The organism is Mesorhizobium sp. Root695 (assembly GCF_001428185.1).
GTDB lineage: Bacteria > Pseudomonadota > Alphaproteobacteria > Rhizobiales > Rhizobiaceae > Mesorhizobium.
This window is the reverse complement of sequence record NZ_LMHO01000013.1, coordinates 56,120-113,790: the sequence shown is the minus strand read 5'-3', so window position 1 is coordinate 113,790 and position 57,671 is coordinate 56,120. Positions and strand designations below refer to the sequence as shown.

Annotated in this window: 49 protein-coding genes and 1 tRNA gene (2 of these 50 running past the window's edge); 21 read left to right on the top strand and 29 right to left on the bottom strand. The window is 63.3% G+C overall.

Features of this window, described 5'->3' with window-relative positions:
- On the bottom strand, positions 1-333 hold the start of the coding sequence (locus ASD99_RS15590; RefSeq protein ID WP_057144187.1) for a Ppx/GppA phosphatase family protein. 1,026 nt of this gene lie to the left of the window's left edge; 333 of the gene's 1,359 nt are visible here — the first part of the coding sequence; the start codon lies at positions 331-333; the stop codon falls past the left edge of the window.
- 386 nt (positions 334-719) lie between these two features.
- Here ASD99_RS15590 and ASD99_RS15585 point away from each other — a divergent pair, with 386 nt between their 5' ends.
- From ASD99_RS15585 to ASD99_RS15575, 3 genes are all read left to right on the top strand, one after another.
- Positions 720-1,652, top strand: a complete 933-nt coding sequence (locus tag ASD99_RS15585; protein ID WP_056593935.1) for a lysylphosphatidylglycerol synthase domain-containing protein — start codon at positions 720-722, stop codon at positions 1,650-1,652.
- Positions 1,653-1,826: 174 nt separating this feature from the next.
- Positions 1,827-1,900 (top strand) — tRNA-Gln (locus tag ASD99_RS15580).
- Between the two features lie 860 nt (positions 1,901-2,760).
- Positions 2,761-3,384: a hypothetical protein gene (locus ASD99_RS15575; RefSeq protein ID WP_057144186.1), complete on the top strand. Its 624-nt coding sequence runs from the start codon at positions 2,761-2,763 to the stop codon at positions 3,382-3,384.
- 135 nt (positions 3,385-3,519) lie between these two features.
- Here the strand turns inward: ASD99_RS15575 and ASD99_RS15570 are convergent, their stop codons facing one another.
- Positions 3,520-4,206, bottom strand: coding sequence for a D-lyxose/D-mannose family sugar isomerase (locus ASD99_RS15570; RefSeq protein WP_057144203.1), 687 nt, complete (start codon positions 4,204-4,206; stop codon positions 3,520-3,522).
- A gap of 191 nt (positions 4,207-4,397) precedes the next feature.
- On the opposite strand from ASD99_RS15570, the gene ASD99_RS15565 reads away from it, so the two are divergent.
- Positions 4,398-5,456, top strand: coding sequence for a D-TA family PLP-dependent enzyme (locus ASD99_RS15565; RefSeq protein ID WP_057144202.1), 1,059 nt, complete (start codon positions 4,398-4,400; stop codon positions 5,454-5,456).
- Between the two features lie 27 nt (positions 5,457-5,483).
- Here the strand turns inward: ASD99_RS15565 and ASD99_RS15560 are convergent, their stop codons facing one another.
- The 8 genes from ASD99_RS15560 to hutI all read right to left on the bottom strand — a co-directional run bounded on the left by ASD99_RS15560 (position 5,484) and on the right by hutI (position 23,409).
- A complete protein-coding gene (locus ASD99_RS15560; protein WP_057144185.1) occupies positions 5,484-6,248 on the bottom strand; it encodes a heme ABC transporter permease in 765 nt (254 codons plus the stop codon).
- Positions 6,249-6,350: 102 nt separating this feature from the next.
- On the bottom strand, positions 6,351-8,132 hold the full coding sequence (locus ASD99_RS15555; protein ID WP_056593925.1) for a glucan ABC transporter ATP-binding protein/ permease: 1,782 nt from the start codon (positions 8,130-8,132) through the stop codon (positions 6,351-6,353).
- 516 nt (positions 8,133-8,648) lie between these two features.
- Positions 8,649-17,252 carry a GH36-type glycosyl hydrolase domain-containing protein gene (locus ASD99_RS15550; protein WP_057144184.1) on the bottom strand — a complete coding sequence of 2,868 codons (8,604 nt, stop codon included), beginning with the start codon at positions 17,250-17,252 and terminating at the stop codon, positions 8,649-8,651.
- Positions 17,253-17,519: 267 nt separating this feature from the next.
- Positions 17,520-18,107: a HutD family protein gene (locus ASD99_RS15545; RefSeq protein ID WP_057144183.1), complete on the bottom strand. Its 588-nt coding sequence runs from the start codon at positions 18,105-18,107 to the stop codon at positions 17,520-17,522.
- A gap of 12 nt (positions 18,108-18,119) precedes the next feature.
- Positions 18,120-19,790: a urocanate hydratase gene (gene hutU / locus ASD99_RS15540; protein ID WP_056593919.1), complete on the bottom strand. Its 1,671-nt coding sequence runs from the start codon at positions 19,788-19,790 to the stop codon at positions 18,120-18,122.
- A 27-nt stretch (positions 19,791-19,817) separates the two neighbouring features.
- Entirely contained in the window at positions 19,818-20,636 is an 819-nt protein-coding gene (gene hutG / locus ASD99_RS15535) for an N-formylglutamate deformylase (protein ID WP_057144182.1), read from the bottom strand.
- A complete protein-coding gene (hutH, locus tag ASD99_RS15530) occupies positions 20,636-22,177 on the bottom strand; it encodes a histidine ammonia-lyase (RefSeq protein ID WP_057144181.1) in 1,542 nt (513 codons plus the stop codon). The genes hutG and hutH overlap by 1 nt, the downstream gene beginning before the upstream one ends.
- A complete protein-coding gene (gene hutI, locus ASD99_RS15525; RefSeq protein ID WP_056593911.1) occupies positions 22,174-23,409 on the bottom strand; it encodes an imidazolonepropionase in 1,236 nt (411 codons plus the stop codon). The genes hutH and hutI overlap by 4 nt, the downstream gene beginning before the upstream one ends.
- Positions 23,410-23,507: 98 nt before the next feature.
- On the opposite strand from hutI, the gene ASD99_RS15520 reads away from it, so the two are divergent.
- Together ASD99_RS15520 and hutC are read left to right on the top strand one after the other, a co-directional pair.
- A complete protein-coding gene (locus ASD99_RS15520; protein WP_057144180.1) occupies positions 23,508-24,860 on the top strand; it encodes a formimidoylglutamate deiminase in 1,353 nt (450 codons plus the stop codon).
- Complete coding sequence (gene hutC / locus ASD99_RS15515; protein WP_057144179.1) at positions 24,857-25,597, top strand: histidine utilization repressor; 741 nt, start codon at positions 24,857-24,859, stop codon at positions 25,595-25,597. The genes ASD99_RS15520 and hutC overlap by 4 nt, the downstream gene beginning before the upstream one ends.
- Positions 25,598-25,747: 150 nt before the next feature.
- Here the strand turns inward: hutC and ASD99_RS15510 are convergent, their stop codons facing one another.
- Positions 25,748-26,092 (bottom strand): RidA family protein, encoded by a 345-nt coding sequence (locus tag ASD99_RS15510; RefSeq protein ID WP_056593903.1) that lies wholly within the window; start codon positions 26,090-26,092, stop codon positions 25,748-25,750.
- Positions 26,093-26,316: 224 nt separating this feature from the next.
- On the opposite strand from ASD99_RS15510, the gene aztA reads away from it, so the two are divergent.
- The 6 genes from aztA to ASD99_RS15480 all read left to right on the top strand — a co-directional run bounded on the left by aztA (position 26,317) and on the right by ASD99_RS15480 (position 30,352).
- The gene (aztA, locus tag ASD99_RS15505) at positions 26,317-27,123 is read left to right on the top strand and encodes a zinc ABC transporter ATP-binding protein AztA (RefSeq protein WP_056593899.1); all 807 of its coding nucleotides are present in this window, start codon (positions 26,317-26,319) and stop codon (positions 27,121-27,123) included.
- Positions 27,123-27,998 (top strand): zinc ABC transporter permease AztB, encoded by an 876-nt coding sequence (gene aztB / locus ASD99_RS15500; RefSeq protein WP_056593894.1) that lies wholly within the window; start codon positions 27,123-27,125, stop codon positions 27,996-27,998. Before aztA ends, aztB begins: the two co-directional genes overlap by 1 nt.
- Before the next feature lie 28 nt (positions 27,999-28,026).
- On the top strand, positions 28,027-28,968 hold the full coding sequence (gene aztC / locus ASD99_RS15495; RefSeq protein WP_057144178.1) for a zinc ABC transporter substrate-binding protein AztC: 942 nt from the start codon (positions 28,027-28,029) through the stop codon (positions 28,966-28,968).
- A gap of 112 nt (positions 28,969-29,080) precedes the next feature.
- A complete protein-coding gene (locus ASD99_RS15490; protein ID WP_057144177.1) occupies positions 29,081-29,503 on the top strand; it encodes a YeeE/YedE family protein in 423 nt (140 codons plus the stop codon).
- A 4-nt stretch (positions 29,504-29,507) separates the two neighbouring features.
- Complete coding sequence (locus ASD99_RS15485) at positions 29,508-29,945, top strand: DUF6691 family protein (RefSeq protein WP_057144176.1); 438 nt, start codon at positions 29,508-29,510, stop codon at positions 29,943-29,945.
- 68 nt (positions 29,946-30,013) lie between these two features.
- Entirely contained in the window at positions 30,014-30,352 is a 339-nt protein-coding gene (locus tag ASD99_RS15480; RefSeq protein WP_056593883.1) for a TIGR01244 family sulfur transferase, read from the top strand.
- Between the two features lie 12 nt (positions 30,353-30,364).
- Here the strand turns inward: ASD99_RS15480 and ASD99_RS15475 are convergent, their stop codons facing one another.
- Positions 30,365-30,832 carry an Lrp/AsnC family transcriptional regulator gene (locus ASD99_RS15475; RefSeq protein ID WP_056593880.1) on the bottom strand — a complete coding sequence of 156 codons (468 nt, stop codon included), beginning with the start codon at positions 30,830-30,832 and terminating at the stop codon, positions 30,365-30,367.
- Positions 30,833-30,970: 138 nt separating this feature from the next.
- Between ASD99_RS15475 and hppD the strand changes: the two genes are divergently transcribed.
- Positions 30,971-32,083 carry a 4-hydroxyphenylpyruvate dioxygenase gene (hppD, locus tag ASD99_RS15470; protein WP_057144175.1) on the top strand — a complete coding sequence of 371 codons (1,113 nt, stop codon included), beginning with the start codon at positions 30,971-30,973 and terminating at the stop codon, positions 32,081-32,083.
- A 51-nt stretch (positions 32,084-32,134) separates the two neighbouring features.
- Here the strand turns inward: hppD and ASD99_RS15465 are convergent, their stop codons facing one another.
- The 5 genes from ASD99_RS15465 to hmgA all read right to left on the bottom strand — a co-directional run bounded on the left by ASD99_RS15465 (position 32,135) and on the right by hmgA (position 36,285).
- Positions 32,135-32,677, bottom strand: coding sequence for a DinB family protein (locus tag ASD99_RS15465; protein ID WP_057144174.1), 543 nt, complete (start codon positions 32,675-32,677; stop codon positions 32,135-32,137).
- 4 nt (positions 32,678-32,681) lie between these two features.
- Complete coding sequence (locus ASD99_RS15460; protein ID WP_057144173.1) at positions 32,682-32,975, bottom strand: hypothetical protein; 294 nt, start codon at positions 32,973-32,975, stop codon at positions 32,682-32,684.
- Between the two features lie 4 nt (positions 32,976-32,979).
- A complete protein-coding gene (locus tag ASD99_RS15455) occupies positions 32,980-33,993 on the bottom strand; it encodes a fumarylacetoacetate hydrolase family protein (protein WP_057144172.1) in 1,014 nt (337 codons plus the stop codon).
- A gap of 112 nt (positions 33,994-34,105) precedes the next feature.
- Complete coding sequence (locus ASD99_RS15450; RefSeq protein ID WP_057144201.1) at positions 34,106-34,960, bottom strand: MBL fold metallo-hydrolase; 855 nt, start codon at positions 34,958-34,960, stop codon at positions 34,106-34,108.
- A gap of 11 nt (positions 34,961-34,971) precedes the next feature.
- Positions 34,972-36,285: a homogentisate 1,2-dioxygenase gene (hmgA, locus tag ASD99_RS15445; RefSeq protein ID WP_057144171.1), complete on the bottom strand. Its 1,314-nt coding sequence runs from the start codon at positions 36,283-36,285 to the stop codon at positions 34,972-34,974.
- 88 nt (positions 36,286-36,373) lie between these two features.
- Here hmgA and ASD99_RS15440 point away from each other — a divergent pair, with 88 nt between their 5' ends.
- Positions 36,374-36,841, top strand: coding sequence for a MarR family winged helix-turn-helix transcriptional regulator (locus ASD99_RS15440; protein WP_057144200.1), 468 nt, complete (start codon positions 36,374-36,376; stop codon positions 36,839-36,841).
- Between the two features lie 9 nt (positions 36,842-36,850).
- Here the strand turns inward: ASD99_RS15440 and tdh are convergent, their stop codons facing one another.
- Both tdh and ASD99_RS15430 read right to left on the bottom strand, forming a co-directional pair.
- A complete protein-coding gene (tdh, locus tag ASD99_RS15435) occupies positions 36,851-37,885 on the bottom strand; it encodes an L-threonine 3-dehydrogenase (protein WP_013532321.1) in 1,035 nt (344 codons plus the stop codon).
- A 52-nt stretch (positions 37,886-37,937) separates the two neighbouring features.
- Positions 37,938-39,125 (bottom strand): glycine C-acetyltransferase, encoded by a 1,188-nt coding sequence (locus ASD99_RS15430; protein ID WP_057144170.1) that lies wholly within the window; start codon positions 39,123-39,125, stop codon positions 37,938-37,940.
- 319 nt (positions 39,126-39,444) lie between these two features.
- Between ASD99_RS15430 and ASD99_RS15425 the strand changes: the two genes are divergently transcribed.
- The gene (locus ASD99_RS15425; RefSeq protein ID WP_057144169.1) at positions 39,445-41,511 is read left to right on the top strand and encodes a putative bifunctional diguanylate cyclase/phosphodiesterase; all 2,067 of its coding nucleotides are present in this window, start codon (positions 39,445-39,447) and stop codon (positions 41,509-41,511) included.
- 147 nt (positions 41,512-41,658) lie between these two features.
- Here ASD99_RS15425 and ASD99_RS15420 read toward each other — a convergent pair whose 3' ends face one another.
- A complete protein-coding gene (locus ASD99_RS15420; RefSeq protein WP_056593852.1) occupies positions 41,659-42,087 on the bottom strand; it encodes a MarR family winged helix-turn-helix transcriptional regulator in 429 nt (142 codons plus the stop codon).
- Between the two features lie 117 nt (positions 42,088-42,204).
- Here ASD99_RS15420 and ASD99_RS15415 point away from each other — a divergent pair, with 117 nt between their 5' ends.
- Complete coding sequence (locus tag ASD99_RS15415; RefSeq protein ID WP_057144168.1) at positions 42,205-42,612, top strand: hypothetical protein; 408 nt, start codon at positions 42,205-42,207, stop codon at positions 42,610-42,612.
- Positions 42,613-42,749: 137 nt separating this feature from the next.
- Here ASD99_RS15415 and ASD99_RS15410 read toward each other — a convergent pair whose 3' ends face one another.
- Entirely contained in the window at positions 42,750-44,795 is a 2,046-nt protein-coding gene (locus tag ASD99_RS15410; RefSeq protein WP_057144167.1) for an NADH:flavin oxidoreductase, read from the bottom strand.
- A 141-nt stretch (positions 44,796-44,936) separates the two neighbouring features.
- Between ASD99_RS15410 and queF the strand changes: the two genes are divergently transcribed.
- Positions 44,937-45,398, top strand: coding sequence for a preQ(1) synthase (gene queF / locus ASD99_RS15405; protein ID WP_056593844.1), 462 nt, complete (start codon positions 44,937-44,939; stop codon positions 45,396-45,398).
- Between the two features lie 9 nt (positions 45,399-45,407).
- On the opposite strand, the gene ASD99_RS15400 is transcribed toward queF, so the two are convergent.
- From ASD99_RS15400 to ASD99_RS15385, 4 genes are all read right to left on the bottom strand, one after another.
- Positions 45,408-46,022, bottom strand: a complete 615-nt coding sequence (locus ASD99_RS15400; RefSeq protein WP_056593840.1) for a hypothetical protein — start codon at positions 46,020-46,022, stop codon at positions 45,408-45,410.
- Between the two features lie 4 nt (positions 46,023-46,026).
- A complete protein-coding gene (locus tag ASD99_RS15395) occupies positions 46,027-46,506 on the bottom strand; it encodes a DUF3828 domain-containing protein (RefSeq protein ID WP_056593837.1) in 480 nt (159 codons plus the stop codon).
- A gap of 97 nt (positions 46,507-46,603) precedes the next feature.
- Positions 46,604-48,253, bottom strand: coding sequence for an ABC transporter substrate-binding protein (locus ASD99_RS15390; protein ID WP_056593835.1), 1,650 nt, complete (start codon positions 48,251-48,253; stop codon positions 46,604-46,606).
- A 60-nt stretch (positions 48,254-48,313) separates the two neighbouring features.
- The gene (locus ASD99_RS15385) at positions 48,314-49,882 is read right to left on the bottom strand and encodes a trimethylamine methyltransferase family protein (protein WP_056593831.1); all 1,569 of its coding nucleotides are present in this window, start codon (positions 49,880-49,882) and stop codon (positions 48,314-48,316) included.
- A gap of 91 nt (positions 49,883-49,973) precedes the next feature.
- Between ASD99_RS15385 and ASD99_RS15380 the strand changes: the two genes are divergently transcribed.
- Together ASD99_RS15380 and mutL are read left to right on the top strand one after the other, a co-directional pair.
- A complete protein-coding gene (locus ASD99_RS15380; RefSeq protein ID WP_056593826.1) occupies positions 49,974-50,876 on the top strand; it encodes a LysR substrate-binding domain-containing protein in 903 nt (300 codons plus the stop codon).
- A gap of 76 nt (positions 50,877-50,952) precedes the next feature.
- On the top strand, positions 50,953-52,827 hold the full coding sequence (gene mutL, locus ASD99_RS15375; RefSeq protein WP_056593823.1) for a DNA mismatch repair endonuclease MutL: 1,875 nt from the start codon (positions 50,953-50,955) through the stop codon (positions 52,825-52,827).
- 23 nt (positions 52,828-52,850) lie between these two features.
- Here mutL and ASD99_RS15370 read toward each other — a convergent pair whose 3' ends face one another.
- Positions 52,851-53,609 carry a hypothetical protein gene (locus ASD99_RS15370; RefSeq protein ID WP_057144166.1) on the bottom strand — a complete coding sequence of 253 codons (759 nt, stop codon included), beginning with the start codon at positions 53,607-53,609 and terminating at the stop codon, positions 52,851-52,853.
- 112 nt (positions 53,610-53,721) lie between these two features.
- Positions 53,722-54,615 carry a DMT family transporter gene (locus tag ASD99_RS15365; RefSeq protein WP_056593817.1) on the bottom strand — a complete coding sequence of 298 codons (894 nt, stop codon included), beginning with the start codon at positions 54,613-54,615 and terminating at the stop codon, positions 53,722-53,724.
- Positions 54,616-54,706: 91 nt separating this feature from the next.
- Here ASD99_RS15365 and ASD99_RS15360 point away from each other — a divergent pair, with 91 nt between their 5' ends.
- Entirely contained in the window at positions 54,707-55,633 is a 927-nt protein-coding gene (locus ASD99_RS15360; RefSeq protein WP_082583291.1) for a LysR family transcriptional regulator, read from the top strand.
- Here the strand turns inward: ASD99_RS15360 and ASD99_RS15355 are convergent.
- A complete protein-coding gene (locus tag ASD99_RS15355; RefSeq protein ID WP_244497763.1) occupies positions 55,630-56,130 on the bottom strand; it encodes a hypothetical protein in 501 nt (166 codons plus the stop codon). The two genes, ASD99_RS15360 and ASD99_RS15355, sit on opposite strands and share 4 nt — an antisense overlap.
- A 212-nt stretch (positions 56,131-56,342) precedes the next feature.
- Between ASD99_RS15355 and ASD99_RS15350 the strand changes: the two genes are divergently transcribed.
- On the top strand, positions 56,343-56,576 hold the full coding sequence (locus ASD99_RS15350) for a DUF2093 domain-containing protein (RefSeq protein ID WP_056593808.1): 234 nt from the start codon (positions 56,343-56,345) through the stop codon (positions 56,574-56,576).
- A gap of 98 nt (positions 56,577-56,674) precedes the next feature.
- Here the strand turns inward: ASD99_RS15350 and lpxK are convergent, their stop codons facing one another.
- Positions 56,675-57,671, bottom strand: partial view of a tetraacyldisaccharide 4'-kinase gene (gene lpxK / locus ASD99_RS15345; RefSeq protein ID WP_057144163.1) — the 3' portion only. It continues 29 nt past the right edge of the window; 997 of the gene's 1,026 nt are visible here — the last part of the coding sequence; its start codon lies off the right edge, out of view; its stop codon occupies positions 56,675-56,677.

The window sequence follows — 57,671 nt, the reverse complement described above, 5'->3', positions numbered from 1 at the left end:
CTGTTCGGGCCGTGCCACTACAGCGGCGGGCGGGGCCACCGATTCCGCCGGCCTGTGCGCCTCCGCTGCCGGGGCGCCGGTCTTGCCTGGCGCCGGCGCTCGATTCTCCGGGGGACGCGCTTCGTCGCGCGCAAAAACCTTGCGCCCGCGCCTTCGCTTGCGCCGCTTCTTGGGCTTGCCCTTCTGGGGCGCGTCGCCCGCCTGCCCATCGGCGGAACGGGGCTCCGTCGGGCGGCGTTGCTGCCAGCTGGCGGTTCCCGGGCCAGATGGCCCCTGGGAAGCGCTGGACACGCCCACCTCCGGCGCGCCGGCGCCGGTGTCGTGGTCTTCCACTGTCGTTCCTTCCGGCGCCGCGCGAACCGATGATGGACGCAGCAGGCGCTTCAGTGTTTTAAGTTGCCGCCAGACTAACAGTGCCGCGCCCGATCACCAAGAGCCGCGTGCCGAATTTTGCCGGCTGGCCGCGCGAACCGCCGTTCCGGCAGCATTGCGTAATGTATCCGCAAGCCTGGATTGGTAGGCGCAACACCTTCCTGAGTCCTCTCGGCCGCTTGCAGCACGGACAAAGCCTGCCGGTTGCCACCGCGAAAAACCTTCGCGGTTGAATAGCCGGCTTCAATGAGGCATTTCTGAAATGGGCGGGAGTAGCCGGCGGTAGCCGGCCTCCTCCCATCACCAACAGAAAAGGAAGCGGATCCGCAACGCATGGCAATCAGGCAATGAACTGGAGACGCTATTTCTGGCCGGTCGTCGGCATAGCGGCGGTGATCTTCTCGCTGCTGCTGCTCTGGCACGAACTGCGCGGCATTTCGCTCGACGATGTCTGGGACGGCATCACTGCTATCCCTGCCCGCGGCTGGATTCTCGCGGCCGTGAGTTCGGTCATCGCCTATGCCTCGCTCGCCGGCTACGACCACATCGCGCTCCTGCACATCGGCAAGAAAGTGTCGTGGTTGTTCGTCACGCTCTGCTCCTTCACCACCTATGCGCTGTCGCACAACATCGGCGGTTCGGTGTTTTCCGGCGCCGTAATCCGATACCGCGCCTATGGCACCAGGGGCCTGACCGGCCAGGATGTTGGAGTGCTGGTGGCTGTCTGCTGGATCACCTTCGTGCTGTCGACGATTCTCGCCTCCGGCCTCGTGCTGGTGTTCGAGCCTGAGATCATCGACCGCTTTTCGGGAATTGCGCATCATGGCCTGTCGGCGGCGGCCGGCATCGCCATGCTGCTGCTCGTCGCCGCTTACATATTCGGCAGTTGGCTGCATCTGCGCCCACTGAAGATCGCCGGCTTTCAGCTGCACTATCCGGCGCTGCCGATCGTCGCACGGCAATTGCTGATTGGCCCGATCGAGCTGCTGGCGGCTGCCGCGATCATCTTCTTTGCCCTGCCAGAAGCTCACAATCCCGGCTATTTCGTCGTGCTCGGCGTCTTCCTCGTCTCTTTTTCGATCGCGCAGATCTCGCACGCGCCGGGCGGGCTCGGCGTGTTCGAGGTCGTGTTCCTGGCCGGCCTTTCGGACATGGACCCGGTCGGCGTGCTGGCGGCGCTGCTGGTGTTCAGGCTGTTCTACCTCATCATCCCGCTGATTCTGGGCCTGGGGGTGGTGCTGTTCTTCGAACGCTCGCAGTTCAGCCGAACGGAGGGTTGAGGTGAGATTGGCCTCGAGGCGCTGCGCAGCGTTTGAAACGTGACGCCTGAACCCGGCAGACAAAAGGTTGCAATTGAACTGCCGGGCAGGCTTGACTATTTTCCGCTGGCGGCTACAAGGCAGCGCTCACAGCGGCTTGCCCGCTCGGCCCGCACGGTTCATGACCGCGCCTGCTGGGGAATAGGTTAACGGTAGACCCACGGACTCTGACTCCGTTAGTCCTGGTTCGAATCCAGGTTCCCCAGCCAAATCTCGTTTCTCAGGTCGACCCTAACTTTTGCCGTAAGTTTCCTAATTCTGAACGGAGCCGATGCCCAGCGGCTTGGAGTGATTTGACCAATCCTTCGGCTTCGTTCTCTTCGATAACCAGGACTGTGCGTTGCGGCTGCTTTGATCGGAACGCAAGTGTCCTTAACACGAGCAACCAACCCCCTTGTTGGTCAAGTGCAATTTTGCCGACACCGTGGCACAACGACGTACGCAGGCTCTCATGGGCACGAAAGGCCGACAATGCTGCTGCGGATGACTTGCCTTCCGAAGCGAAAGCTCCGGTGGGTCCGATCAAAGTTGCCAACTCCTCAAATCGCTGGCCGACCAGATGAGGCAGTTTCACGACGGTGCCCCGATCCGATACACTCGCCAGCACCAAAAGCGTCTCGCTAACGGCTGCTTCGCTTCGAGCAAATATGTTGAGACAGTGTCCACGCCATGCGTTTGCGGCCGTGAGAGCACCGGGCCAGCCCGCGTTATCGACAGCAGGGATAGGGGGCGTTTTGACATCCATGTGGGGACCAATGATAACGGCAGAACCTTACCAACACGTTGGCCGTGAACCTAGCGGGTAGCCTCCTTGCTTAGAAGGTTTTCGGATGAGCTTTGGTGGATGACGATGCAAAGCGCTCCGGCTCCGGCCCCTGGGCCGCCCATCGCCAACCTGGCTCCCGGCATCACCTGGGTGCGCGTGCTACCGCCTTGCATATCAATGGCAACCCGCGCATCACTTTGGGCTGATTGAGGCAGGCGAGATTCCCGGAGCGAAAGCGATTGTTGGCCGCCTGTGGGTGCCACTGGCTAAGCTTCGTCAAAGGTTCCTGCACGAGGCCGCGCAATGCCCACCGATAGCCAGTACATTCTCGAAAGCATCAGCCAAGGCTGCGTGATGCTTACCGACGACGAATTCTTTATCGACAGGCTGGTGAAGTATTTCGGCAACGGGCGGATCCGATGGCACGTCGAATTGCGTGGACATCGCGTCGAGTTGACTACAGGCCAGCTTAAGAAGCAGCCTACCTTCCGCCGGAAGATACTCGAACAGGCTGGCGTTCTGCCGCCCCAGCGTGCCGGGGCCGACTACAGGCGATGGGCACTCGATCTGAGGAAGAATGCCGTCGAGCTTCCCTGGCGCGATAGGCCGGTCGATGCCGGTTTCGCCATCGACAGGCTCACCAGCCATGGGGATGGGCGGTGGACAGTGGAATACCAAGGCAAGGCAATCAAATTCACGACGACCAAACTCCGCAGGCAGGTTAGCTTCCGCAAACGGATGCTGGCCAAGGCCAAAGTGCTGCCGCCCCAACTGGATCCAGCTGCCTATCGGAAGTGGGTGGACTGGCTCATTCAAAACGCCGCCGAAGCTGCCCCACAGGCCAGCGATGCCCAGACAGAAAAAAGTTGGCTGGACGACCTGCCTGAGCTAGCCGGCTGGCAAAACGGAGACAGCCCGACATCCTAAAGCGCGTCGCGTTTGAACGGATTCAGGCGACGCGCTTTAGGTCTTTGTCTTTATGCATGTCGTTCTCCCAAAACCGGAGCCACTTTTGGGCGACATGCATTAGTTGCCCGCGCGATTCCGGCGCCCGCGTAGCCCTCAGCCCAGCCATTTCTCGTAGTCGGACACCAGCAGGTGCACGGGGGCGACATCCTCGTCAATGTTGGAGAAGCGGCCGATCGGTTCGCGAAAGACATTGTCGGTGAGATCGTCATTGACGGTCGACACCTCGCCGATCAGCACATCCTTGCCCTCGGCCCAGAAGGCGTGCCAGACGCCGGGCAAAAGCGTGACGCTCTGGCCCGGATCGAGTTTCAACAGCCCGCCCGCCGGCAGCCTGTGAATGGTTCCGTCGACAGGCACCGAGACTTCGGCCTTGGGATCGATGCCGCCGTCGCGATCGTGCATGAACAGTTGCAGCACCAGCTTGCCGCCACCGCGGTTGATGATGTCCTCGGCCTTGATGTTGTGGCGGTGCATCGGCGACAGCTGGTCCTTGCGCGAGATCATGATCTTCTCGGCATAGAGCATGCCCATGCCCTTCTTCATGTCCTCGTAGCGGCCGTTGCGAACGGTGAACAGGAACAGGCCGAGATCCTTGAATTTCTCCTGGCCGTAATCGGTGATGTCCCAGCCGAGCCGGGAGGTAAACACGGCCGCGGAGTCGGCCTGGCGTGCCTTCGCCTCCTCGGGCGACCAGTATGCGAAGGGCGGCATGATGTAGCCGAACGAGCGGATGAAAGCGTCGGCTTCGCGGATGATGTCGTTGATGGCGGAGCGTTTCATGATCATGATCCCTTCATATGGATTTGTCTGGCAAATCGCATAGCTGAACGTCGATACGGTGTCGATCCGTCTTGCCGCTCCGCCCGGCCTTGCGCCTTCAGCGCATGGACAACAGATCCGCTCCGCTGGCCGCGTGACATCACCCTCTTTGAGCGCCATAACCCCTGTGGATTTCCACAGAGTGACAGATGATGCCGACCGTCCATGACCTCGATACGCCATCGATCCTGATCGACGCCGCGCGCGCCGAAGCCAACATTGCCCGCGCCCAGGCCCATGCCGACAAGAACGGGCTGAAACTGCGGCCGCATATCAAGACGCACAAACTGCCTTACTGGGCGAAGAAGCAGGTCGCGGCCGGCGCCGTCGGCATCACCTGCCAGAAGATCGGCGAGGCCGAGGTGATGGCCGACGCCGGGCTGACCGACATTTTCCTTCCCTACAACATCCTTGGGCGCGCCAAGCTGGAGCGGCTTCTGGCGCTGCACCGTCGTGTGACACTGTCGGTTACAGCCGACAGCAGGGAGACGCTCGAAGGGTTGGCCGCCGCCTTCACCGATGCCGGTCATCGTCTGCCGGTGCTGGTCGAATGCGACACCGGCATGGGCCGCTGCGGCGTGCAGACGGCTGATGAAGCGGTTGCGCTGGCAAGACAGATCGACAGAGCCGGTGGCCTCGCCTTCGGCGGACTGATGACTTACCCGGCCGCCGGTCGCGCGGCCGAGGCCGAAGCCTGGCTCGCCGACGCCAAGCAGGCGCTGGCTGCGTCAGGCCTCGCCTGCGAACGCATCTCCAGCGGCGGCACGCCGGATATGTGGCGCTCGAGCGAGGCGTCGGTGGTCACGGAGTATCGCCCAGGTACCTACATCTATCTCGACCGCTATCAGGTCGCCAAAGGCGTCGGCACTCTCGACGATTGCGCACTGACGGTGCTGTCGACGGTGGTCAGCCACCCGACGCCGGCGCGCGCCATCCTCGATGCCGGCAGCAAGGCGCTGTCCAGCGACACGCTCGGGCTCGCGGATTTCGGCGAGTTGCTTGGTGTTCCGGGCGCGCGGGTGACGGGCTTGAGCGAGGAGCACGGCACCGTAACGCTTTCAGGCGACGGCAAGTTGCGCATCGGCGAGCGCGTGCGCGTCGTGCCCGATCATTGCTGCGTCGTCACCAACCTGTTCAACGAGGTCAATCTGATCGACGGCGACAAGGTGCTGGAGACGCTGCCGGTGGCGGCGCGCGGAAGGATGGCCTGACCCGTTTCGGCAGGCAATAGAATTGAGCTAAGCCGGCTGCCGCTCCGCCTGCCGTGCCGCGACGCGGCGCATGGCGATGACGCGGCGGCGCCGGATTTCGGTGCGCATCGCCATCAGGTGCAGCGCGAAGAACAGAATTGTGAAGCCGAGCGCCATCACCAGCAGCGGCCATAGCAGGCTGGAATCGATGGTCGAGCCGCCCATGCGGAACACCGAAGCCGGCTGGTGCAGCGTGTTCCACCAGTCGACAGAGAATTTGATGATCGGGATGTTGATGAAGCCGACCAGCGTCATGATGGCGGCGGCCCAGGCGGCGCGGCCGGCATCGTCAAGCGCGCGGGTCAGCGCGATGATGCCGAGATACATTAGGAACAGCACGAAGACCGAGGTCAGCCGTGCATCCCAGACCCACCAGGTGCCCCACATCGGCTTGCCCCAGATAGAGCCGGTGATCAGCGCCAGCGCGGTGAAGACGGCGCCGATGGGCGCGGCGGATTTCAGCGCGACGTCGGCCAAGGGATGCCGCCAGACAAGCGTGCCCAGCGCGGAGATTGCCATCAACGTGTAGCACATCATGGCGAGCCAGGCGAAAGGCACGTGGATGTACATGATGCGGACGGTGATGCCTTGCTGGAAATCCTCAGGCGCGGCAAAGCTCATATAGAGCCCGACGGCGAGGATGAGTGCGGCGATGGACGCCAGCCACGGCACGAGCCTGTCGGCCAGCCCGACGAAGCGCGTCGGGTTGGCAAGATCCATCCAGCCGGTCAGGCGTGAAGTCGTGTCGCTCATGCGGCTCTACATAGACCGCCGGTGCGTTTGGGGCAATCGAGCGGTGGTGTCGCAGGTCTCTTGCCTTCGCCCCTTGTAGGGAGAAGGCAGAGACGCCCTTGATCAGGCAGCCGCTTCCTGCTGTTGCTGCACGGTGCGGCTGAGGCGGCGAACCTCCTCGTCGTTAAGCAGGCCGCCGGCGCGCAGCAGGCTGGCGAAGCGGCCGTTGCGCAGCGACAGTTCGGCGAAGCCACCCATTTCGACCACCCTGCCCTTGTCCATGAACACGACCAGATCGGCGTCGCGGACGGTGGTCAGGCGGTGGGCGATGATGAAGGTGGTGCGGTCGCGCCGCAATTCGTCGATCGCGTCCTTGACGCGGTCCTCGGTCTCGACGTCGAGCGCGCTGGTCGCCTCGTCGAGCACCAGGATCGGGGCATCCTTCAGCACGGCGCGCGCGATGGCGATGCGCTGACGCTCGCCACCCGACAACTGGCCGCCACGTTCGCCGACCACCGTGTCGTAGCCATTGCTCTTGGACAGGATGAAGTCCCGCGCCGCGGCCGCGTCGGCGGCGGCATGGATCTCGTCGTTGGTCGCATCGGCGCGGCCGACGCGGATGTTGTCCTCGATCGAGCGGTTGAGCAGTCCGGCATCCTGGAACACGGTGGCGATCGAATGACGCAGCGACTTGCGTGTCACGGTGCGGGTGTCGACGCCGTCGATCAGGATACGGCCATGGGACGGCGAGAAGACACGCTGCAGCAGGTTGATGAGCGTGGTCTTGCCGGCGCCTGTCGGGCCGACGATGGCAACGGTCTGACCGGCCTGGACTTCGAACGACACGTCGTCGATGCCCTGACCCGAATTGGCGAATTCGAAGCCGACATTCTCGAAGCGGACATGGCCGGTGACATTGGCGAGATCGCGCAAGCCATCCGGCTCGGCGGAGTCGGCCGCGGAGTCCTCAAGTTGGTAGAAATCCTCAAGCTTGGCGCGTGCCTCGGAAATCTGGTTGGCGAAAGCCGACATCTGGTCGAGGCGGGCGATCAGCATCGTGGCAAAACCCGTGAAGGCAATGACATCGCCGATACGCAACTGACCGTGAGTCACGAGGTAGGAGCCGATCGACAACACGATCAGCATCGAGATTGCCGATGACAGACGGTGCAAGGCATTGGCCAGCGCCCACCAGTCGAGCACAGGGTTCTGCGCGTCGAGCAGGTTCTTGACGTAGCGGCGCAGCGTATCGGCCTCGAGGCCGAGGCGATTGTAGCTCTGCAGCACCGCAACGTTGCTGACCGAGTCGGTCACATGCGCGAACACCTTGTGGTAGTGACGCTCGACCGCGGCCTGGCCCGCCTTGGTGCGGCGCATGACCATTCGACCGATGCCGACATAGAGCAGTCCGAGGCCAAGCAGCACCAGCGACATGCGCAGGTCCATGCTGATCGCGGTTGGGACCAGCAATACGAGGGCTACAGCCGTGGACAGATGCTGACGCATGAATTCAAGCCAAAGGCTGAACAGGGTTTCGACGGCGCGCAGCATCGTGTGCAACGCATTGGAGGTGCCGTGCTGATGGTGCCAGGCGAGCGGCATGGTGATCACGCGCTCGAAGGACTGGCACAGAACTTCGCTGCGCCGCGCATGGGCAAAGCGGTCAGCGCCGCGCGCCACCATGACGAAAGCAACGATGTTGAAGGCGCCGAGGCCGGCCCACATGACCAGCGTGGTGAAGACAGAGCCGCGCTCGGAGATCGCGCCGATGACGCGACCGAACATAATCGGCTCGAGAAGCGCTACGATGGCGAGAGCCACGTTGGCCGAACAGATCAACGCGACGCGTTTCCTGTCCGCGGCCAGATAACCGAGAGCTCGCCAGTAGATTTGCAGAAGGGTCACCCCAGTTACTCCGCCACGCTGTTTATTGTGCACTGCATCATTTGACTCGTACCGGTTGATACGTCGCAAAACAATGGCCGTGTACCCCTTCAGTTCCTTGAGAGCGAACAAAAGATGGCGACGTTCCGAAATCTGCCGTGATCACCTAACGGTTTGAGAAGACAGGTAAAATGTCAGGCATGCGGCGAAATCATGGCAGTTGGGACGTGCTGCCGCAATTTTAATCAGCAACGATGTCGGGCGGATGACTAAAGCCGAAATCGCCTTTTGCACAGTATAGGTCAAATTTAAGCGATCTTGCCGACGCCCAGGAATACGGGGCGCCGAGTTTCGCCGCCGGGAACGCCGCCTGCGACACGCATCAAGTTTTTGATTTTATTGATTTCTCAGCCGAATGCCCCCTCGCTCGGGCCGATGCCGACACGAGCCGACATGCCGCACTTAATCTTGTCGTGAGCCCGAAAACCGCCTCCTCCCCAGGCTGGGCCCGAGGAGGATCCTGTTGAGTGAAGTGCCTCAGGCCGGAATCCTGATGAGGATTTCGGCAACTTCGCCGTCCTTCAGTTCGACCGCCGAAACCTTGGTCTTGGCCCCATTCACCTCCAGCGACACGGCCTTGGCCTTATTGTCGCGGATGACCCGAACCCTGAGTTCCGCCCCCAGCATCTTGAGATTTGCCGAATAGCCGTCCCAGTGGCTGGGCAGCTTCGGCTTGAACTGGATACGCTTGCCGCGCCGTTCGATGCCGAGAATGCCTTCGACCGCCGCCCTGTAGAGCCAACCGGCGGAGCCGGTGTACCAGGTCCAGCCGCCACGGCCGCCCTTGCTGTTGCCGGCATTGTCGTCGCCGGCATAGATATCGGCCGCCACGACATAGGGCTCGACGCGATAGTGCTCGGCCGACGCCTCGTCGGTCGCATGGTTGACCGGGTTCAGCATCGAGAAACAGCGATAGGCCTCATCGACCTGCCCCATCTCGGCGAGCGCGATGACGAACCACGTAGCGGCATGGGTGTATTGACCGCCATTCTCGCGCACACCGGGCGGATAGCTCTTGATGTAACCCGGGTCCTTCTCCGTCTTGGAGAAGGGCGGCGTGAAGAGCTTGACGATGTTGAGCTTGTCGTCGACGAGCATCTTCGTCGCCTGCTCCATCGCCGTCGTCGACCGCGCCGGATCGCCCTCTCCCGAAAGCACGCTCCAGGATTGGGCGATCGAGTCGATCTTGCACTCCTGCGAATTGCGAGACCCCAGAGGGGTGCCATCGTCGAAGCTTCCGCGCCGGTACCATTCGCCGTCCCATGCCGTGCTCTCAAGCGCCCGCTTCAAGACATCGGCATGTTTTGCCCAGGCCTGTGCACGCTTGGCATCGCCTTCGGTCTTGGCAACGGGGGCAAAGTCGCCCAGCGTCCTCAGCAGGAACCAGCCAAGCCAGACGCTCTCGCCCTTGCCGTGCTCGCCGACGCGGTTCATGCCGTCGTTCCAGTCGCCGCCGAGGATCAGCGGCAGGCCCGCGGGGCTGCTGCGCTTGATGGCGAGGTCCAGCGCACGCGCGCAATGGTCGTAGAGCGACGCCGTCTTCTTCGAAATTTCCGGGGTGAAGAAGGCATCGTGCTCGCCCTCGCCCAGCGCCTGCCCGTCGATGAAGGGCAATTGCTCCTTGAGGATAGTGGCGTCACCCGTGACCAGCAGATAGCGCGCCGTGGCGTGGGCCAGCCAGACCACGTCGTCGGAGATCAACGTGCGCACGCCGGCGCCGGTGCGCGGCAGCCACCAATGCTGCACGTCGCCTTCGGGAAACTGCCGCCGCGCCGCGTTGAGGATCTGGTCGCGCGCCAGTTGCGGATCATGCGCCAGCAACGCCAGCGTGTCCTGCAACTGGTCGCGGAACCCGAAGGCACCGCTGGCTTGGTAGAAGGCGGAGCGGGCGCGGATGCGGCAGGCCAGGCTCTGATAGGGCAGCCAGTGATTGACCATGGCGTCGAGCGCCTTGTCCGGCGTCTCGACCTGGATGGTGTCAAGGAAGCCGCGCCACACGCGCTCATTGTCGGCCAGCCGCTGATCGAAATCCTTGACGCGGTGCTCCTGCACCAGGGCGCTCGCCTCCGAGACGGACTCGGCGTCGCCGAGCAGCCACAACAGCGTCACGTCGCCGCCGGCCGGAATCTCGATGTCACGAGCGATTGCCGCGCACGGATCGTCGCCGGCCTCGACACGGTCCGATAGTGCAGCACCGCTCAGCACCGCCTGCGGAAGCTCGCTGGAGCCTTGCCGGCCGAGGAACTCCGAGCGGTCTGATGTCACCGAGTGCACGCCACCGTCGGCGGCAAGGAAGGCCACCCGTTCACTGAAATCGAGCCCGTAGGGGTTTTGTGCCAGCAACGCCCCGCTGGCGGCGTCCCGCGACGGGACGATGGTTGCCGCCGTGCGCGACCGATGCCCGCCGAGCACCCATTCGGCATAGGCATAGACACGCAGTCGCGCCGGCACCGAGCCGGAATTCTGGATACGCAGCCGCGAGATCTTCACCGGGTCGATCGGATCGACGACATGGGTAAGGTCCATCGACAACGGCCCGCGCTTGGAGCGGAAGGTCGAGAAACCCTGGCCATGCCAGGCCTCGTAGGTCATCGAGGGATCGCGCACCATGGCGGCGAGCGGCGAGAACGCCTTGCCGCTGGCCTGATCGTAGATGTAGAGGCCCTCGCCCGGCCGGTTCGAGACCGGATCGTTCGACCACGGCGTCAACTGGTAGTCGCGGCTGTTGCGGCTCCAGGTGAAGGCAGCCCCCTCGGCGGAGGTGTGGAAGCCGAAAGAGGCGTTGGAGACGACGTTGATCCACGGCTGCGGCGTCGTGCGCCGGCCGGCCAGGCGCACGACATAATGCCGCCCGTCGCCATCGAAACCTCCAAACCCGTTCCACTGGCTGAGCCCGCCGCCATCGGCGCTGACATTTGCCACCGCCTGCAAGGCAGATGCATGCGTCGTGGGCGTCAGCGACGGCGGCTCACGCGGAACCGGCAATGCTGCCGGCTGCAGGGCGTCTCGCGCCTGCAGGGCGGCCGCCTCGGCCCGCTCGATCTGGTCGAAGATGGTGCCGTTGCGCGTGTGCAGGACCACCCTGGCGACGGCGAGCAGCGTCTTGTAGGTCGTCTCGTCCATGAGGTCGCGGCGCACCGCGAAGATGTGCTGGCGAGGTCCGAGCTCCTTGCCGCGCAAACGGCTGTTCTCGCATAGCGTCTCGACCGCCCGCTGCAGGTCCTGGACATAGGAGGACGCCTGCTCGTTGACGACGACGAAGTCGATCATCATGCCGCGGGTGCGCATGTATTCCTGGAAGCGTAGCGCCTGGGCGACGATTTCCAGATCGGCGACGTCGCCGATCCTGACCAGGAAGATCGGAAAATCGCCGGAAATGCTGGTTGGCCACAGGCTCGATTGCTTGCCCAGCCCCGAGGCGATGGATTCAGCGGGAAGACGCAGGAACGGATCCGGATAGATCAGATAGCGCGCCAGCTTCTGCACATTGGCGGCATCGGTCAGGCTGAGGCCCATATGGCGGGTCTGCACTTGGCTGCGCGTCCAGGCGAGCATGGCCTGGCGGGCAAAGCTCTCCGGGTGGTCGAGCCGGGCGATGGCCTCGTCCAGCTCAGTGCGGCCGGCGCCGACGACGGTCCAGAAGGTCAGCGATATCTTCTTGTTGGCCGGCACACGCACCTGGCGGCGCAGCGAGGCGACGGGATCGAGCGTGAAGCCCGAATGGCCGCCAAGCCTGGCGCCCGGATCGAAGGCGGCCGCGTCGACGATGGTACGGCCACGGCCGATGAAGGCGCGCCTGTCGGTCTCGGCCTCGGCATCGCGCGCCGATCCGGACGGATCGGTGACGAAATGCACCATGGCGATATCCGGCTCGCTGGTCTCGCGCTTGCGCCGCGTGGCGAAGATCGCCGCTTTATTCGATGCGATTTCGGTTTCCACGAACATCTTCGAGAAGGCCGGATGCGCATTGTCGGACACTTCCAGGCCGAGCACCAGCTCGGCAAAGGAGGTCACTTCGATGTGACGGTCGGACGGACCGTCATTGTAGAGCGTGACCCGACGGCCCTCGCCATTGCCTTCCGAGATGACGATGCATTCGACCTCGGAGCGCAACGTGCCAACCGATTTGACGAAGCTCGCCTTGTCGTCGGAGAACAAGGTCTGCGCCTTTTCCTCGGCCGCACGCTTCGGCTCAGCCGTCGCCGACCACCAGTCGCCCGTGCCGGCGTCACGCAGGAAGATGTAGGAGCCGAGACGGTCCTCGGTCGGATCCGGCTGCCAGCGGGTGACGGAGAGATCACCCCAGCGGCTGTAGCCCGAGCCGGTCGCGGTGACCATCACCGAATAGCGACCGTTCGACATGACGCTGGTCGACCGCAGCGATTGCAGCGGGTTGAGCACGATGCGGGTGTCGGGGCTGTCGACTTCTGTCTCGTCCTTGGCGCGTTCGTCGGCCTCGGTCCTGACGGTCGCGGTCGGGATGTCGCGCGGTGCCCTCTCCTGCAGCAATAGTTCGGCCGATTCGATGACCGGATCGCTGTGGAAGCGATCGCGCATGCGGCCTTCGAAGATGGCGTCGGCAACCGCCACGATCGACATGCCTGAATGGTGGGCCATGTAGTTCTGCACGACTGCATGATCGGTGCCTTCCGGCACGCGCTGCGGCGTGAAGTCAACGGCGTCGTAGTAACCGTGGCGGCCAAGCGCGCCGATCTCCCGCAATCGGGCGAGGTTCTGCACGGCTTCGCGCGGGTTGAACTGGGCCGCCAATATGGTGGCGTAAGGCGCGATCACCGTGTTCTGGCCAAGGCCGCGCTTCAGCCCGAGCCCGGGCACGCCGAAATTGGTGTACTGGTAAGTCAGCTCGCGGTCGCGGGCATTGTAGGCCGCTTCCGAAATGCCCCACGGCACGTTCTTCTGGCGGCCATACTGGATCTGGCGCTTGATGATCAGCTTGCTGGTCTGGTTGAGGATCGAGCCCTGCGGCTCCTTCATCACCAGCGGCGGCATCAAATATTCGAACATCGAGCCGGACCAGGACATCAGCGCGCCCTGGAACCCGATCTCGACGATCGGCCGGCCCAGCCGGAACCAGTGCTCGGTCGGCAGGTCACCCTTGGCGATGGCGAACAGGCTGGTCAGCCGCGCCTCTGAGGCCAAAAGGTCGTAGCAGCTTTCATCGAGCTGATGCTCCTCGACCCGGTAGCCGATTGACAGCAGCTTGCGCTCCGGCCGCATCAGGAAGGAGAAATCCATCTCGAAGGCGAAGCGGCGCGTCCGCTCGCGCAATGTGAGCAGCTTGGCACGCAGCGCCTCGACGGCATTGTCGTCGCTGTGCGCGTCATGCACATGCGCTTCGCAGGTGGCTTCCAACCTTGCCGCCCAGTCGACAATGACATCGCTCTGCGGCGACGCCGCCTCGGTGTGGATTGCGGTGGCCAATTTGCGGATCTCGCCGGCCAGCACAGCCAGGTTGATGGTGCGGATCGACGCCATTTCCGGCTGCGCCTTGATGGTGTCGACAGCGCGCCGCATGCCGTCGAGACGGTCGGCGAGGCGCTGGCGCAGGGGGCGCAACTGGCGGCGGTCGTCGGGCAGTTCGTCAAGGCTTTCGCTGAGGATGGTGACGGTGTCGAGAATGCCTTCGAAATCGCCCTGGAGATGGACGGAGGGCGCTTCGGCCCATTCGGCGCAAGCTGCCGCCACCGCCACCAGATGGCCGGCGAGATTGCCGCTGTCGACAGCCGAGATGTAAAGCGGATAGAGCGGCTTCAGCGTCGTCGTGTCATACCAGTTGAAGAGGTGGCCGCGATCACGCGGCATACCCTCGATCGTCGTCATGGTGGCGTCGATGCGGGTGATGGCGTCGGACAGGCTGATCCAGCCGAAGTCGCGGGCGGAGACGACGGACAGCAGGTAGACGCCGATATTGGTCGGCGAGGTGCGTGGCGCGACCACCGGCGCCGGGCTTTCCTGGAAATTGTCCGGCGGCAGATGGTGATGCTCTGATGTCACGAAGCTTTCGAAATAGTGCCATGTGCGCCGCGCCACCGTGCGCAACGTATGGATATCAGCCTGCGATATGCGCAAGCGATCCTCGGTTTCAGCCGAACGGCTGATCCAGCTGGCGATGGCGGGCGAGCCAATCCAGAACAGGGCGAAGAAGAAGGCAACGAAGGCGCCGGTCGAATCGGCCAGCACCGGAATGGCAAGGCCGACGAAGCCGATGATCACGGCGCCATACATCATGCCGTAATAGGAACCGACGTCATTGTCGCCCGCCTTGTGCGCCTGCGAGGCGGTGCGCCATTCCAGCAGGTTCTGGCGGCTGACGAACAGCCGGTAGAGCGTGCGCACGATGGCGTCGCCCATCATCCAGGCGTTATGCGCCATCAGCACGATCTTCAGCGCCACCATGGCGGTGCCGAAGGCGACGTCACGCGCCAGGGCCGAGAAATGGCCGCGCGGCGTCTGGTCGCCGCTCTTGGGCAGGATGGCGTTGACGATGTCGAATGTCGGCGCCATGAACAGGCTAAGGATCAACAGGGCCTGCCACTGCGCAGCCTGCGTGAAGGGCAGCAGCGTCCAGCCGGCGATCGCCGCCATCACCCAGAAGATCGGCGTCAGCGAGCGGCGCAGATTGTCGATCATCTTCCAGCGCGACAGACCCGGCACGCCGGAGCGCGGACCGAGCATGAAGCCGAGCAGCTGCCAGTCGCCGCGTGCCCAGCGATGGTGGCGCGAGGCGTCGACCGAGTAGCGCGTCGGATAATCCTCGACCAGTTCGACGTCGGTGACCAGCGCCGAGCGCGCCAGCGCGCCTTCCAGCAGATCATGGCTGAGGACGGTGTTCTCCTCGATGCGGCCCTGTAGCGCGGCCTCGAAGGCGTCGACGTGATAGAGCCCCTTGCCGGTGAAGGAACCGTCGCCGAAGACGTCCTGATAGAGGTCGGACACCGCAAAGACGTAAGGGTCGAGGCCGCGGTTGGCCGAGAAGACCCGCTGGAAAAACGACGCGTCGTCGCCGCTGGTCAGCGACGCGGTGATGCGCGGCTGCAAGATCGCATAGCCGGCCGTGACAATGCGCTTGCTGGCGTCGAAATGCGGGCGGTTGAGCGGGTGGCAAAGCTTGCCGACGAGGGTCGCGACCGCATCGCGGGTGGTGCGCGTGTCGGCATCGAGCGTCATCACATGAACGACGTTCTCCGGCAGTGGCACGTCGAGCGGCAGGAACGTGGTGTCGCTGTCGCCGCGCAGCAGGAGGTCGAGCTCGTGCAGCTTGCCGCGCTTGCGCTCCCAGCCCATCCAGGACCCTTGAGCCGCATTGAAGAGCCGGCGCCGGTGCAGGATGTAGAAACGCGGGGCGCCTTCGGAGGGATAGCGGGCGTTGAGGCGAGCGATCTCGGCGCGGGCAAATTCGAGGATTTCGGTATCCGCCGCATCGATTTCGGTCTTGCTGTCGGGCCAGTCCGACAGCAGCGCGAAATGGATTTCATCGGCCGTGTTGGCGAGATGATGCACCTCGATATTGCGGATGTTTTCCTCGACATCGTCGCGCGAGCCGATCAGCGAAGGCACCACCACCAGCGTGCGCGCCTCGGGCGGTACGCCGTGCCTGTAATCGTAGCCGACAAGGCGCGTCGGTTTCAGGAACAGCGATACGACAGTGTTGAAGAAGGCGAGCGCACCCTCACTGGCCGGCACGGCAAACAGCGCCAGCATCAGGACGATCGACGGCACTGACAGGCCAAGATTGGCAAGAGCATTGCCGGAGAGGACGAGAAGCAGGGCCGTCAGCGCAAACACCGGTACGACAATGCCAAGCCATCCGGTCTTGCGGAAGGCGCGCTTGACCGTCTGGCTGATGGTGGGCCGATAGCCGATCGCCTTCTCCAGCTCCAGCCGGCGTGGGCCGACGAGAAAGAAGCCGACATCGGTGTGGGCGGATAAGATCGGACCCGCATCGCTTTCACCGTCGCCTAGCATGGTCTCGCTGGCGGCGTGGCCGGCCAGCTCGATAGCTTTTTCGGCGACCCGATATTCCGACAGGTCCGAGCGGCGCGCCAGTTCCTCGATCGCGGTCCGGTACTGGTCACGCGAAAAGAAGTCGAGAGCGGCGAAATCGGTGCGCTCGCGCAGCACGGTATCGATGCGGCTGACGCCTTCGAACCACACGGTCCAGTCGACGTCGTTGATGAGGCGCAGGCCGCGAATGATGTTGCCCGTCGTCACATTGCCGCTGGACAGCGTGTGATGTTCGGAAATGATGATTTCCTCGGCATCGGAGCCGGTCTTTTCGAGTTCGCCTTCCAGCCATTCCAGGGCCTTGCCGGCATTCTGCGATCCATCGCGCAAGCGGTAGAGCAGCTGGGTGGCAAAGGTGGTGTCCTGCGCGTGGGCGCTGAAGTTGGACAGGATCGCCTGCCGGTCGGCGCTGTCGTCGGTCGCCAGGACCTTGTCCGCCACATCATTGGCTATCTGGCGCATCTGACGGGTGCGGTTGACCCTGACCGCCAGCCGGCGGAGATTTTCGATCAGGACGAAGCGCAACAGCGATGGCAGCGCCCAGAGTTCGCCGATCTTGAGCGGCTCGACCGACTGAAAGCCCTGGACGATGGATTTGAACATCGTCGCCGAGACGGAACTGTCCGAATGCGCCACATAGGTCCAGGCCAGTGCCAGCGCGCGTGGCACGCTGCCATTGTCAGGCAGTTTCAAGGTCGGCAGCTGGCGATAGAAGCGGCGCGGCAGATCGCGCTTGACCTGGAAAATGGTCTCTTCGACCAGATAATTGTTGTCGAGCAGCCATTGTGCCGCCGGCGTGATCGTCTCGCCTCTCGCCTGCGCCGCATTGGTCGACCGGTAGACCTCCAGGATCTTCTTGGCGCTGTCGCGGACACGCGCCTGAAAATCGAAGGGCGTCAGGCCGAACAAATCGGTTAGATCGCCTTTTGCCAGACTTTCACCGAGCAGCCGAAGACGCTCTTCAGGCAGGTAATTGGAGCGGATCGGCTCTTCGGTGATGGCCGGGAAGCTCGCGCTTGTCTTCTCGATTGGGGCAGGGTTCGTCTGAATATTCATTGAAAATTCCGTAAGCGGGCAGGCAGCGGCGTCACCGCCACGCAATGGCCCTAAAACCGATTCAAATGCAATTGGTTGCATAAACCCCATTTGCCGAAAGTTTGTTTCCGCGCCACGACAGGACGTCATCTCCCAGCGAAAAACAACGATGAACACCCCTCCTCCCGACGAGATCGATCGACGGGGAGGATTCGGGCTTTTTCGTGATGCCCGCCGTCAGCTTACGCTATAATTGGCCGGCATCACGATCATGTTTGGAAACAAGCTTTAATCGTTGCCGGAGATGACGCCGATCCGGATCACGAACAGCGTTGTCTCATGGGCGGCCTGGACAAGCAGGCCGGCGCTGTCCGGATCGGGCAGCAGCGTGTCGAGCGGCCCGAGGCGAACCGGTTCGGCGGCGGGCACGATGACTTCGCCGTTCAAGCACAAGACGAGGGTTGTGCCGGCTCCGGTCCGGATTTCCACGGGAGCCGAAATCACCAGGCGTTCGACCGAATGCGTCATCCGGCTTCTGCGGGTCATGACATTGAGATCGCTGATCGGCCCGCCGACCAGCGCGGCGGCGGTCGGCACGTCGGCTGGGAAGGAAAACGGGTCGGTCGCCCTGTTGATGGATGTCGGCGGGTAGCCGGCAATGTCGAGGACGATGCCCTCGCCCTCGAGCACGGCAAGGGTTCGATCGATGCCGGCAAACCGCGAGAACGGGCCGCTCAATTCGACGCGAGCCGTCGAGACGCGCCAGTCGAAGTCGTCGAGTCCTGCACCCGCGGGCGAGACGGCGATCTCCGTCGTCACGCCGCCGCCGTTCTTCCACGGCATCGACCGGTATTCGGCTGCCCGCAGGATGCGCATCGGCTCAGCCAATCAGCCGAGAATGCCGGGCAGGTTGAGTTGGTGCTCCTTGGCGCATTCGATGGCGATGTCGTAGCCGGCATCGGCGTGGCGCATGACACCAGTCGCCGGGTCGTTCCACAACACCCGCTCCAGGCGCTTGGCCGCTTCACGCGTCCCGTCGGCGACGATGACCATGCCGGCGTGCTGGGAAAAGCCCATGCCGACGCCGCCGCCATGGTGCAGCGACACCCAGGTGGCGCCAGACGCGGTGTTGAGCAGCGCGTTGAGCAGCGGCCAGTCGGACACGGCGTCCGAGCCGTCCTTCATGGATTCCGTTTCGCGGTTCGGCGAGGCGACCGAGCCGGAATCGAGGTGATCGCGGCCGATGACGACAGGCGCCTTCAGCTCGCCCTTGGCCACCATCTCGTTGAAGGCGAGGCCCAGCCGATGCCGGTCGCCGAGGCCGACCCAGCAGATGCGCGCCGGCAGGCCCTGGAAGGCGATGCGCTCGCGCGCCATGTCCAACCAGTTGTGCAGATGGGTGTTGCCGGGCGTCAGTTCGCGCACCTTGGCGTCGGTCTTGTAGATGTCCTCGGGATCGCCGGAAAGCGCTACCCAGCGGAACGGACCGATGCCGCGGCAGAACAGCGGGCGGATATAGGCCGGCACGAAGCCGGGGAAGGCAAAGGCGTTCTCGAAGCCCTCCTCCTTGGCCACCTGACGGATGTTGTTGCCATAGTCGAGCGTCGGCACGCCGGCGTTCCAGAACGCCACCATCGCCTCGACATGTTCGCGCATCGAGGCGCGTGCCGCCCTCTCCACCGCCTTCGGGTCGCTGACGCGCTTCTCGCGCCACTCAGCCATCGTCCAGCCCTTCGGCAGATAGCCGTTGATGGGATCATGCGCCGAGGTCTGGTCGGTGACCATATCGGGGCGAATGCCACGCCTGAACATTTCCGGGACGATCTCGGCCGTATTGCCAAGCAGGCCGACCGACTTCGCCTCGCCGGCCTTGGTCCAGCGTTCGATCTTTTCCAGCGCCTCGTCGAGCGTGTCGGCGCGCTCGTCGACGTAGCGGGTGCGCAGGCGAAAATCGATCGAGTCCGGATTGCATTCAATCGCCAGGCAGCAGGCGCCGGCCATGACGGCGGCGAGTGGCTGGGCGCCGCCCATGCCTCCGAGCCCGCCGGTCAGGATCCATTTTCCCTTGAGATTGCCGCCATAATGCTGGCGGCCGGCCTCGACGAAGGTCTCATAGGTGCCCTGCACGATGCCTTGCGTACCGATGTAGATCCACGAGCCGGCCGTCATCTGGCCGTACATCATCAGGCCCTTCTTATCGAGCTCGTTGAACTTTTCCCAGGTCGCCCAGTGCGGCACCAGGTTGGAATTGGCGATCAGCACGCGCGGTGCGTCGGGATGGGTGCGGAACACGCCGACCGGCTTGCCGGACTGCACCAGCAAAGTCTCGTCATCGGCCAGCGTCCGCAACGAGGCGACGATGCGGTCGAAATCGTTCCAGGTCCGCGCCGCCCGGCCGATGCCGCCATAGACGACCAACTCGTTGGGGTTTTCGGCGACGTCCGGGTCGAGATTGTTCATCAGCATGCGCAGCGGCGCTTCCGTCAGCCAGGAGCGGGCGCTGATTTCCGTGCCGCGCGGGCTGCGGACTTCACGGATGTTGTGGCGAGGATTGTTCATGGCGTCACTCCATAAAAGGATCGAATGTCAGCCGCGCGCCCAGGTGATCGCGGTCTCAAGGATTTTCCGCAGCGTGGCGCGGATGGGTGCTGCAAACTCGGCATCGTAAGGCACAGGCCAGTTGTCCGGCATGCCCTTGCCATCGGGCTCGCGCATGTAGCCGCGGTTGGACAGTTCCATCTGAAGCGCATGCACGCCATCTTGAGGTTGTCCGAAATGGCGCGTGATCCAGCCGCCCTTGAAACGGCCATTGACGACAGAGGCCTCGCCGGTCTCGGCCATGATCTGATCGACCATCACCTGCAAGGTTGGATCGGCGCTCTTGCCATCGTTGGTGCCGAGATTGAACACCGGCAGCGTGCCTTCAAACAGGCGCGGCAGCACCGAACGGATCGAGTGGCAATCATAGAGGACGATCTTGTCATGCAGCCCGCGCAAGCGGCCGATCTCAGCCTGCAAGGCAGCATGGTAGGGCACGAAGAATTTTTCGCGCCGCTCATCAACCTCTGAAGGCCCTGGCTCCTCACCTTCGCGGTAGAGCGGATCGCCATCGAAAGTCTCGGTCGGGCAGAGGCCGGTCGTCGCCTGGCCGGGGTAGAGCGAGGCGCCGGACGGGTCGCGGTTGACGTCGATGACGGTGCGCGAGATCGCCGTATGCACGACAGTTGCCCCGAGATCGCCTGCGAAATCATAGAGCTTGTCGATCCACCAGTCGCAATCGCGGCGACCGAGCCAGGGTGACACCRGCCGGTTCTCGAGGCCGGCGAGATCGATGCCGGTGTGGGGGATCGACACCAGCAGCGGGGCTGTGCCAGGCGTGACGGTGAGCCAGGGCGTGCTTGCCATCATGCCGCTCCACAAATCGACGGCAGCGCTATCGCGCCGGCAGCCTTGATGGTCGCGCCGCTGCGCACCATGGCGATGGCCTTTTCCATGTCGGGGTGGAAATACCGGTCATTGTCGAGATGCGGCACCTCGGCCCGGACCAGCTTGCGCACGGCCTCGAGTGCCGTGCTCGACGCCAGCGGCGCATGGAAATCGCAACCTTGCGCGGCGGCGAGCAATTCGATGCCGATGACCGCGGTGGCGTTCTCGACCATGCCGATCAGCCGGCGCGCGCCGTGCGCCGCCATCGAAACGTGGTCTTCCTGGTTGGCCGAGGTGGGAATCGAATCGACGCTGGCCGGATAGGCTTTCTGCTTGTTTTCGGAAACAAGCGCCGCCGCCGTCACCTGCGGGATCATGAAGCCGGAGTTCAGGCCGGGCTTCGGCGTCAGGAAGGCCGGCATGCCGGACAGCGCCGGGTCGACCAGCATGGCAATGCGGCGTTCCGACAGCGAACCGATCTCGCAGACGGCAAGCGCGATCATATCGGCGGCGAAGGCCACCGGCTCGGCGTGGAAATTTCCGCCGGACAGTGCGGTGTCATCCTCGGCGAAGATCAGCGGATTGTCGGTGACGCCATTAGCCTCGGTACCGAGCGCGTCGGCCGCCTGGCGCAGCACGGTGAGTGCCGCGCCCATGACCTGCGGCTGGCAGCGCAGGCAATACGGATCCTGAACGCGCTCGTCGCCAACCCGGTGCGATTCACGGATGGCGCTGCCGGCCATCAAATTGCGCAGCGCGTCCGCCGTCTCGATCTGGCCGGGATGTTTTCTCAGCAGATGGATGCGTGGATCGAACGGCGCGTCAGAGCCCTTGGCCGCATCGGTCGACAAGGCGCCGGCGACCAGCGCCGACTGGTAGAGCACTTCGGCCTCGAACAAAGCAGCCAGCGCATAGGCCGTCGAGAATTGCGTGCCATTGAGCAACGCCAGGCCTTCCTTGGCGCCCAATGTCACCGGCTCCAGCCCATGCGAGACAAAGGCGACCTTGGCCGGGAAGCGTCCATGCGGGGTGAAGCATTCGCCGACACCGATCATCACCGCCGTCATGTGCGACAGCGGAGCAAGGTCGCCGGAGGCGCCGACCGAGCCTTGCGCCGGCACCACCGGGATGACGTCGTTGGCCAGCATCGCTTCGAGCAACTCGATGGTTTGCGGCCGCACGCCAGAGGCGCCCTGCGCCAGGCTGGCGAGCTTCAGCGCCATCATCAGCCGGCAAACGGCTGATGGCATCGGCTCGCCGACGCCGGCGGCGTGCGACAGCACGATGTTGCGCTGCAGAGTCTCCAGGTCTTCGGCCGGGATGCGGACGCTCGCCAGTTTGCCAAAGCCGGTGTTGATGCCATAGACCGGCTCGCCCTTGGCAACGATCCTGGCGACGGCCTCGGCGCTCGCCTTGATTTTCGGCCGGCAGGCATCGTCGAGCTTCAGTGCGGCGCCACGATAGATGGCGCGCCAGTCGGCCAGCGTCGCATTGCCGGGCTTCAGGGTCAGTTCGGTCATTGTCCTCTCCAGATGCGGGCATGCAACGGGTTGAAGCCCATGCGGTAGACGAGTTCGGCGGGGCGCTCGATGTCCCAGACCGCCAGGTCGGCGGATTTCCCGACCTCGAGCGTGCCGGTTTCACCCAGCAAACCAAGCGCGCGGGCCGCCTCGCGGGTGACGCCGGCAAGGCATTCGTCGACGGTCAGACCGAACAGGGTCGCGGCCATGTTCATGGTCAAAAGCAGCGAGGTCAGCGGCGAGGTGCCGGGATTGTTGTCGGTGGCGACAGCCATCTTGACGCCGTGCTGGCGAAACAGGCCGATCGGCGGCTTCTTGGTTTCGCGAATGAAATAGTAGGCGCCGGGCAGGATCGTCGCCACGGTTCCGGCCCTGGCCATCGCCGCCGCACCCGCCTCATCGGTGTATTCTAGATGGTCCGCCGACAGCGCACCGTAGCGGGCGGCGAGTTCGGCGCCATGCAGGTTGGACAACTGGTCGGCATGGAGCTTGACCGGCAGGCCGGCCGCCTTGGCCGCGTCGAAGACGCGCGCCATCTGCTCCGGCGAAAAGGCGATGCCCTCGCAAAACCCGTCGACAGCATCGGCCAGCCCCTCGGCGGCAACCGCCGGGAGAATCTCCTTGGCGACCAGATCGATGAAAGCTTCCTTGTCGCCCTTGGCTTCCGGCGGCAGCGCATGGGCGCCGAGGAAAGTCGTGCGGATCGTCACCGGCCGCCGTTCACCCAATTGGCGGGCCGCACGCAGCGACTTCCTTTCGTTTTCGAGGTCGAGGCCGTAGCCTGACTTTGCCTCCACGGTGGTTACGCCTTCGTCGATCAACGCATCGAGGCGCCGCAGCGATTGGGTGACCAGTTCGCCCTCGCTGGCGGCGCGCAAGGATTTGACCGAGGAGACGATGCCGCCGCCGGCTCTGGCGACCTCTTCATAGGTGGCGCCGGCCAGCCGCATCTCGAACTCGTTGGCGCGGTTGCCGGCATGGACCAGATGGGTGTGGCAGTCGATCAGGCCGGGCGTGATCCAGCGGCCCTCGCAATCGACCGTCTCAGCACCCTGGGCAAGTGTTGAGGGCAGCTCCGACTCGGGGCCGGCATAGACGATGCGGCCGTCACGCGCAGCGACCGCGCCGTGTTCGACGACGCCAAGTCCGGCAGACCCTTCGGCCATGGTCGCCAGGCGCGCATTGCGCCATAGACGAAGATCCCCTGCCCGGCTTTTGCTCTCTGCGGCCATCATCTTTTCCGTTTCAATCGATGACGATTATGTATATACATATTAAAACACACTGCAAGTGCCATCATCGCATGAGAGACAGAGAACCGGAGAGAAAAGTGGCAGCGATCTTTGCGGAACAGGCACTCCTTCCCGATGGCTGGCACGACAATGTGCGGCTCACCTTGGCAGAGGGACGCATTACAGCCGTTCAGCCTGGCGCCGCGGCGGCAGCCGGGGACGAACGCCACGCGATCCTGTTGCCCGGCATGCCCAACCTGCACAGCCATGCCTTCCAGCGCGGCATGGCCGGCCTTGCCGAGCTTCGCGGCCCCTCCGCCGACAGTTTCTGGAGCTGGCGCGAGGTGATGTACCGCTTCGCCCTGTCGATGACGCCCGATCAGGTCGAGGCGGTTGCAGCGCAGCTCTATGTCGAGATGCTGGAGGCCGGTTTTTCACGCGTCGGCGAATTTCACTATCTGCATCACGACCGCGATGGAAAACCCTACGCCAACCTCGCCGAGATGGCCGAGCGCATTTCGGCCGCGGCCGGCGAAACCGGTATCGGCCTGACGCTGCTGCCGGTGTTTTATGCGCACTCATCTTTCGGCGGTACGGCACCAAACGAGGGCCAGCGACGATTCATCAACGATGTGAGCCGGTTCTCGCGGCTTGTTGAGAAATGCCGCGAATCGGTTCGCGCGTTGAATCAGGCTGTCGTCGGCGTCGCTCCGCACAGTTTGCGTGCCGCGACACCGGAAGAACTCACCGCCGTAGCAGCGATTGCGCCTGATGGGCCAATTCACATCCATATCGCCGAGCAGGTGAAAGAAGTCGAGGATTGCCTTGCCTGGTCCGGCGCGCGGCCGGTAGAATTTCTGCTTGGCCATGCCAAGGTCGACAAGCGCTGGTGCCTGATCCACGCCACCCATATGACCGATGCGGAAACCGTTGCCATGGCCAGGAGTGGCGCCATCGCCGGTCTTTGCCCGATCACCGAGGCCAATCTCGGTGACGGCACTTTTGCGGCGCCGCTGTTCAGAGAACATGGCGGCCGTTTTGGCGTCGGCTCCGATTCCAACGTGCTGATCGGCCTGCCCGACGAATTGCGCCAGCTCGAATATTCGCAGCGCCTCGCCCACCGCGCCCGCAATGTGCTCGCGGTTGCCGGCGGCTCGACCGGGCGGGCGCTGTTCGACGCCGCACTCGACGGCGGCAGCGTCGCGCTCGGTGCAGGCGCCTCCGCGATCGCCGCCGGCGCATCCGCCGATCTCGTCTCGCTCGACGCCAGCAATCCCTCGCTGGCCGGCAAGACCGGCGACGCGATCCTCGACGCCTGGATCTTCGCCAATGGCAGCAAGGTCGATTGCGTCTGGGTGCATGGCCACAAACAGGTCAGCGGCGGCAGGCATGTCAAGCGCGAGGCCATCACGGGGCGGTTTCGCAGCGTGATGACGGCGCTTTCAGCATGAGCATTGTCGAGACCGCGGATGGGGAAGGCACCGTCTCGCTGCACCAGCGCATCCTGTCCGACATCAGCGAACGCATCATGTCCGGTGCCTGGGCGCCTGGTCACCGCATTCCGTTCGAGCACGAACTGAGCACGCAATACAATTGCTCGCGCATGACGGTGAACAAGGCGCTGTCGCAGCTCGCCAAGGCCGGGCTGATCGAACGCCGCCGCCGTTCCGGCAGCTTTGTGCGCCGGCCGCAGTCGCAAGCGGCGGTGCTGGAAATCCACGACATCCGGATCGAGGTCGAGGCGCTCGGCCTGCCCTACCGCTACGAGCGCGTCGCTCGACACAAAAGGCGCAGCAGCGCCGAGGATCGCGCCCTGCTGGAGCAGGGCGTGGCCGGGCCGGTGCTGGCGCTGGAGTGTGGGCATTTCGCCGGCGAGCGGCCATTCGCGCATGAACAGCGGCTGATCAATCTCACCGCCGTGCCCGAGGCAGCAGACGAGGAATTCGTGGTCATAGCACCAGGACCGTGGCTGATTGGCCGCGTGCCGTGGAGCGAAGCCGAGCACCGGATTCGTGCTGTCGCCGCCGACAGGCACATCGCGGTCGCGCTCGATATCGCAGCCGGCGCGCCGTGCCTGGTGGTCGAGCGACGGACATGGAGCGCCGATCACCCGGTCACCCATGTGCGCTTTACCTATGCGGCCGAGAGCCACACGCTGGTGGCAAGGTTCAGGCCGTCGCAGGGGTGAGGCGTGTCCAGAGCCGCAGGCTGGCGAAAAGCCAACGATTTGGCTTTTCGAACGCCGAACGCCCGGAGCCATAGCGGAGGGCAGCCCCGCCGCCCCCCACCCGGACCTTTGGTCCGACCTCCCCACAAGGCGGAGGTAGAAGGCCGTCGATCAAATCGCAGCGGTAATAATAATCTCGACCAGGTATTCCGGTCCGGCGAGCTTTGCTTCGCCGGTGGCGCGGGCCGGTGTGTTGCCTTGCGGCACCCACTTGTCCCACTCCGCGTTCATCTCGGCAAAGGTGCTCATGTCGGCCAGCCAGATGATCGCCTGCAGGATCTTGGTCTTGTCGGAGCCGGCCTTGGCCAGCAGTTCGTCGACAGCCGCCAGAATGTCCCTGGTTTGCGAAGCGACGTTGCCGGTCGGCTTACCAACCTGACCGGCCAGATAGACGGTATCTCCGTGAATGACGATCTGGCTCATGCGCGGGCCGACATCGATGCGACGAATGCTCATTGGATGGTTCCTTCTGTGGCGGTTGCGCCTCTTTAGAGTTGCGGCCGGCTTCGGGCAAGGTCGCCAGGTCGAATCCCCTTGGGCCAAGGGCATACGATATCCACACGGCAAGTTGACCCGCCAGCCGCAATTCCGGCGGATTGGCTTGTTGACTAATGTAATAACATCACATATCCAATCGGCCGCTGCCCGCAGCCAGTTTTCGCCGCCCCACGGATCGCAGAATGACAAACACCTGCCTCACATTCCGCGACCTGACGCTTGGGTACGGCAGCCATCCTGCAATCCATCATCTCGACGGCACTATCCGCAAGGGCTCGCTGACGGCTGTCGTCGGCGCCAACGGCTCCGGCAAATCGACGCTGATGAAAGGTATCGTCGGCGTCCTGAAGCCGATGGCCGGCGAGGTTATCCGCGCCCCCGGCGTTCGCGCCGCCTATCTGCCGCAGCAATCGGAGCTCGACCGCTCCTTTCCGGCACGGGTGGTGGATCTGGTTTCGCTCGGCCTATGGCCACGGCGCGGCCTGCTTGGCCGCTACACCAAGGAAGATCGCGATGACGTCAGCAAGGCGCTGATGGCGGTCGGCCTCGGCGGCTTCGAGAAGCGGCCGATCGACACGCTTTCGGGCGGCCAATTGCAGCGCACACTGTTTGCGCGTGTCCTGTTGCAGGACGCCGACCTCATCCTGCTCGACGAACCCTTCAATGCCGTCGACGCCAAGACGGTCGGCGACCTTATTGCCCTGATCAAGCGCTGGCATGGCGAGGAACGCACCATCATGGTGGTCGTCCATGATCTGGATCTGGTGCGCCAGAATTTCCCCGAAACACTGCTTCTCGCCCGCCAGCCAATTGCATGGGGCGAAACCAGGGAAACGCTGAAGCCTGAAAACCTGTTGCGCGCCCGCCGCTTCCATGAAGCCTGGGAAGAGAATGCACCCTGGTGCGAGCCGGATGAGCACGCTCATGGTCACGATCACGACCATCATGGCCATGACCATCACCACGGCGTCGGACCGAGGGCCGCCTGATGGATACGCTTTACGGTCTTTTCATCGCGCCCTTCGCCGATTTCGGCTTCATGCAGCGGGCCCTGATCGGTTCGCTGATGCTGTCGCTTGGGGCCTGCCCGATCGGCGTCTTCCTGATGCTGCGACGCATGAGCCTGTCGGGCGATGCCATGGCGCATGCCATCCTGCCCGGTGCAGCCGCCGGCTTCCTGTTCTATGGGCTGGAAATCCTGCCGATGACCATCGGCGGCCTGATCGCCGGCGTCATCGTCGCGCTCGGCGCCGGCGCCGTCTCGCGCTTCACCATCCAGCGCGAGGACGCCTCGATGGCGGCGTTCTACCTGATTTCGCTCGCCATCGGCGTGCTGATGGTGTCGATCCGGGGCTCCAGCGTCGATCTCATGCATGTGCTGTTCGGCACCGTGCTGGCGCTTAACGATGAAGCACTGACGCTGATCGGCGGCATCGTCACGGTGACACTGGTCAGCCTTGCCATCTTCTGGCGGGCGCTGGTCGCCGAATGCCTCGACCCGCTGTTCCTGCGCTCGGTCAGCCGGCTCGGCAGTCCGGTGCATTTCATCTTCCTCGGCCTCGTCGTGCTCAACCTCGTCGGCGGCTTCCAGGCACTCGGCACGCTACTGTCAGTCGGACTGATGATGCTGCCGGCCGCCGCCGCCCGCTTCTGGACGGTGCGCGTCGAGCCGATGTGCGTGCTGGCGGTGCTGATCGGCTTTGCGTCCTGCGTCGCCGGGCTGCTTCTGTCCTATCACGCGTCGCTGCCATCCGGCCCGGCGATCATCCTGTCGGCCGGCGTCGTCTATTTCGCCTCGATCCTGTTTGGCACGCGCGGCATTCTGCGCGCGCGCATCATCCACCACCGTCACAGAACGGCCTGATCCCCCGCCCCTAAAAGGAGACCCGTCCATGCTGAAATCGATCCAGGCCGCCTTGGCGATGAGCGTTATAACATTAACCGCCTTTGGCGCGTCGTCGGCCTACGCGGCACCGCTGAAAGTGGTCGCCAGCTTCACCGTCATTGCCGATTTCGCCAAGAATGTCGGCGGCGACCGTATCGACGTCACCACCATCGTGGGGCCGGATGGCGACGCCCATGTCTACGAGCCGAGCCCGGCCGATGCGGTGGCCATGGCCAAGGCCGATATCGTGCTGGTCAACGGCCTGCATTTCGAAGGTTTCTTGCAGCGGCTGGTCGATGCCAGCGCCACCAAGGCCTCGATCATCACCTTGACAAAGGGCGTGACGCCAATCGATTTCAAGCCTGAATTCGCTGACGCCGACGCGGCCGAAGGTGCCGGCACCGCCGGCGGCAAGACGGTCACCGATCCGCACGCCTTCCAGTCGATCGCCAATGCCAGGATCTATGTGAACAACATCGCCGAAGCCTTCTGCGCGGCCGATTCGGAAGGCTGCGTCAGCTATCAGACCAATGCCGCCGCCTACACCAAGAAGCTCGACGCGGTCGAAGGTCAAGTGAAGGCGGCGATCGCCTCGATCCCGCAGGAGAAGCGCGTGGTCATCACCTCGCACGACGCCTTCGGCTATTTCGAACACGCATACGGCCTGACCTTCCTCGCCCCGCAAGGCATCTCGACCGATTCCGAACCGTCCGCCGCCGACGTCGCCAAGCTGGTTGCCCAAGTGAAACAGGACAAGGCGGCTGCGATCTTCGTCGAGAACATCACCAACCCGCGCCTGATCGAGCAGATCGCCAGCGAAACCGGGATCAAGGTGGGCGGCACGCTCTATTCGGATGCGCTGTCGCAGCCCGACGGTCCGGCTGCTACCTATATCGACATGATGCACAACAACATCCGTCAGATTAAAGGCGCCATTCTCGGCAGCTAATTGGTCAACACCTACCGCCCGGCCGGGCGGAGATAGCCCGGCCGGATTTTCCGCTGGAAATGTATATCTGCGCTATAGTCGGTCCGCACCTCAGTTCGAAAGCCGGCTCTCCATGACAGATTTCACCCCGTTCCAGTCGCTGTTTGGCGGCGCTCTCATCGGCCTGTCGGCTGTGCTGCTGATGGCTTTTCATGGCCGGATTGCCGGGATGACCGTCATCCTTACCGGAATCCTTCCGCCGCTTGCGCCTGATTGGCAATGGCGGGCCGCTTTTCTCGTTGGTGCGGTGGCGGCGCCGCTTCTGTTCATCACCATCGGCGGGCAGATCGCCTTCAGCGTGCCCGTTTCAACGCTGGCACTTGCCGTCGGCGGGTTCCTGGTCGGCCTCGGCGTGCATTTCGGCAGCGGCTGCCCGAGCGGGCACGGCATTTGCGGCATAGCGCGTCTGTCGCCACGCTCGATCGTGGCGGTCGCGACCTTCATGGTCAACGCCTTCGCCACCGTCTTCATCATCCGCCACGTGATCGGAGGCTGAGAGCATGAACAAGCTCGTCTCGGCATTCCTGATCGGCGGGGTTTTCGGCCTTGGCATCGCCATTTCCGGCATGGTCAATCCAGCAAAAGTACTGAACTTCTTCGATATTGCCGGCACATGGGATCCGAGTCTGATCTTCGTCATGGGTGGCGGCCTTGCGGTCGCCTTCGTCGGCTATCGGCTCGTATTCGGTCGGCGCAAGACGCCGGTGTTCGAAACCGCCTTCGCACTGCCGACAAAGCGGGTCATCGACACGGAACTGGTTGGCGGCGCCGCTGTCTTCGGTATCGGCTGGGGCATTGCCGGCTTCTGTCCCGGCGGAGCCATCCCTGCCCTTGGCCTTGGCTATTCGGCGACGGCGTTCTTCGTCGCGGCGGTGATTGCTGGCATCATGGTGGCACGCTTCGCCAGGGCAAGGCTCGCTCAACCGGCTGCGGCATAGGATTCGTGTTGCCGGCCACGTCAGGGAATGGCAAGATTCCCGTCAAATCAGATTGCGAGGACACTACCATGGAATACCGCGAAATCAGCGAGTACTATTCGGTCTCGGGCCAGATCCAGCCGGAAGACGTCACCGCCATCAAGGAAGCCGGCTTCAAGAGCGTGATCTGCAACCGGCCCGATGACGAACAGCCCGGCCAGCCTTCGGCCGACATCGTCAAGGCAGCGGTCGAAGCCGCGGGCCTCGCCTTCCGCTACATCCCCGTCATCAGCGGCCAGATCACAGCCGAGAATGTCGGGGATCAGGCCGAGGCGCTGGATGAGCTCGACGGCCCGGTGTTCGCCTATTGCCGCTCCGGCGCCCGCTGCACCAATCTCTATGGGCTGATCCAGCAGTCGAAGGATTAGATCAGCCCAAGGTCAAATCGGGAGCGCGCCGGTTTCCTTCAGCGTTTCCAGCACGATCGCTGTCTTCACATGCTGCACGGATTCGTGCGGCAGGAGCACGCCGTTGACGAATTCCGACAGCGACTTCAGGTCGGGCGTCACCACTTTCAGGATGTAATCCATCTCACCGGTCAGCGCGTGCGCTTCCTGCACCTCGGGCAGCCGCGCCACCAGTTCGCCGAAGCGCTGTGCATTGTCGCGGTTGTGAGTGGCCAACGTCACCGAGATGACGTTGACCAGGGAAAACCCGAGCTTGTCGCGGTCGAGAACGGCGCGATAGCCCTTGATAAAGCCGTCCTCCTCCAGCCGCTGGCGGCGGCGCGAGCATTGCGACGCCGACAGGTTCACCCGCTCCGAAAGATCGTTGTTGGTTAGCCGCGCATCACCCTGCAACAGCGCCATTATCTTGCGGTCGAACTGATCAATACGCGTCCCATCCATGGCCTTATCTCATATCATGCACGTTTCACGCATGACATCATCATTTCAAGCGTTTGAATGCAAGCACCATGCACCCCGTCTGCGCTATGATGGCATCAAATGGCCTTTTCAGGCCAAGCCAGTTTCCGGAGGAATGCCATGGGTCCCTTCCCGCACGACGCCCCGCCGGCCAAGATCAGCAAGGACAACCCGGCCGGCACTGATGGGTTCGAGTTCGTCGAGTTCGCGCATCCGGAGCCGGCGAAACTGGCCGAACTGTTCACCCGCATGGGCTATGTCGCGGTGGCCAAGCACCGCACGAAGGACGTCACCATCTGGCGCCAGGGCGACATCAACTATGTCGTCAACGCCGAGCCCGGCTCGCATGCGATGAAATTCGTCGACAAGCACGGCCCCTGCGCCGCCTCCATGGCTTGGCGGGTGGTCGACGCCAAGCACGCTTTCGATCATGCCGTTGCCAAGGGCGCCACGCCTTACGAAGGCGCCGACAAGGTGCTCGACGTGCCGGCGATCGTCGGCATCGGCGGCTCGCTGCTCTATTTCATCGAAACCTATGGCAAGAAGGGCTCGGCCTATGATGCCGAGTTCGAGTGGCTGGGCGCGCGCGACCCGCGGCCGGAAGGCGTCGGCTTCTATTATCTCGATCACCTGACCCACAATGTCTATCGCGGCCAGATGGACAAATGGTGGGATTTCTACCGCAATCTGTTCGGTTTCAAACAGATCCATTTCTTCGACATTGACGGCAAGATTACCGGCCTGGTGAGCCGCGCCATCACCTCGCCCTGCGGCAAGATCCGCATTCCGCTGAACGAGTCCAAGGACGAGACCAGCCAGATCGCCGAGTATCTGAAGAAGTACAATGGCGAGGGCATCCAGCACATCGCTGTCGGAACCGACGAGATCTATGCCGCTACCGACAGGCTGGCCGAAAACGGGCTGAAGTTCATGCCCGGCCCGCCGGAAACCTACTACGACATGTCGTATGACAGGGTGAATGGCCACGACGAACCGATCGAGCGGATGAAGAAGCACGGCATCCTGATCGACGGCGAAGGCGTCGTCGACGGCGGCATGACCAAGATCCTGCTGCAGATTTTTTCGAAGACCGTGATCGGCCCGATCTTCTTCGAATTCATCCAGCGCAAGGGCGACGAAGGCTTTGGCGAGGGCAATTTCCGCGCGCTGTTCGAATCGATCGAGCAGGATCAGATCAAGCGCGGGGTGATCAAGGTTCAAGCGGCGGAGTAGGCTTCAGGTCGAGCGGATAGCGCATGACCCATCTTCGGGTCATGCGCGAAATCAGATTTCTAGCCCCAACCGCTCGACCTCTTCTTTCCTCAGCTTCAAATCATAATCGAGCAGGAACTCGTCGAGTTGCGGCGGCTTGACTGACGTGCCCGAGAGCATGGCGTGCACTTGGCCGCGATGATGGATGTCGTGCAGGAAGACGTGGGCGAGGATGTCGCCAATCCGCTCGGGGATCATGCCGTCCTCACGCCGGTCGGTGATAACCTGCCGGTCGAGATCAGCCTCCGATAGCCTATCGCAAAAGGCGATCAGCCGCCGGTCGGCTGCGACCTGGGCGGCAAACAACGCCCCCGGCTCGTCGAATGACACGAAGTCGTCATGGGCGGCAGCACCGAGACCACCCTCTTCGAGAAAATCGAGATAGAGAAGATCGACCGCAAGGATGTGGTTGAGCGTCGCCTTGATCGACGGGAAGAAGCTGATACGCGCGGCCTCGACCTCGCCGGGCCGAAGGGACAACACCGCGCGGCAGAGCCGGGCATTCGACCAGAGATTGTTGCCGGCCATACGGCGCAGATGGTCAAGCAGGTTCACGAGATCATCCCCCTGCCCGCACCAGATGCAAACCTGCCCCCATAATCGCGAATCCGGCGAGAACGATCAACAGCAGCCCGTTCATGCGTCGCCGCATGGCTTGCGTCTCCTCATCCCGCGCGACATTCATGTTGGTGAGGGTGTGGAACATCATCGCCTTGCGCGGGAAGCCGCTGCGGTTGGTCAGGTCGGGCGAGCGCGCCTCGATGCGGTAGCTCAGCCGGATCGCCTGGATGAAGACCGCCAGTATGGCGAGCGCCCAGACACCGGCCAGCAGATAGACTGCGTCCCCCGTCATGCCCCTACCTCTCGTATTTTTCGACCTTCTGCTCGATGGCGCCGAAGATCGAATGCCCAGCTTTGTCCTTCATCTCGATGCGTACTGTGTCGCCGAAGCGCAGGAACGGCGTTTTGGGTTCGCCTGATACAATGGTCTCGATCATACGCAGTTCGGCGATGCAGGAGTAGCCGGCGCCACCGGCCGAGACAGGTTTGCCCGACCCGCCGTCGAGCTTGTTGGACACGGTCCCCGAGCCGATGATCGTGCCGGCGGCCAATGGCCGTGTCCTCGCGGCATGAACGATCAGCGCCGGAAAATCGAAGGTCATGTCGACGCCGGCATTGGCCCGGCCGAACGGCTTGCCATTGAGATCGGCGAGCAGCGGCAGGCTGACCTTGCCGCCGTCCCATGCGTCGCCCAGTTCGTCCGGCGTGACCGCGACAGGCGAAAACGCCGAGGACGGCTTTGACTGGAAAAACCCGAAACCCTTGGCCAGCTCCGGCCCGGTGAGCGCGCGCAGCGTGACGTCGTTGACCAGCATCACCAGCCGGATCGCGGCACGCGCTTCATCGAGGCTTGCGCCCATCGGCACATCGTCGACGACAACAGCGACTTCGCCTTCCATGTCGATGCCGAAAGCCTCGTCGGCCATGCGGATCGGGTCGCGCGGCGGAATGAAGGCGTCCGAACCGCCCTGGTAGATGAGCGGCTCGGTCCAGAAGCTCGCCGGCATCTCGGCGCCGCGCGCTTTGCGCACCAGCTCGACATGGTTCACATAGGCCGAGCCGTCAGCCCATTGATAGGCACGCGGCAGCGGCGAATGGGCGTCATGCTCGTGGAAGCGCTCCGCCGGCATCGCATTGTTCTCCAGCGATTCCGCTATTGTCGCGAGGTGCGGGGCAATGCGGCGCCAGTCGTCGAGCGCCGCCTGCAGCGTGCGTACCAGGAACGAGGCGTCGGTGAAGCGTGTCATGTCGCGCGAGACGACGACGAGTTTTCCGTCGCGCGTCCCGTCCTTCAATGTGGCAAGCTTCATGCGGTTTCCTCTCCTTGTGCAGCTTTCCCGCCGCTTTGGTTTTTTGTCTTGCGCACGATCTTTTCCGAAAACCGGTTCCCACTTTTCGCTGACGCGGTCCTTCGGTTCGGGATCATGCTAGCTTCACAACAAGGCCGTCGCGGGCGATCGTCAAGTCGCCGGCCCACGTTTTCCTGACAGCGGCGATCCAGTCGGCCTCGCCGATCCCGGGATCGTCGGCCGGAATGAGGTGATTGAGCACCAGTCTCTTGACGCCGGCATCGCCGGCGATGCTCCCGGCCTCTTCGGCAAAGCTGTGGCTGGCGAGCAGATGGTCTTTCAGCCGCGCCCCGTTGCCGGTCTTGGCCACCAGCCGCTCGATGCCTTCTTCCAGCATGGCCTCGTGGACCAGGATATCCGCGCTCCGGGCAAAATCGGCGAGCGGCGGAAAGCAGGCCGTATCGGCGGAGAAAACCACGCTTTTCCCGCTGTGCTCGAAGCGCAGCGCAAAACAGTCGGTCACCGGCGGATGCTCGACGCGCAGCGCCGAAACGGTCAAGCCGCCCCGCTCGACCACCTGGCCTTCGCCGAATTCGACGATCGAAACCAGCTCACGAATATCCGGCCTGCCCTCATCGACGATGCGGATCTCGATGTCGAACTCCATCGCCTGGCAAAAGCGCCGCCAATAATGATCCGTGCCGGGCGGGCCGAACACGCCGATGGGCGTCGCCAGACCCGCCGTCCAGGCGGTGTGGATCAACGGCCCCAGTTCCAGCACATGGTCGGAATGCAAATGCGTGATGAAGATCAGGTCGAGCGCCTTCAGGCTGATGCCGGCATCGACCAGACCACGCGTCACGCCAAGTCCGCAGTCGACAACGACCGTACGGCCGCCGATCTGCAGCAGCGACGAACTCGGCCATGGACCACCTGGCCGCAGCGCAGGGCCACCCTTCGAGCCCAAAATCACCAGCCGATCCGGCATTGGCTCGCCGCTCAAGACCAGTCGCCCTCGGGCGTGCCGTTGAAACGCTTCTTCAGGTCCGCCCAGCAGTCTATGTAATTGTCCTGCCGGGTTTCGAGTTCGGCGCCGTAGCGGGTCAACATCTGCGGAAATCGCGTCTCGAACATGAAGGCCATGGTGTTGTCGAGCTTGACCGGTTTCAGGTCCGTGCGCGAGGCCTTTTCGAAGCCAGGCGCATCCGGTCCATGGGCCAGCATCAGATTGTGCAGGCTGATGCCGCCAGGAACAAAACCTTCTTCCTTGGCGTCATACTGGCCGTGGATCAGGCCCATTAACTCGCTCATGATGTTGCGGTGGTACCAGGGCGGCCGGAACGTATCTTCGGCCACCAGCCAGCGCGGTGGGAAGATGACGAAATCGATGTTGGCGGTACCCTCCTCGCCGCTCGGTGCCGTCAGCACCGTGAAGATCGACGGATCGGGATGGTCGAACAGCAGCGCTCCGACAGGCGAAAACGTCGCCAGATCATATTTGTAGGGCGCGTAATTGCCGTGCCAGGCAACGACATCCAGCGGCGAATGGCCGATTTCGGTGACATGGAAATTGCCGCACCATTTCACTGTCAGCCGACAAGGCGTTTCCTTCTCCTCGAACCAGGCGCAAGGCGTCTTGAAATCGCGCGGATTGGCCAGGCAATTGGCGCCGATCGGGCCGCGGTCGGGCAGCGTCAGCTTGGCGCCGTAGTTCTCGCAGACATAGCCGCGCACTTGCGGGTCGACCAACTCGACCTTGAAGACCAGACCGCGCGGCAGCACGGCGATCTCGCCTGGCCGAAGCTCAATGACGCCCATCTCGGTCACGAAGCGCAAAGCGCCGACCTGCGGTACTACCAGCAACTCGCCGTCGGCGTTGAAGAAATGATCATCAACCATCGAGCGGTTGGCGACATAGATGTGTGCTGCCATGCCCGTCTGCCCGAGCACGTCGCCGGCGGTGGTGATGCTGCGCATGCCGGCGATGAAGTCGGTCGGCTCCTTCGGCATCGGCACCGGATTCCAACGATACTGGCCAAGCGCCAGTTCATGATCGCCGACATTGGGTGCGCTCTTCCACAGCGGATAGTTTGCCGGTTTGAAGCGGCCGGTGTGCTTGACGCTCGGCCGGATCCGGTAGAGCCAGGAGCGCTCATTGGTGCCGCGCGGGGCAGTGAAAGGTGAGCCCGAAAGCTGCTCGGCGTAGAGCCCGTAGGCCGGCCGCTGCGGCGAGTTCCGTCCTTGTGGCAGCGAACCGGGCAGCGTCTCGGTTTCGAAGTCGTTGCCGAAACCCGGCATGTAGGAAAAGGCCATTGCTTCCTCCCGGAATGGATCTCAATTGACCAAACTGGTTTCATCTGTAACCATCGAAAATGTAACCATCAATGGCGGCTTTGAGAAAATGGCGATCAAGAGCGAAGCGTCCGACGCGCCTGAAATTCTCAATCTGGAAAATTTTCTGCCCTACCGGCTCTACCGGCTTGCCGACGCCGTCAGCCGCGAATTCTCCCGGATTTACAAGGACAGCCATGGCCTGACGCGGCCGGAATGGCGAACCCTTTCCGGGCTGGGCCAGCACGGCACCATGACGGCGTCTACGATCGGCGAGCAATCGGCCATGCACAAGACCAAGGTGTCGCGCGCCGTGGCTGAACTCGAACGGCGGCGCTGGCTCACCCGAAGCCCGGATGAGAAAGACCGCCGTGTAGAACACCTGACACTGACCAGGGCGGGGCTTACCGCCTACCGTGAAATGGTGCCGCTGGCGAAGGCGTTCGAGCGGGAGTTGCTGTCGAAATTGAGCGTCGGCGAACGCGGAGCGATCGCCGACGGACTGGCCGCACTCGAAAAGAACCTTGGCCAGAACTAGGACTGGTGGCTACCAGTCCATGACCACCTTGCCGGAACTGCCGCTGCGCATGGCATCGAAACCGGCCTGGAAGTCGTCGATGCCGATGCGGTGCGTGATAAGCCCGGAAACATCGAGCGGGCCCTGCACCAGCGCGATCATCTTGTACCAGGTCTCGAACATCTCGCGGCCGTAGATGCCCTTGAGATGCAGCATCTTGAAGATGACCTTGTTCCAGTCGATCTCGAAGCCGGTCGGCGCGATGCCCAGAATGGCAATCTTGCCGCCATTGTTCATGGTGTCGATCATGTCGCGGAAGGCGGGTGCGGCGCCCGACATTTCGAGGCCGACATCAAAGCCTTCGGTCATGCCGAGCGCCGGCATGACGTCGCGCAGCTTTTCCTTGGACGCATCGACGACATGCTGGACGCCGAGCTTTTTCGCCAATGCCAGCCGCACCGGGTTGATGTCGGTGATGACTACTTTTCGCGCGCCGACGCACTGCGCGACGAGCGCGCCCATGATGCCGATCGGTCCGGCGCCCGTGACAAGCACGTCCTCGCCAACCAGATCGAAGGACAATGCCGTGTGGACTGCATTGCCCAAGGGATCGAAGATGGCGGCGATCTCGTCCGGGACGTCGTCAGGGATCGGCACGACATTGTGCTGCGGGATCGCCAGATACTCGCCGAAGGCGCCGGGCCGGTTGACGCCGACGCCAAGCGTGTTGCGGCATAGATGCCCTCGCCCCGCGCGACAGTTGCGGCAATGGCCGCAGACGATGTGGCCTTCGCCCGACACGCGCTGGCCGACCTTGTATTCCGTCACCGCCGCGCCGAAATCGGCGACCGTTCCGACGAATTCATGGCCGGTCACCATCGGCACCGGCACCGTCTTTTGCGCCCACTGGTCCCAATTGTAGATATGGACGTCGGTGCCGCAGATCGCTGTCTTCTTGATCTTGATCAGCACGTCGTTGGGGCCGATTTCCGGCACCGGCACCTCTTCCATCCAGATGCCCGGTTCGGCCTTGGCCTTCACCAACGCCTTCATCATGTTCGACATGCTTTTGTCCCTTGAATCTCTTGATCCGGAATCGCTTTTCGATTCCGGCCTGTCAGGAAATGACCCCGAGTTCGCGCCCGACGGCGGCAAACGCTTCCACCGCGCGGTCGATGTCGGCGCTGGAATGCGCCGCCGACATCTGCGTGCGGATGCGCGCCTGGCCCTTGGGCACCACCGGGAAGGAAAAGCCGATGACATAGATGCCGCGCTTCAGCATGCGCGCAGCCATCTCCTGCGCCAGGCTCGCATCGCCCAGCATCACTGGAATGATCGGATGGTCGGCTCCGGCCAGCGTGAAGCCGAGTTTGCCCATCTGCGACCGGAACCGCGCCGCATTGGCATAGAGACGCTCGCGCATGGCATCGCCATTGCGGATCAGTTCGAACACCTTGATCGAAGCGCCGGCAATCGCAGGCATCAGCGTGTTGGAAAAGAGATAAGGCCGCGAGCGCTGGCGCAGCCACTCGACCACCTGCCTCTTGCCCGAAGTGTAGCCGCCGGAGGCGCCGCCAAGCGCCTTGCCGAGCGTCCCGGTGATGATGTCGACCCTGCCTTCGACGCCGCAATGCTCGGCCGAGCCGCGGCCGTCCTGGCCGACGAAGCCGACCGCATGGCTGTCGTCGACCATCACCATAGCGTCGTATTTCTCGGCGAGGTCACAAACACCCCTAAGATTGGCGATGATGCCATCCATCGAAAACACCCCATCGGTGGCGATCAGCCGGAAGCGGCAGTCCTTGGCTTCCTTCAGGCGCGCCTCGAGGTCGGCCATGTCGTTGTTGGCGTAGCGGAAGCGTTTGGCCTTCGACAGCCGCACGCCGTCGATGATCGAGGCATGGTTCAGCGCATCGGAAATGATCGCATCTTCCTCGCCGAGCAGCGTCTCGAACAGGCCGCCATTGGCGTCGAAGCAGGAGCCGTAAAGGATGGTGTCTTCCAGGCCGAGGAAAGATGAAATCGTGGCCTCGAGCTGCTTGTGCTCTTCTTGCGTGCCGCAGATGAAGCGCACCGATGCCATGCCGTAGCCATAGCGATCAAGCGCCTGGCTGGCCGCCGCGCGCAGGTCGGCGCTGTCGGCAAGGCCGAGATAGTTGTTGGCGCAGAAGTTGAGCACCTTCTGCCCGGCGACCTCGATCTCGGCAGACTGGGTCGAAGAGATCACCCGCTCGGATTTGTAGAGGCCGGCCGATTTGAGCCCGGCGAGCTCGCTGTCGATGTGGGAGAGGAATGCTGCGGTCATGATCTGGCCTCGTTTGACGTGGACCGACTGTCGTCTCGTCCGCGCGAAAAATCCATCGCAAAAACGACCGGATTGGTGGCAAGCGGCCCGATGTGGCCTCGATGTGGATTGTCTTGCGACCGCGCAAGCGAGGCCACGACAAATGCGGCTGGCTGACGACCGCTCAAATGTCGGTACGGCGCTAAACGAGCCGATAACCATTTCGCGATCTTTCCACGGCTCCCCCTTGCCGGCCGGCTGTCGATTTCCGGTCCTGTTAACGTTTGCAGATCAATGGTGCTCATACAGGAATCCGTTGGCGAGAGGGCCGCCCCCGAAAATGTCGCAGCAGCCGGTGCAAACCGTTTCACGCAAGCTCGTACTGCTGATCAAGGCTGGCTATTGGCTGGCCCTGCTGATCATTGCGGCCATGGTGATAGCCTCCTTTATCCTGCTGCAGCAGACGATGGCCACCCAGCAGCACAACCACACCTTGCTCGACATTGTCAGCACGCAAAAGACGCTGTCGCAGCGCATCGTCTTCCTTGCCAGTGCAACGGGTGCTGGTTCGCGCGACAAGCAGCCGGCGCTGGTCAGCGCGCTCAAGCAGGCAACGGCGGAGTTCGAGACGAACTACAATTTGCTGCTCGAGCAGACGGGAGCCGATCCGCAATCGCCGGCCAAGCTCGACCCGAAGTCGATCGAGAGCGTGCTTTTCGCCAAGCCGTTCCACCTCGATTACTTCTCGGTCGGGCTGATCGCCAATGGCGACCGCCTGATCTCAGCCTATGAATCGCAATTCACCGGCAATGGCGGCTACAAGGGTGGCGACGAACGGGTCAATCTCGATGCTTCTGTCGCCAACGCGACCCTGTCGGGCTACGCCGCGCTTGGCCAGCGCATCGGCGCCAATGCCGACGGGCGCTCCGAAAAGCTGCTCGCCCTCCACCGCACGCTGTTCTACGCCACCCTCGGCGTCATCATACTGGTGGCGCTCTTCATCTTCAGGCCGATGTCGAACGCCATCCTGCGCAAGACGCATGAGCTGATCGACGCGCGCAATTCCATGGCCTTTATCGCCGTGCATGACGGCCTCACCGGCCTGCACAACCGCACGTTCCTGACCGATCATTTCGACACGCTGATCAAGGGCACGCACCGGCGTCGCGAACGCCTTGCCGTCGTCCAGCTCGACCTCGACCGGTTCAAGCAGATCAACGATACGCTTGGCCACGCCGCCGGCGACTATGTGCTGGTCGTCACGGCGCAGCGCATGCGCGATTCCTGCCGGGCGTCGGATCTGTGCGTGCGCCTGGGCGGCGACGAATTCGTCATGATCCTTGGCGGCGCCGGCGGCACCGAAGACATCAACATGCTTGCCCGGCGCATCCTGGCGCACATCAACGAGCCGATCGTCTTCCAGGGCACGACCATTCTCCCAGGCGCCAGCGCCGGCATCGCCGTCTATCCGATCGACGCCGACAATGCCCAGGATCTGCTGGTCCACGCCGATCTGGCACTCTATTCCGCCAAGAAGCTGGGCGGCGGCAACTTCTCCTTCTTCTCCGAAGAGTTGCGCCGCGAACTCGACTATCGCAAGCAGCTCGAGCACGACATCAAGGTCGCCATCGCGGAGCGGGCCTTCCAGGTCTATTTCCAGCCGCAGGTCTCGCTGAGCAACGGCACGATCAGCGGCATCGAGGCGCTGGTGCGCTGGAACCATGCCGAGCGCGGCATGATCCCACCCGGCGAATTCATTCCGGTCGCCGAGAAGTGCGGCTTCATGCCCGAGATCGGCCGCATCGTCATCACCAAGGCGATCAACGAGGCGGCCGAATGGAACCGCGCCGGGATTGCCTTCGGGCGACTTGCCGTCAATGTTTCCGGTACCGAACTGCGCGAGCACGATTTCGATGCGTTTTTGTTCGAGACGCTGGAAAGGGCCGGGCTGCCGGCGCAGAAACTGTCGCTGGAAATCGTCGAATCCGTCATCCTCGACGACGAGAAGACGGGCATCGCGGCAAAGCTGCGCCAAATCAGGGCAGCCGGCGTCCATCTCGAACTCGATGATTTCGGCACCGGCTATGCCTCGCTCAGCCATGTCAACCCGAACGAGATCGACCGGCTGAAGATCGATCGCCGCTTCGTCCAGAACATCCATGAGAATGGCGACAACTCGAAGATCGTGCGCGCCATCACCGAGCTGGCGCGTGGCCTTGGTATCTCGATCGTTGCCGAGGGCGCCGAAACCGAGGCCGAGCTCGATTCGCTGATGGCGATCGGCTGCGACCAGGTGCAGGGTTATTCCATCGCCTTCCCGATGCCGCACGACAAGGCGCTGGAATGGCTGACCGCCCGCATGCCGAAGAAGGCCAAGCTGACGGTGCTGCAGGGGAGCCTGGCGTAGACGCGACCGAGTCCGCCTTGACAAGTGGCCATCGAACTGGCGACCGACGAAGCTGACCAATTTGATCACCGCGCTGAAGCTGCGCCATTACACCTTTGGAACAATCCAGGGCTACGACGACTGAGCCGATGATCGGGAGCGCGCTCCCTACCCTCCCACATTGCCCCGCAGCGCCGCCAGCACCTGGGCGAACTCCGCCAGACGCTCGTCGGACAGCCCGACCCGCAGCCGCTTGTCGAAGGCAAGCGCGGCCTTGCGCAATGTCTCGAACATCGCTTCTCCGGCCGCAGTCAATTCGACCAGATGAACCCGGCGGTTGACGGGATCGCGGCGACGCGTCAGCAGGCCCTGCGCCTCCATCGCGTTGAGATGGTGGGTCAGTGTCGCTCCCTGGATGCCGATCATGCCAGCAAGCTCGCGCTGATTGGCCAGGTTGCTCGACTTGACCGACAGCAATGTAAGCCAGACCGGCAATGTACCACCGGCCTCGACCAGGGCAGCGTCGAAAGCCTGGGCAACCAGCTTGGCGGTTCGGCCAAGATTCATACCGACTGGCGGGCGTTCAAAAGGCGTCATGCATGGACACTAGACGGTGTTCTCCACGGATGGAACTGGCTCCAGCTTACGCATTGACATCTAATCATTCGACATCTAACTATATCGGTAGTGGCGGACGCGAGAGGAGATCCGGTCATGCAGTATGTCTACATCGTCGTTATCGGCCTTCATGTCATGGCCGGCGTTTTCTGGGCAGGCACCACGATTACGCTGGCGCGCGACCCCGATATCCGGGCCGAACGCTTCATCCAGCCGCAGATGGGCGCGGCCGGCATGGTTTTCCCGACCGGAGCGCTGCTCTGGTACTTTTTCCACGGCGCCTATTTCGGCTCGATGGAAATGGTGCTCGCGCTTGGCATCCTGGCCGCTTTGGCCGCCGCCGGCGTGCTCGGCGCCATGGTCAGGGCGCCCAGCAGACGACTTGCCGGTGCGAATGCGGAAACCGAGACGCAACTGCGCGCCAGAATGGCGACGGGCGAACGCATTGCCGCCTGGTTGCTGGTCGTCACGGTGCTGTGCATGGCTGTCGCCAGGATGGTCTGAGGCGCAGCAAAACCTCACGGAATCGTACGTTGTCTGGCGACAAGCCAATGACGTGCGGGCGCGCGGCCGGACCGAAGTACACGGGCTCTCGTACGCAGGTCCGACCGCGCGCCACCAATTCTCGCGAATGACGAAGTTCAGATCCGCAAGCCGAACCTGATGCCGTCATAAATGGCGGCATGGATGTTGCGCGAGGCGACCGCGTCGCCAATGCGGAACATTACGAAGCTGCCTTGCGGATTGCGGGCCGGAAAGATGTCGCCACCGCTCACCAGACGCTCATAGTCGACCGCGCCGCCATTCTTCGATAGCGGCTTCAGCGAGAGGTAGAGATCATCAAGCGGGAGCGTGCCGTGCTCGACCACCACCTGGTCGACCCTGCGCTCGCCGCGCCAGCCATCGGCGAAATCCGAGGCCAGTTCAGCGATCAACTGGTTGCCCTCGCGCCGCACCGAACGCAGCCGTGTGTTGATGGTGATGGTGACGCCCTTTTCCTGGAAGGCGCGCATGTAAGGCACATGGTTCATGCCGCCCATTTCCGGGGCAAAGAAGCGCTCCGGCGAAACAAGTTCGAGTTTCGAGCCGGCATTGGCGATCAATTCGGCCGCGCCCATGCCCTGATGGCCGCCATTGTCGTCATAAAGCAGCACATTTTCGGCCGGCTTGACGCTGCCGGCCATGATGTCCCAGCTTGAGGTGACCAGATTGTCGCCCGCCGTCAGCGGCGGGTTCTGCGGCAATCCGCCGGTGGCGACCACCACCACATCTGGCGACAGCGCCAGAACGTCGTCCTTCTCCGCCCAGGTGTCGTAGCGGATCTCGACGCCGAGCCGGTCGAGCTCGGAAAGCCGCCAGTCGATGATGCCTATCAACTCCTTGCGGCGCGGGTTCTGCGTTGCCAGCCGAATTTGGCCGCCGGCCTGGCTCGACGCTTCAAGCACCGTCACCTTGTGGCCTCTCTCGGCCGCGATCCGCGCCACCTCCAGTCCGCCGGCGCCGGCGCCGACGACGATGATTTTCTGCTTCGGCCCTTCTGTCTCGACGATGATGTGCGGGATATCGGCCTCGCGGCCGGTCGCCGCATTGTGGACGCACAGCGCTTCACCGCCTTCATAGATGCGGTCGAGACAATAGGTGGCGCCCACACATGGGCGTATCTCGTGCTCGCGGCCCTCCATCACCTTTTTCATGATGTGCGGATCGGCGATGTGGGCGCGGGTCATGCCGACCATGTCGAGCTTGCCGGTGGCGATGGCGTGGCGCGCGGTGGCGACGTCGGAAATGCGCGCCGCATGAAAGGTCGGGAATTTCGTCGCCGCCCTCACCTCGCCGGCGAAATCGAGATGCGGCGAAGAGCGCATGCCGGTCACCGGTATGACCTTGGTCAGCGCCGCATCGCTCTCTATCGAACCGCGGATGATGTTGAGGAAATCGACCTTGCCCGAGCCGGCCAGCCGCGTCGCGATCTCGATGCCCTCCGCCTTCGACAGGCCCTGTTCGAAATCTTCGTCGGCGACCATGCGGATGCCGACGACGAATTTGTCGCCGACCGCCGCGCGCACGGCCTCGAGCACCATGTTGGTGAAGCGCAGGCGGTTGTCGAGCGAACCGCCGAACTCGTCGTCGCGCTGGTTGGTGGCCGGCGACCAGAAGCCGTCGATCAGATGGCCGTAGGCCTCGAACTCGATGCCGTCGAGGCCGGCGGCATGGCAGCGCTGGGCGGCAGAAGCATAGTCGGCAACGATGCGCTCGATGTCCCAGTCCTCGATCGTCTTGGGAAAAGCACGATGCGCCGGCTCGCGCACCGGCGAGGCCGAGAGCACCGGCAGCCAGTCGGCCTTGTTCCAGCCGGTGCGGCGGCCGAGATGGGTGATCTGGATCATCACCTTGCAGTCGTGCTCGTGGCAGGCGTCGGCGAGCTCCGCCAGCCACGGCACGATCCTGTCGTCATAGACATGCAAATTGCCGAAGGCAGCCGGACTGTCGCGCGAGACGATCGCCGATCCGGCGGTCATGGTCAGCGCCATGCCGCCCTTGGCCTTCTCGGCATGGTAGAGCCGATAGCGCTGTTTCGGCATGCCTTCCTCGGAATAGGCCGGCTCATGGCTGGTCGACATGACCCGGTTCTTCAGCGTCAGATGTTTGAGCTGATAGGGCTGGAGAAGCGGATCGTTGGAGGTCATCGTCTTCCTGCTGTTTCAAATTGTGCTGAAGCAGCGTGCGCTGCTTCAGATCTAATTTTAATCATCGGATTCATCCGAAAACCGCTGCGCACTTTTCGGTCCGATGCTAATGAGCGGCAAAATCGAACGAGGCCACCGCCCATGACCGTGACAAAAGACCTTACCCAACTCGGCACAAGGGTCGAGACGCCACAGAGCCCCGAAGCAGCGGTCCTGGAAACCGTGCCGTTTGCCCGCGGCGACGGGCCGCCAGCGATCGTGCGCTTCGTCTGCCCGGAATTCACCTCGCTGTGCCCGGTCACCGGCCAGCCGGATTTCGCCCACATCGTCATCGACTACGCACCTGACGCGGCTCTGGTGGAATCGAAGTCGCTCAAGCTGTTCATGACCTCGTTTCGCAATCACGGCGCTTTCCATGAAGAATGCACCGTCATGATCGGCCGCCGCATTGTGGCGGCAACCAAGCCGCTGTGGTTGCGCATAGGCGGCTATTGGTATCCGCGCGGCGGCATTCCGATCGACGTGTTCTGGCAGACAGGTGCTCCGCCGGAAGGCAGCTGGCTGCCCGACACCGGGGTCGCGCCCTATCGCGGGCGCGGGTGAACTCGCCGATCATTCGCACTGATATTGGCTGAGTGCCCATTCGCCGGTCACCGACAACAGGTCCGTGATCTTCCACTCGCCGTCGACCTTCTTGAATTTCCACTCCAGCCGGTGCGGATTGCCTGAGATGACGAAGGCGACGATGACCTTGGCCTGGTCGCCGTTGACCGCCTCCAGCGTCTTCAGGCTCTTGTCGATCTCGGCCTTGTCATAGTCCGCATTGTCTAGCGCCATGTTGGGGTCGAGGCACTCGCCCTGCCCGGACTTGCGCAAGGCGTCGCTCTTGTCGAGCACGGTTTTCGCCGGATCGATGAAATGGCTGCGCTCTGACGGATCGATCTCCAGCCCGACCTGATCGTAAAACGGCCGCACCACCGCTGTCGGCGAACCCGGCTGGATCGGTGCGGCTGGCGCGGCTTCGGCTGGCGACCATCCAACCGGGGGCGTTGCCGGTTCCACCCCGGTTCCGGGCGCATTTGCAGGCGGCGCCCCGCTGTCGGCCGGCGTAGCGTCAGCCGGGGCGTTTGCCGGCGGCGCACCCAACAGACCTTGGGCGTCGGCACCGCTCAGACCCACCGCCAGCAGGCACATGGTCGACAGTGCCAGGAACGGGCGACGAGCCATCGCATCACTCCGGTGTCTGGCCGGCCATGCATTCCAGCGCGCTGAGCTTCCAGTCGCTGGTCTTGGAGGCGATGTCCGATATCTTCCACTGGCCGTCGATCTTCTTGAGCGACCAGACCATTTCACGTTTGGAATCGTCGCCTTCCGAAAAAAGGCTGAAGGTCGCGGTAACCTCTGCGTTGTCGCCATCTAGCTTCTCAGACAATTTGAGCGTTCTCGAGACGGTCTTCTGATCGAAATCCTGGGCATCAAGACCAGGATCGAAGTCGATGCAGGCAACCTCGTCCGGGTTCTTTTTCGTTGCCTGGTCGTTCAGGTCGAACAGTTTCGTCACCGGCTCGGTGAACCGATCCCGATATTGTTCGTCGGCCTCGAACTTGACCGCCGGCACATAGAAGAACTTCACGGCGTTGGACGCCGGTCCGGCGACGGCGGTCGCCGGCAAGGCTATCGAAAGGGCGGCAGCGAGCAATGTCAGTCTCATGCAGGATCTCCGGCTTTTGACGGCTTGGGCCAATCAATACCACGTATCCTGCATATCGGCTTTTTTGCGGCTCATGAAGTCCTGCAGCGCCTTGCTTTCAGGCGTCCAGCCAGACGTTCTGGAGATCCATCTCGAACGTCTGATGGACACCGTAGTTCTTCACCTTCTTGTTCATGTGGCTGAAGAGCTTCTGCCAGAACGGCTGAACAATGACGCCCGAATCCTGCAGGATCTGCTCGACATCCTTCATCACCTCCTTGCGCTTGGCCACGTCGATCAGCGAAAGAGCCTGCTTGAGCTTGGCGTCGAAATCGGGATTGGAGTATGCGGATTCATTCCACGCCTCGCCGGTGCGGTAGCCAAGCGCCAGCACCTGGACACCGAGCGGACGCATGTACCAGATCGTCATGGAATAGGGATATTTCGTCCAGTCGTTCCAGAAAGTCGAACCCGGCAGCACCGTACGCTTGACCTTGATGCCGGCATCGCGCAACTGGCCGGCGATGGCGTCGCCGGTGTTCTTCTGCCAGTCGTCTTCGATGGTGATCAGTTCATGCTCGAAGTCGGCCTGTCCGGCTTCCGCCATCAGTTTCTTGGCGCCGGCCGCGTCGCGTGTCTTCTTGGGCAGCGGATAGTATTCAGGGTGGATCGGGGCGACATGGTGGTTTTCACCAGGGGTGCCTCGCCCGGCATAGCCGAGTTCTAGAACCGCGTTGTTGTCGACGGCCATCTGCAGAGCGTTGCGCACCCGCTGGTCGTCATAGGGCTTGTGGGTGATGTTGGTGCGGGCAACGAGTGTCGTCGCTGTCGCGACCTCGGATTTCTCCAGGCCCATCTTGTCGAGAATATCGATGAAGTCGGCGGGCGACTCGAAATTGAGGTCGATCTCGCCGGAATCGAAAGCATTCACCGTAGCGTTGAAATCCGTGCCGTAGTCGATGAATTCGACACTGTCGAGTGGCGCTTCACCGCCCCACCATTTGCCATTCTCACGACGCTTGACGACAGCCTTCTGGCCGACATCGTAGGAGACCAATTCGAACGCTCCCGTGCCGATCGGCTTCTTGATCGGATCGGCGCCATCGGCATCGAAGTTGCGGTGAACGACAAGAGCCGGATAGTCGGTGAAGTTCGGGATCAGCGAAATGTCAGGTTCGCTGAGTTTCAGCTTGACCGTGTTGTCGTCGACCTTGGTAATCGCGCCGTCCCTGGCTTTGCCGGTCTTTGCGTCGATCAGCGCGCCGACACGTGCGGCCATCGAATTGCCGGCGACGCCTTTCTCGCACCAGCGCGTCAGATTGTAGGCGACGTCATCGGCGTTGAAAGCGTCGCCGTTGTTCCATGTGATGCCCTTGCGCACATGCAGCACATATTCGGTGGCGTCGTCGTTGATATCCCAGCTTTCGAGCAGGACCGGCTCGAATGTGAATTGCCTGGTGTAGCGGACAAGCGGCTCCAGCCAGCAGCGCGAAATGTTCGCAAGCTCCACCCAGTCGTAAGTGCGCGGATCCTTCTGTCCCTTCACCGACATCGAGACGCGCAGCGTTCCGCCTTTCTTCGGTTCTTCGGCCAAGGCCCGATCCGGCGCGGCAAGGCCGATCATGCCATAGGCAAGCGCCGTCGATGCGCCGAAGGCGCTTGCCAGCGCCAGGAACTCGCGTCGGTCCATGCGGCCCGCACGTGCGTCTTGCGCCATCGCCTCGATAGCGCTCGGCACGCGATCGCCACTGCTTCTGAAGAATGTCATTTTTTCCTCCGCTTCTTTCGCATTGTTCGATACGTGGCGTTGATCGCCCTTCTCGGATGTTCAGTACCAGGCGTCCGCCATCTCAAGCTTCTTACGGCCCATGAAGTCCTGCAGTGCCTCGTCTATGTCAGGGTCCAGCGGCGGTGCCTGGTATTCGGCCAGCGCCTTCTTCCAGCGCCGGTTGGCGCGAATGGCGGCATCTTCCGATCCGGCAGCCTCCCACTTCTCGTAAGGTTCGTTGTCGGCGATCTCGGAATCCCAGAAGGCTGTCTCGTAGTTGGCCAAGGTATGGGCCGAACCGAAGAAATGGCTGCCGGGACCAACCTCCCTGAAGGCGTCGAGCGCCAACTGGTTGTCGTCGATCTTCACCCCGTCGAGATAGGTGTGCAGCGCGCCGCAGAAATCGGCGTCCATAACGAATTTTTCGTAGGACATCGACAGGAGGCCGTCGAGGAAGCCGGCCGAATGCAGAATGAAGTTGGCGCCGCAATGCACAGCCGCCAGCATCGACATGGTGCCTTCGTTCATGGCCTGTGCGTCGGGCAGCTTCGAGGTGGTGAAATTGCCGGAGCAGCGCAACGGCAGCTTCAGCCGCCGTGCCAGTTGCCCGATGACCATCGAGCCGATCGCCGGTTCCGGCGTGCCGAAGGTGGGCGAGCCCGAACGCAGCGACATCGAGGATAGGAAATTGCCGAAAATGACCGGCGCGCCGGGCCGTTCAAGCTGGGTCAGCGCGCAGCCGGCCATGGTTTCGGCGAGCGACTGGGCGATGGCGCCGGCATTGGTCACCGGGCCCATGGCGCCGCCAAGGATGAACGGCACGATGACAGCCGCCTGGTTGGCGCGAGCATAGGCACGCAGCGCCGTCGTCATCGTCGCGTCCCAGACCAGCGGCGAATTGACGTTGACATTGCCGAGGATGACGCAGTTCTTGTCGACAAAATCACGGCCGAAGACGATGCGCGCCATGTCGATCGAATCCTCGGCGCGGCTCTCTGCCGTCACCGAGCCCATGAAGCCTCGATCGGAATATTTGATGTGGCTGTAGACCATGTCGAGATGGCGCTTGTTGACCGGCACATCGACCGGCTCGCAGATGGTGCCGCCGGAATGGTGCAGCCAGGGTGAGGACTGCGCTAGCTTCACGAAGTTGCGGAAATCCTCGATCGTGCCGTAGCGGCGGCCCTTGTCGATATCCATGACGAAGGGTGAGCCGTAGGCCGGCGAGAAGACGACGCTTTTGCCACCGATCTCGACCGAATTGGCCGGATTGCGCGCATGCTGGGTGAAGCTCGCGGGCGCCGTCTTGAGAATCTCGCGCAGCATGCCCGGCTCGAACTTGACCAGAGCGCCGTCGATGGACGCCCCTGCCCGCTTCCAGTGCGCCAGGGCCACTGGGTCGTCGCGGAACTCGATGCCGATCTCGGCCAGGATCCGGTCGGCGGTCGCCTCGATACGAAGCAGGTTCTCTTCCGACAGGATGTCGTAGGTCGGGATGTTGCGCACGATGTAGGGCCGGCTGAGCCCTTCCGAGCCGTGCGAACGCAGTTCACGCCGGGCGATGCGGCCACCGCCGCGCTCACGCCGCTTGGCGGGTTCGATTGTCGTCTCGGCGGCCGGTGCGTTCATGGAGCCTCCATCTTGTTCCTGAGGACAATCTACGCAGACAAAATGGCGATGTGACGCTGGAAAATCCTGATCTCTTGTATAAGCTGGGCTTATGCGAAGCCTGCGCCACCTCTTGCCTTCCGCCGGCAGCCTGATCGTCTTCGAGGCGGCCGGGCGGCTGTCGAGCTTCACCGCCGCCGGGCGAGAACTCGGCATGACGCAGGCCGCCGTCTCCTATGCCGTGCGAGGACTGGAAGAACAGCTTGGCGCCAAGCTGTTCCAGCGCCGGCACCGCCAGGTCATCCTGACCGAGGCCGGCGAGCGCTTCCACGCCGACGTTTCGCTCGGCCTGTCGCATATCCGCAAATCGGCGGAGGATCTGCGCCTGCAGGCAAGTGGCGGCCATGTAACGCTTGCCGCGTCGACGGCCTTCGGTTCCTTCTGGATGATGCCGCGCCTGCAGCAATTCCGCGACGAACTGCCGGGCATCGACCTGCGCATCCAGACCGCCGACCGCGACCTCGACATCATCGCGGAAGGCATCCCTCTCGGCGTGCGCGGCGGCGAGCCTCGGGACTGGCCGGACTATCACTCGTTGCCCCTGGCCGACGAGGAGATATTTCCCGTCGCCGGCACCAGCTATGCGGCAAAGTTCGGCCTGCCCAAATCCGCTGCAGAACTGGCCACGCACCGCCTCATCCATCTGGAAGAGCCGTATCGCGAGGCGGCCAGTTGGGACGAATGGTTCCAGTCGGCCGGCGCCAATCTCAGCGATACCGCACGCGGCCTGCGCATCAACGACTATGGCCTGGTGATCCAAGGAGTCATGGAGGGGCAAGGCATCGCCCTTGGCTGGCGGCACCTCGCCGAGCGGCTGCTGGCATCGGGCCTGCTGGTGCCGGTGACGGATCATGTGATGAAGACCGGCAAGGCGTTCTATGTCGTCTGGCCGAAGAACCGGGAACTCAGCGAAAATGCCCGCAAGGTGCGCGACTGGCTGGCCGCGCAGGCGTAATCCGTGCTGCGAACTGATCCACCGCTCTCACGATTATGCCTCTCCCGCACACCCCGAATCCGCCTATAGTGCCGCCATGCCCATCCGCCAGCTTTCCGAAACGATGATCAACCAGATCGCCGCAGGCGAAGTCATCGAGCGTCCGGCAAGCGTGGTCAAGGAACTGGTCGAGAACGCGCTGGACGCCGGTGCTTCACGCGTCGAGATCGTCACCGCCGGCGGCGGACTGAACCTGATCCGCGTCACCGATGACGGCTCCGGCATCCCCGAACCGGAGCTGGCGTTGGCGATCGCGCGTCACTGCACCTCCAAGCTCACCGAGGATATCAACGACATCCGCTCGCTCGGCTTCCGCGGCGAAGCGCTGCCGTCGATCGGCTCGGTGTCGCGGCTGTCGATCCGGTCACGCACCGCCGCCGGCGACAGTGCCGCCGAGATCGGCATCGAGGGTGGCCGCGTCCTGCCCGTCAAGCCGGCGGCGGCCAATCGCGGCACCACCGTCGAGGTGCGCGACCTGTTCTTCGCAACGCCGGCTCGACTGAAATTCATGAAGGGCGAGCGCGCCGAGAGTTCGGCGACCAGTGACGTGGTCAAGCGCATCGCCATCGCCTTCCCCGCCGTGCGCTTCACGCTGGCCGGCTCGGACCGCTCGACACTGGAACTGCCGGCGACGGACGACAGTGCGGCAGGCAGCCTGCGCCGTGTCGCCCAGGTAATGGGTGCCGATTTTCCCGACAATTCGATTGCCATCGAGGCGATGCGCGAAGGCGTGCACCTGACCGGCCACGTGTCGATCCCGTCCTTCACCCGCGCCAATGCGCTGCAGCAATATGCCTATGTCAACGGCAGGCCGGTGCGCGACAAGCTGATCGCCGGCGCCATTCGCGGGGCCTTCGCCGACGTCCTGCCGCGTGACCGCCATGCAGTGACGGTGCTGTTTCTTTCACTCGATCCGGCCATCGTCGACGTCAATGTCCACCCGGCCAAGGCCGATGTGCGCTTCCGTGATCCCGGCCTGGTGCGCGGGCTGATCGTCGGTTCCATCCGCCAGGCGCTGGCCGATTCCGGCATGCGCGCCGCCACCACGGGTGCCGCAGGCATGATGGCGGCCTTCCGCCCGGGCGCCGCATCCTACGGTCACGGCGGCCCGGCCAACGGTCATCGCAGCTACGAGGCGGCCTACCGAGCGTCAGGCCCCTCCGGCTTCGACCCGGCCCGATCGCCGCAGCGACCGCTCGACATGGGTTTCGAGGGCGCGGGCTTCGATCAACGCGGCTTACGCGAAAACGAGCAGGCGGCGTTCGATGCCGGCCCGCTTGCCAGCGCCGATGCGCGCGCCGGGCAGGATGAGGCGGCCGAGACGCTGCTTGGTGCGGTGCTCGGTGCGGCGCGCGCCCAGGTGCATGAGAACTACATCGTCGCGCAGACCAGGGATTCGCTCGTCATCGTCGACCAGCATGCGGCGCATGAGCGTCTGGTCTACGAAGCGCTGAAAAATGCGCTGCATTCGCGGCCGGTGCCTTCACAGATGCTGCTGCTGCCTGAAATCATCGATCTGCCGGAAGAGGATGCCGAACGGCTTGCCATGCATTCGGAAACGCTGGCCCGCTTCGGCCTCGGTATCGAGCGCTTCGGCCCCGGCGCCGTCGCAGTGCGCGAGACGCCGTCGATGCTCGGCGAAACCAATGTCCAGCAGTTGGTGCGCGACCTCGCCGACGAGATCGCCGACAACGACACGGTCGACACGCTGAAGGAGCGGCTGGACAAGATCGCCGCGACCATGGCCTGCCACGGCTCAGTGCGCTCCGGCCGCCTGCTCAAGGCCGAGGAGATGAATGCGTTGCTGCGGCAGATGGAGGCGACGCCCGGCTCCGGCACCTGCAACCACGGCCGCCCGACCTATATCGAGCTCAAGCTGGCGGATATCGAAAGGCTGTTCGGCCGGCGTTGAGGTCTTGCTATCGGCGTCCCGTTTCATTTCCTCTGGCGGTACTTTTTGGTCTTGCGGTCAAAGGCATAGTCCATCGTATATCCGGCGCCGCCACCTCGAAAATTCACCGAAATGATGTCCTCGCTTCGCTCGGCCCACTTCTGGACGTTCGCATAGATGGACGTCATCAGCATGCCGGCGTTGCAGCCATCATCATAGAAGGCGATCTCCTGAACGACCTTCCTGCTGCTCTTTTTGATGACCTGCATTTTCGCCATGCAAGTGCCTGAGTCGGTGTTCGTATAAACACCGGCAAACCTGTGGGCGGCTGTTTCGGCCCAGAAGGGAATCTCGATGGCCCCGTCGATCTTTGGGTCGCCGGTATCGTCCAGGCTCGCGACCTTCTTGAGCGTGACGGGATACGTGTCTGCCCCCTTGCTCCAGGTGCCTGTCGCGCCGCTTTCAGCCATGTCGAGGGAAAACGGGCATCCGGTGGTGTCGACGGGGATCTTTGATCCAACCACCAATATCCGGTCGAATTCCTTGTCATTCGAGATCTCGCAGAGCACGAGGCTGGTGCCGTTGAGCTTGCCGAACACCGCTATCGGGCTTTGCTTCGCGTCGTAGAAGTAGCTTCCCTCGACGGTCATGCCGCTGCCGAAGCTGTCATATGTCTGAAGCGAGACATGAACGGGCTGGGAACCGATGGACCCTTCGTAATTCTCCACGTGATACCAACCCGCGGCGGCCTCCCCGCTCAGCAGCAGCACAGAAAAAATTGCTGATATGAACAGTCTTCCCATCCCGACCCCGCTCCACACAAGCGGCTCACCATAGCCGCCCGCCTGGCGCGTGTCTGCATCGCAACGAGCACGGCTCGGGATTTGAGTTCGGAAACGGCTCCAGCCTTTTGTTTTACCTCTTCAAATTCACCACGATCACGCCACCGAGCGCCAGCGCACCACCGAGGATGCCAAGCAGGGTCGGCACTTCGCCCAGCCAGAAGAAGCCGATCAGGGCAGACATTGGCGAGACAAGGTAGAGGAAGTTCGAGGCACGTGCCGCAGGCAGACGCGACAGGGCGGTCGCCCAGGCGGCATAGGCGATCAGGCTGGGCACGATGCCGAGGAAGATGACGGCGCCAAGGCCGGCGGTATCTGCAACGACCGCTTGCGAAAAGGCTGACGGCAGGAAGGGCGACAGGCAGAGTGCGCCTAGCACCATGTTCGAGGCAGAAATGGTCAGCGGATGATGGCGGGCAAACAGCGGCTTCTGGACTATGGTGTTGACGGCCGAGCACAAGGCCGAACCGAGCACCAGCAGCGCGCCGGTGTTGAAGTGCAGGCCATGCCCGTCGGCCATGGCGATGACGCCAATGCCGGCGAAGGAAATCACCGTGCCGGCCCAGGCCATGCCCGAAAAACGCTCGCCAAGCAGCGCCATTGCCATGATGGCGGTGAAGATCGGGCTGACATTGATGATGAAGCCGGCGGCGCCGGCCGAGACGGTCAGTTCGCCGAAATTGAGCATTACGGTGTAGAGCGCGACGAAGATGGCACCGCCAAAGACCAGGCGCCACACTTCGTCCAGCCTAGGCAGCGCCGGGCGCTTGGCGGCCAGGAAGATCGCCGCCGGCACAGCGGCAATGGCAAAGCGCAACGCACCCAGTTCCAGCGGCCCAAAGGCGGCGAGGCCTGCGCGGATCGCCGGAAAGGCAGAGGCCCAGCCAACCACCGTCAGCGCCACCGCGATGGCTGCCGTGGTGTCCATCCGTTGTGTCGAATTCAACGTGCTGGTCATTGCGCTCATCTCGCTGTCCTCGTGTTCTTCGGTCCTGAATGGCAGAAAACCCCTTTTCGGGTCGGTTGACAAACGACCAAATCGAGGATCACCTGTGACTATGGATCACAGCTCAGACACAATGGTACCGCTCGAAACGCTGCGCGCCTTCGACGCGGCGGCGCGAACGGGCAGCTTTTCGGCGGCCGCCGAAAAGCTCAACATCACCCACGGTGCCGTCAGCCGGCAGATCGCCAAGCTCGAAGACTGGCTGGGGTTGAAAGTTTTCGATCGCGGTGCGCGCGGCGTCTCGCTGACCATCGAAGGCAACCGGCTGCATTTGCGCACGGCGGAGGCTTTCGCGCTGATTTCCAGCCATTCCGACCGCTGGGTGGAACCACGCGGCACCGCCGTGGTGCGATTGACCTCGATCCCCTCGGTCAGCGGGCTGTGGCTGATGCCGCGCATGGCGGCGCTGGAGAACGATCCCTCCAAGCTGCGCATCGTGCTCGACGTCGACATCCGCCAGGCCGACCTTGCCGATGAGGGCATTGATCTCTCGATCCGCTGCGGCCGCGGCGGCATTCCGGGCCGCATCTCGGTGCAGCTTTTCGAGGAACATGTCTTCCCCGTCGCCTCGCCCGAGCTTGCCCGCGAGATCGGCCGCGGCGACCCTGCCCGACTGCTCAAATATTCGCTGATCAACGATTCCGACGCGTCAGCCTGGCGCGCCTGGTTTGCCGCGCAAGGCATGGACTATCGCCCGCGCCCGCAGGACCGCCGCTTCGAGGACTATAATCTGGTGCTCGACGCCGCCGCCTATGGGCTCGGCATCGCGCTGGCGCGTCCACCGCTGACCGGGCATCAATTGAAGTCGGGCCGCATCACTCCCGTCGACGGGCGCACCGCGCTCAATCCGGTATCCTATTGGCTCGACCGGCCGATGGGACGGCCCCGTGCCGCCGCGGCGGAACTGGCGCGCCGTATCGCGGTGCAGGCAGGGCTGTCGCCGGAAAAGATGGAAGCCTTCATCGAAGCCGAGGGTTAGCGCAGCATCAAGAGAACGAACCCAAGGACCACGGTTCCTAGCAAACCGGCCATTGTCGAAACGAAGCCGATCTTCACCAGCAGGTGCTCGGGGTTCGGCGCCGCACCATGGGATTGCTTGGCCGGCCTTTGCGGGCCCGCCGGGGTATCCAGTGCGGCAGCGTTGCGCGGGACCGGAGCCTGCGGCGGGATAAGCGACAGCAATGACAACCCCGCAACCCTTGCAGGAGCATTGTCATTAGCCGTTGCCGAAGGTGGCAAGACGGCTCGCTGCGTTTCGGCTTCAGGCGTTGCCTTTCTCGCCACGACCGTTGCCAATGCCACTTCTTCCCCCGTCACGAACTGGGCAAGATAGGCCTCGACGATGCCAGCCGACGCGATCTGTTGCGATTTGACGACCATCGGCGCCGCAGGCAAAGCCAACAGCGCGGGTGCTGTCTGTTGCGCAAGCATGGACGGCGCAGGCGGCTGGACCAGCGCCTTGACCAGTGCCGTCATGACTGGGTCGGCCTTTGCCGACGGCACGGCCTGCGGCGTCATCGTTTCCCTAAGCAAGGCGGCAAGGCGGGCGGAGGAAATGTCCATAGTGCCCCGACATCAGCGTTTTTCTCCCCAACAATAGGGTGTCAGCATTGTCTCAAGCTTGTCACATGCTTGACCTCGCCGGGAATTTATGGCGATGAAATCCCCATGAACCTCGGCGTCCCTGCATGATGAACCGTTTCGAAGGCCCCGGCGGCAAGGAAGCCCGCATCCGCTATCTCGATGGCGACTTCCAGGTTACCAGCCCCGGCGCATTCGTGCGCTGCGCGGTGACAGGCGAAAGCATTCCGCTCGATGAGTTGAAATACTGGAGTGTCGCGAGGCAAGAGCCCTACATCAACGCTACTGTCTCACTGCGCCGCGAAATCGAGGTGCATCCGGAATTGCGTAAGCGCGGCTAGAGCGGTTCACCGTTTCACGGAAACGGCGAACCGCTCTAGCTCTTTGTTTTGACGCAATTCCGGACGGAAAACCGTTCCACGCTTTTCCTGAAATTGCTTTAGCCCTTCAGCTTGCGCTGGCGCCAAGCATCGAGCGTTTCGTCGATGATGCGCTCGGGAACATTGTCGAGTTCGAAAACCGTGTCGATCTCCAGCACCTCGAGCCGGTCGACAAAGTCCTGTGAGGCGCCATGGCGCAGCCGGGCGGCATCCTTGGCGGTGGTGATGAGGCCGAGCCCCTCGGCGCGTGCGGTCGCCGCCAGCTCTGCAAGTTCGTCCTCTGCATAGAAATGATGGTCCGGAAACGGCCGCGTCAACGCCAGTTCGCCGCCGGCCTCGCGGACCGTGTCGAAGAATTTCTCGGGATGGCCGATACCGGCGAAGGCCAGGAACCGCTTGCCGGCAAGCCTTGCCTTACCGTTCGGCTCGGTGTGGGCTTCGAAGATCGGCCGGCCGGCGCGTGCCGCCTGGCGGACCACGGCGTCGGCTGCGGTGCCCTCGCCCATCTTCAACAGCCCGCTGGTGAAGACCAGTTGGTCGACGACCCTGGCCCGGAGCGGACCGCCCGGGATGACACGGCCATTGCCGATCCCGTAGCGCGCATCGACGACGACCAGCGCGTAGTCGATGTGGATGCGGGCGCTCTGGAACCCATCGTCCATGATCAGGAAATCGCAGCCATGCTTTTCGAGCAGCAGCCGGGCGCCGGCGGCGCGGTTCGGCGTCACCGCCACCGGCGCGTGTTCGGCCAGCAGCAGCGGCTCGTCGCCGACATGCCTGGCGCTGTCGTGATCGATATCAACGACATGCGGCTCGGCGAAGGAGCCGCCATGGCCGCGCGACAGGAAGCCGGGTTTCAGATGCATGCGCTTGGCCTTTTCGGCGAGCGCGATGGCCACGGGGGTCTTGCCGGTGCCGCCAACGGTGAAATTGCCGATGCACAGAACCGGTGCCTCGATCTTCTCGCGCTTGGCTCGCCGCATGCCGCGGCCGGCGGCGGCCCCGTAGATGGCCGACAGCGGCGACAGCGCCAGGACCCGCCAGTCCGGCTCTTCC

Bases quoted from the DNA above. Each gene is read 5' to 3' on its own strand.
- ASD99_RS15585 (WP_056593935.1), top strand. From the start codon at position 720: ATGAACTGGAGACGCTATTTCTGGCCGGTCGTCGGCATAGCGGCGGTG.
- ASD99_RS15575 (WP_057144186.1), top strand. From the start codon at position 2,761: ATGCCCACCGATAGCCAGTACATTCTCGAAAGCATCAGCCAAGGCTGC.
- ASD99_RS15570 (WP_057144203.1), bottom strand. From the start codon at position 4,206: ATGAAACGCTCCGCCATCAACGACATCATCCGCGAAGCCGACGCTTTC.
- ASD99_RS15565 (WP_057144202.1), top strand. From the start codon at position 4,398: ATGCCGACCGTCCATGACCTCGATACGCCATCGATCCTGATCGACGCC.
- ASD99_RS15560 (WP_057144185.1), bottom strand. From the start codon at position 6,248: ATGAGCGACACGACTTCACGCCTGACCGGCTGGATGGATCTTGCCAAC.
- ASD99_RS15550 (WP_057144184.1), bottom strand. From the start codon at position 17,252: ATGAATATTCAGACGAACCCTGCCCCAATCGAGAAGACAAGCGCGAGC.
- ASD99_RS15545 (WP_057144183.1), bottom strand. From the start codon at position 18,107: ATGCGCATCCTGCGGGCAGCCGAATACCGGTCGATGCCGTGGAAGAAC.
- hutU (WP_056593919.1), bottom strand. From the start codon at position 19,790: ATGAACAATCCTCGCCACAACATCCGTGAAGTCCGCAGCCCGCGCGGC.
- hutH (WP_057144181.1), bottom strand. From the start codon at position 22,177: ATGACCGAACTGACCCTGAAGCCCGGCAATGCGACGCTGGCCGACTGG.
- hutI (WP_056593911.1), bottom strand. From the start codon at position 23,409: ATGGCCGCAGAGAGCAAAAGCCGGGCAGGGGATCTTCGTCTATGGCGC.
- hutC (WP_057144179.1), top strand. From the start codon at position 24,857: ATGAGCATTGTCGAGACCGCGGATGGGGAAGGCACCGTCTCGCTGCAC.
- ASD99_RS15510 (WP_056593903.1), bottom strand. From the start codon at position 26,092: ATGAGCATTCGTCGCATCGATGTCGGCCCGCGCATGAGCCAGATCGTC.
- aztA (WP_056593899.1), top strand. From the start codon at position 26,317: ATGACAAACACCTGCCTCACATTCCGCGACCTGACGCTTGGGTACGGC.
- aztB (WP_056593894.1), top strand. From the start codon at position 27,123: ATGGATACGCTTTACGGTCTTTTCATCGCGCCCTTCGCCGATTTCGGC.
- aztC (WP_057144178.1), top strand. From the start codon at position 28,027: ATGCTGAAATCGATCCAGGCCGCCTTGGCGATGAGCGTTATAACATTA.
- ASD99_RS15490 (WP_057144177.1), top strand. From the start codon at position 29,081: ATGACAGATTTCACCCCGTTCCAGTCGCTGTTTGGCGGCGCTCTCATC.
- ASD99_RS15485 (WP_057144176.1), top strand. From the start codon at position 29,508: ATGAACAAGCTCGTCTCGGCATTCCTGATCGGCGGGGTTTTCGGCCTT.
- ASD99_RS15480 (WP_056593883.1), top strand. From the start codon at position 30,014: ATGGAATACCGCGAAATCAGCGAGTACTATTCGGTCTCGGGCCAGATC.
- ASD99_RS15475 (WP_056593880.1), bottom strand. From the start codon at position 30,832: ATGGATGGGACGCGTATTGATCAGTTCGACCGCAAGATAATGGCGCTG.
- hppD (WP_057144175.1), top strand. From the start codon at position 30,971: ATGGGTCCCTTCCCGCACGACGCCCCGCCGGCCAAGATCAGCAAGGAC.
- ASD99_RS15460 (WP_057144173.1), bottom strand. From the start codon at position 32,975: ATGACGGGGGACGCAGTCTATCTGCTGGCCGGTGTCTGGGCGCTCGCC.
- ASD99_RS15455 (WP_057144172.1), bottom strand. From the start codon at position 33,993: ATGAAGCTTGCCACATTGAAGGACGGGACGCGCGACGGAAAACTCGTC.
- ASD99_RS15450 (WP_057144201.1), bottom strand. From the start codon at position 34,960: ATGCCGGATCGGCTGGTGATTTTGGGCTCGAAGGGTGGCCCTGCGCTG.
- hmgA (WP_057144171.1), bottom strand. From the start codon at position 36,285: ATGGCCTTTTCCTACATGCCGGGTTTCGGCAACGACTTCGAAACCGAG.
- ASD99_RS15440 (WP_057144200.1), top strand. From the start codon at position 36,374: ATGGCGATCAAGAGCGAAGCGTCCGACGCGCCTGAAATTCTCAATCTG.
- tdh (WP_013532321.1), bottom strand. From the start codon at position 37,885: ATGTCGAACATGATGAAGGCGTTGGTGAAGGCCAAGGCCGAACCGGGC.
- ASD99_RS15430 (WP_057144170.1), bottom strand. From the start codon at position 39,125: ATGACCGCAGCATTCCTCTCCCACATCGACAGCGAGCTCGCCGGGCTC.
- ASD99_RS15425 (WP_057144169.1), top strand. From the start codon at position 39,445: ATGTCGCAGCAGCCGGTGCAAACCGTTTCACGCAAGCTCGTACTGCTG.
- ASD99_RS15420 (WP_056593852.1), bottom strand. From the start codon at position 42,087: ATGACGCCTTTTGAACGCCCGCCAGTCGGTATGAATCTTGGCCGAACC.
- ASD99_RS15415 (WP_057144168.1), top strand. From the start codon at position 42,205: ATGCAGTATGTCTACATCGTCGTTATCGGCCTTCATGTCATGGCCGGC.
- ASD99_RS15410 (WP_057144167.1), bottom strand. From the start codon at position 44,795: ATGACCTCCAACGATCCGCTTCTCCAGCCCTATCAGCTCAAACATCTG.
- queF (WP_056593844.1), top strand. From the start codon at position 44,937: ATGACCGTGACAAAAGACCTTACCCAACTCGGCACAAGGGTCGAGACG.
- ASD99_RS15400 (WP_056593840.1), bottom strand. From the start codon at position 46,022: ATGGCTCGTCGCCCGTTCCTGGCACTGTCGACCATGTGCCTGCTGGCG.
- ASD99_RS15395 (WP_056593837.1), bottom strand. From the start codon at position 46,506: ATGAGACTGACATTGCTCGCTGCCGCCCTTTCGATAGCCTTGCCGGCG.
- ASD99_RS15390 (WP_056593835.1), bottom strand. From the start codon at position 48,253: ATGACATTCTTCAGAAGCAGTGGCGATCGCGTGCCGAGCGCTATCGAG.
- ASD99_RS15385 (WP_056593831.1), bottom strand. From the start codon at position 49,882: ATGAACGCACCGGCCGCCGAGACGACAATCGAACCCGCCAAGCGGCGT.
- ASD99_RS15380 (WP_056593826.1), top strand. From the start codon at position 49,974: ATGCGAAGCCTGCGCCACCTCTTGCCTTCCGCCGGCAGCCTGATCGTC.
- mutL (WP_056593823.1), top strand. From the start codon at position 50,953: ATGCCCATCCGCCAGCTTTCCGAAACGATGATCAACCAGATCGCCGCA.
- ASD99_RS15370 (WP_057144166.1), bottom strand. From the start codon at position 53,609: ATGGGAAGACTGTTCATATCAGCAATTTTTTCTGTGCTGCTGCTGAGC.
- ASD99_RS15365 (WP_056593817.1), bottom strand. From the start codon at position 54,615: ATGAGCGCAATGACCAGCACGTTGAATTCGACACAACGGATGGACACC.
- ASD99_RS15360 (WP_082583291.1), top strand. From the start codon at position 54,707: ATGGATCACAGCTCAGACACAATGGTACCGCTCGAAACGCTGCGCGCC.
- ASD99_RS15355 (WP_244497763.1), bottom strand. From the start codon at position 56,130: ATGACGGCACTGGTCAAGGCGCTGGTCCAGCCGCCTGCGCCGTCCATG.
- ASD99_RS15350 (WP_056593808.1), top strand. From the start codon at position 56,343: ATGATGAACCGTTTCGAAGGCCCCGGCGGCAAGGAAGCCCGCATCCGC.